Source organism: Halorhabdus salina, from assembly GCF_013839425.1.
GTDB classification, from domain to species: Archaea; Halobacteriota; Halobacteria; order Halobacteriales; family Haloarculaceae; genus Halorhabdus; species Halorhabdus salina.
Genome location: NZ_JACDNP010000009.1, coordinates 1 through 55,986 on the forward strand (window position 1 = coordinate 1; position 55,986 = coordinate 55,986).

Genomic DNA, 55,986 nt, shown 5'->3' on the forward strand with positions numbered 1-55,986 from the left:
TTGTAATACGGATCTCAGCGTTAATACAATTCAACTCCTGAACAGCCCCTAATTCCGTGGATATTTCTGTGTTTGATCCTTCAATAGTGGCGAAAATATGGTACTCTGCTGGTGTCTTCGAAAATGTCTCTCCAAGCACAGCGAGCGATTTACGCCCATCACTCCGAGCAGAAACTTCGATAGTTTTGTTGACTATCACTTCACCGTTACGTTCAATTTTACTCTGAAGAGTATGTGCCGTGTCGTCAAGATTCCGAACAATAACAGAATCTACGGTGGCTTCTGAAATCGATTGGTTATTTTCAAGACACCCAGTAGTGATGATGCCCGCGCACACAGTGAGCATGGATCGGCGTGATAGCATATTTATTTTATTTAGTATATACTATTCTACAATACTTTTTCTTTTCGGAGTAGTTTGACTTATTTGCTGGGCCGAATAGAATCACATCCATAATTGGTTGTTCAACCTGATACATAGTCACGTAACGGAATTTCGATATCTTGCTTCCAGCAGTGCCGCCAACTCGTGGTTCTGGCGTCACAGCCACAACTATTTCATCATACCCAAAAGACATGCGCGGCTCATTTGGATCGCGTCGTCGGGAACCGCCTTGCTGTCACTTATCGGCGACCTCGCTGGTAATCTCCGCCGAGCGGCGTTCGGTCGCTTTCACGGTCTCAGCGAGGACGGCTTCGACGTCACTGTCCCACAGGACGTCCATGCCTTCGATCGTCGTTCCGCCCTCGGTTGCGACGGCGTCGATCAGTTCCTCGACGCTCTCATCGCTCTGGAGGACAGTCTCGGCGGCCCCCTTGAACGTCTGTGCCGCGAGTGCCTGGGCGGCGTCCGGGTCGAGCCCACCCGCGACGCCCGCTTCGGCCATCGCGCCGATCAGGTAGAAGACAAAGGCCGGCCCGCTGCCGTTGATCGCGGTCGCGAGGTCCATCTGTGCTTCCTCGATTGTCACCCAGGTACCCAGATCGGCAAGCAGTGCGGCAACGTCTCCCCCTGGTTCGGGCGTCACTGCCGCAGCCATCTCGCCGAACTCGGCAGCGAGGTTGGGCATCATCCGGACGACTGCGGCATCCGTTCGCGCCGCCAGGAAGTCGGTTGAGACGCCCGCCGCCACCGAGACGACCGTCTGGTCGGCCGAAAGATCCGCTTCGCGCAGGACCTCTCCCACGATGTCCGGCTCGACAGCGAGTACGACGACCGGTGACTCGACCGCTGTCGGGTCAGTCGTCGTCTCGTCAGCGACGCCCGTGAGGGCATCAAGCGCCGATTCGTCGACGTCGCAGGCCGTCACCCGGTGCTCGCTGTCAGCGAGCCCGCGGACGATCGCCCCGCCCATGTGGCCACAGCCGATGACGCTCGCGTGAACCATTCTCTGGCTATTGCTCGATCACTGAGCGATATACCAATGGCGATTCCGTCTCGGCTTTCGTGAGTATTCGAGACGATCGAAGACAGCCAGAATCGTTTTTGCACCAGTCACTCGGAGACCGCCCAGATCTGGACGTTCTGGCCGGAGCGGCCGAAGACGGCGTCTTGAAGCCCCTGCTCGTCGAGTTGCTCGTCCAGAACGCGATCGAGCCGATTGACGCTGGTCATGTCCAGATCGTACGTCTCGAGCAGGTGCCGGTATCGCTCGTCGTCGGTGATCGACTCGAAGTGATCGTACAGCGAGGCCATTTCGTCGGGCGTCAATTCGGCGAGTCGCTCGGGATCGTCCAGGCCGAGTGCACCCTGGCGCTCGCTGTCGACGACGTGCTGGATGGCGACCAGGGCGACTTTGGGGATCGCCCGCTGGCTGCCAAATGCCGTGAGATCGATTTCGGTCATGATGCCCAGCACGCGATCGCGTTCCCAGGGCGTCAGATCCAGGGCGTTACACAGGGCGTGAGTGATCCGGGCCTTGTCGAGGCGGTGCATCCGCTCGGCGTGACCGGCCATTGCGGGATGTTGTTCGTCGTGTAAGCGCCGCAGCGAGTCAGCAAGGTCGTCGCCGGGTCGGTCGGGCCGACCGATCGTGGTGGCACTCGGCGTGACCATATCCCACTGCCTGATCAGTTCGTCTCGCCGGGCCTGTGCCCGCGAAAGTGAGCCGTCGCCCGGCTGGGTGGAGACGTCCCGCTGCTGGCGCCACTCGCGACGCTCACGCTCGGCCGGTTCGGCGACCTGTCCACCGCTGTCGACGCCCTCGCCGTTCATCGTCACCTAGTCGTCGCTACGGACAGTTGAATCCACGGGCTACGCAGCCGTGGCTCGTGTACGAAAAATCACCTCAGAAACCCCGTCTATATCTTCACCTTATAACCAGAACCACTTAAAGAAACGACGCTGGTTCTGCCCAAGACCGAGTGGATCGCATCATGCAGACACTCGATGACGCCCCGTGTAGCCTCGGCTCCGGGAAATGCGGGCCTTGGACGTTCGACCCCTCTCGGGTTCCAGTCGACGAATACGCTTTCACGCTCGAACGCCGGCCGGTTCATCGTCCCGGGCCGTTCGCCGTCGATCAAGGTGGACAGTTAGAAGTCGCCCAGTTCCGCCTGCCCACCGTCGCCGGCCAGCTCGCTCGCCTGCTCGATGGTCGACTCGAACGTCTCGCGCTGACTGCGATCGTACAGCGTCGCCGCTGGATGGACACACACCAGCACGCGCCGAGTCGTCCCACTGATCTCGACGTCCTCGATCGATCCCGCTTCGTTCGTGACGGCGAGGTCCCGGCCGAGCAGGTGTTCGCCGGGCACCTTCCCCAGCGTGACGATCACTTCGGGATCGACAATCTCGATCTCGCGTTCGAGGTACGGTCGGCAATTTGCCAGTTCCCCGCTCGTTGGATCGCGATTCTCGGGTGGGCGACACCGCACGCAGTTGGTGATGCGCACGTCCGCCCGAGCCAGTCCTGCGTCCCGCAACCCATCGTCGAGGACGTCCCCGCTCCGGCCGACGAACGGTTCGCCTCCCTGATCCTCCTGCTCGCCCGGGGCTTCGCCGACGAACAGCAGGTCGGCGTCGGCGGGCCCCACGCCGTCGACGATTCGCGAGCGCGACTCGACGAGCGCTTCGCAACGTCGACAGCCGGTCACGGAAAGGTCGTCCATGTGTTCCATGGCCGGGGGTGTGGGCCGTGTCGGCAAAAGCGTCGCTATCGATCCCGAGGCGTTCGCTGGACACTGGCGCTCAGCTTTACTGCACGTCGAATTCCGCATCGGCGGCTCTGGCGGCCAGTCGAGCCACCCGAAGTGGTTCGGGCCGCCCGCCCTCGGGCGTGAACGCGCGGACGAGTTCTCGGGCCGCCTCGTGATCACAGCCGACCTGTCGGACGAAGACAGTCTCGTCGTTGACGGTGACGCGCTCGCGTGGGGGTTGGGCCCGGTACGTTGCCAGCCGCCAGTCGAGTGCGTCGCCGTCGAACTCCGCACGGAGCGTCGCTTCGAGGCCCGAACTGTCCTCGAAAGTGACGGCAATGACGGGCAGTCCCGTCTCGTCGTGCAGCCTCGGCAGGTCGAAGAGGTTGAACCACGCGGGTGCGATCCCCGCGAGGATGAGGTAGTGGACGTCGGCCCGGTCCAGGCGGTCGACCATCTCGATGACGGTTGCGGTCGCGTCACGACCGCCGACCGTACACCGACCGAACACGAACCCGTCGACGACGCGACTCGCGCGGACGACTGCGCCACAGAGCGTCGATTGCTTGCCGGAAAAGGATTCGGCGATTCCGAGGGCACGGACGCCGGATTTCATGGCGGTGACCGTCTCGGGCGGTCGAAGAGAGGTCCCTCGAGGGTGGTCCCGGCGACGGCCACGCCAGTCACGTCACGTGTTCTCCTTGATATCGGATAACTGATCGAGCAGTTCGTCGTTCGAAGCGGTGAATTCGAACTCGACGTCGCCGTTGTGTGTGTTTTCTTCGGCGTTAACCCCGTCATCATCGTCGAAATCGGCATCAAGGTCCTGCTTGTCCTGTTCGGATTCGTCGTAGCTTCCGAACCCCATGTCATGTGAGACTATGACTTTCGTGGTGAAAAATCACACGCACTCTCCGTGTTTTATGCTAACGAGACAGACCAGGGACCATCCCGGACCACCGTCAGACTCAACAGCACGCTGGTCCCACGCTCGTGTATGGACGTTTACAATGTCACAGCCGACGCGGAGACGTTCACCTGCAACGCCTACCTGGCGACCGGTGACCGCCCGACGATCGTCGATCCCGGATCGATGGCTGGCGTCGTCGACGTCATCCGCGAGTATAGTGACGAGGTTGACGCCGTCGTGCTCACCCACCAGCATGGCGATCACGTCGCCGAACTCGATGCCGTCCTCGATGCCTTCGACGCCGAGCTGTACGCCTATGCTGCACATCCACGCCGGACGGACGCACTCGCGGACGGTGACACGCTCCAGGTCGGCGACGAGTCCTTCGAGGTCGTCTATACGCCCGGCCACGCCGACGATCACGTCTCGCTGCTCAGCGAGTCGACGCTGTTCTCGGGTGACGTCGTGGTCCACAACGATGGGGCCTTCGAGTACGGTAGTTTCGGCCGGACGGACAACCCGGGCCAGTCTCGCGAGCGACTTATCGAGAGCATCCGTGAAATCCTCGACCGGTTGCCCGAGGGTGTCGAGCACATGTACAGCGGCCACGGCGGCGTCTTCCACGGCGACGTCAGGGACGTCGTCGAGACGGCATTAGAGCGGGCCGAAAAGCGAGAGCCGAAATACGACTGACGGATCGTCAGTTGCGACCCACTCGACTGCTCGGGATGCGTTGATTCGACCCGCGAGTTTCTTTAAGTGCTTCTGGTTACAAGGTGAAGATATAGACGGGGTTTCTCCGGAAAGCCGATCGACGAGCAACTGCTGTTTCCGGGAGACGGCCAGAGCGATACGGTTTTGAAACGCCACCGAGAAACAGCGTCCATGTTATCACGCCAGTACGTCCGCGAGCATCCCGGGGAGGTTCGAGAGATCCTCGCCGCTCGCGGCGTCACGGACGTCGACCTCGACGAAATCCTGGAGATCGACGAAGAGTGGCGCGAACTGAAAGCCCGCGGTGACGACCTGCGACACGAGCGTAACGAAGTCTCCTCGAAGATCGGCGAGTTGAAACAGGCTGGCGACGAGGAAGCGGCCCAGGAGGCCATCGAGCGCTCCCAGGAACTCAAGGCCGAACTGCAGGACGTCGAACAGCGTGCCGACGAACTCGAAACCGAACTCGAAGAGCGACTGCTGGAGATTCCGAACATCCCCCAGGAGGGCGTTCCCGAGGGCGAGGACGAAAGCGACAACGTTGAAGTCCGCCGGTGGGGATTCGACCAATTGCGTGATCTGCCCGACGAGGTGACCCCACACTACGATCTCGGCGAGCAGTTGGACATTCTGGACTTCGAGCGCGGGGCGAAAGTCTCGGGTGGTGGCTTTTACTTCCTGAAAGGCGAAGCGGCCCGGCTGGAACACGCGCTTATCCAGTTCATGCGGGACGTTCACCGCGAGCAGGACTATCAGGAGGTATTTCCGCCAATCCCCGTCAACAGCGAGTCGATGACGGGCACGGGCCAGCTCCCGAAATTCGCCGACGACGCCTACAAACTCGAAGACGAGGACCTCTGGCTGTGTCCCACAGCCGAGGTGCCGGTGACGAACATGTATCGCGACGAGATTCTGCTGGCCGACGATCTGCCGCTGAAACACCAGGCCTACACGCCGAATTTCCGCCAGGAAGCAGGCGAGCACGGCACCGAGACCCGCGGGATGGTCCGCGTCCACCAGTTCAACAAGGTGGAGCTGGTCAACTTCGTCGAACCAGCGGAGAGCGACGAACGTCTGGAGGGACTGCTGGACGAGGCCGAAGCGGTGCTCCGTCGCCTTGGATTGCCGTATCGGGTGCTCGACCTCTGTACTGGCGATCTGACCTTCGCCTCGGCGAAAACCTACGATATCGAAGTCTGGGCACCGGGCGACGACATGGACGACGGCCCCGCGGAAGGGGGCCGCTGGCTCGAAGTGTCCTCGGCGTCGAACTTCGAGGACTTCCAGGCCCGACGGGCCGGCCTGCGCTATCGGCCAGAACGTCACGAATCCGCCGACTACCTCCACACGCTGAACGCCTCCGGGGTGGCGTTGCCTCGCGTCCTCGTCGCGATCCTCGAATACTACCAGAACGACGACGGGACCGTGACCGTGCCCGAGGCGCTCGTCCCGTACATGGACGGTGCCGAGCGCATCGAGGGGTCGGAGAAGGTCGGTGAAAGTGCCCTCGGGGCCGGCGATCGGGACTGAACTACTGACTCGATTCTGACGCTCTCGGCTTTCTCGCTAGCTACCAATTCTCAGCCGGCAGTTGAATCTCCCTGCCAAGAGTGATGCGTAGAACAGTCTGAAAACGAGTCACTGCACGTCCAAAGGGGCTCGGAGTGGACATCGGCCGGGCTCGTCTCGCAGGCCAACGGCCCGTTCGCCTGTAACGAAACCTCCGCTTCACGCAGGCCCCGCTTGCCTCGCGGGTCGGTACCTCCCCGCTCGGCTGTCCGGAGAGCCTCAGTTCCTTCGACTCTTCTGGCTCGCGGCTTCGCCGCTCGCCTTCTCGAGGTTTCTCGCTGCGCTGGAAACCTCGCTTACATCATGCCGCCCATACCGCCACCCATACCGCCCATACCGCCGGGGGCGCCGCCCGGACCGCCCGCACCGCCTTCGCCTTCCGTCTGTTCGGCCTGGATGATGTCGTCGATCTTCAGGACCAGGTTTGCGGCTTCTGCAGCACTGGATAGTGCCTGGGTCTTGGCGTGGGCCGGCTCGACGACACCGTCATCGTAGGTGTCGACGACGTCGCCACTGAAGACGTTCAGCCCGGCGCGTTCATCGCCGCTCTCGTGGGCTGAGCGAAGCTCGACTAGCGTGTCGATCGAATCGAGGCCGGCGTTCTCGGCGAGGACGCGCGGAACGAGTTCGAGCGCGTCGGCGAACGCTTCGACCGCGAGCTGTTCACGGCCACTGACGCTGTCGGCGTAATCGCGGATGCGACCAGCGAGTTCAACCTCGGTCGCGCCGCCACCAGCCAGGACGCGACCGTCGCTGACGGTTGAGGCGACGACATCTAAGGCGTCGTTGATCCCCCGCTCGAGTTCATCACTGACGTGTTCGGTCGACCCACGGATCAACAGCGTCACACCGTGCCCGTCGCTCTCGACGACGAACCACTCATCGTCGTCGTCCCGGGAGATGTCGCCGGTCCCGAGGTCGGCATTGGTCAGCGATTCCAGGTCCGAGACGATCCGCGCGCCCAGAACTTCCGTGAGGAACTCGATGTCGGATTTCTTTGCGCGCTCGACGGCGAGAATGTCCCGCTTGGCCAGGAGGTGCTCGACCATGTCGTCGATACCCTTCTGGCAGAAGACGACGTCAGCGCCCGTCTCGTCGATCGTCTCGACCATCTCCCGGAGCTGGGCTTCTTCTTGCTCGATGAATTGCTGGAGCTGCTCGGGGTCGTCGACGCTGAGCTGGGCGTCGGCTTCGGTCTCGTCGAGTTCCAGTGCCGTATCCAGCAGGAGGACGTTCGCGTCCGTGAGGTTCGTCGGCATGTCCTCGTGGACGGGGTCCTCGTCGACGACTGCACCCTCGACGAGCTTCGAGTCGCTTGCGGGTCGGCCCGGCTTGGACTCGATGTCGATGAACTCCAGGTCGACGATCGTCGAGCCGTTGTCGGCGTCGACGGTGACGGCCTGGATCGCGCTGACGACCAGATCCGAGAGGAGGTCCAGATTGAGTTCAGCACCCTTGCCGGTCATGCTCGTCTCGGCGACGGACTTGAGAATCGCCTCGTCGTCGGGCTCGACGGTCTCGGCGATGTCGTCGATCTCCTCGCGGGCCTGTTTGACGGCCATATCGAACCCGCGAATGATCGCTGTCGGGTGGATGTCCTGCTCCAGCAGGTCCTCGGCGTTTTTCAGGAGCTCGCCCGCCGTGGCGACTGCCGTCGTCGTGCCGTCGCCAGCTTCGTCCTCCTGGGCCTCGGCGACTTCGACGACCATCTCCGCGGTCGGGTTGTCGATGTCCATCTCCTGGAGGATGGTGACGCCGTCGTTGGTGATCGTGACGTCTCCGATCTGGGAGACGAGCATCTTGTCCATGCCCTTCGGTCCGAGTGTCGACCGGACCGACTGCGCGACCGCTCGAGCCGCCGAAATGTTGTGGCTTTGGGCGTCCTGATCCTTCATCCGCTGGGCCTCGTCGTCGAGAATGACCATCGGTTGGCCCTGCATTTGCTGGCTCATGTGTCGATCGAAAGTTTGTCTGTGGTTCTATATAAATGTACGGGTTTCTGTGCCCGCCCGTGACGTGGATCGCACGCCACTGTTTGGCCAATAATCGCAGTACAGCGGGCAGAAATCGCTGACTATGTTACGGCATAACATGCGATTAGGCCGGATCCGTACATTGCATCCGCTGCGGTATTTATATACTATATAGCTCCTGTTCACTCGTCGCTCGTCCGGGAGAGATCAAGCTGAATCGTCGGGTACCAGCCCGCCAACGCCGGCAGATAGACGCCGAGAAAGCGATCGATGAGGATCGTCGGCGCGCCGACTGCCGGCGGGACGCCCAGTGCGGCCAGGACGAGCGTCCCCGAGGCCTCGGCGACGCCGACGCCACCGGGCGTGACGGGGACGAACGTGACGGCGTAGGCGGTCACCAGCGCCAGCGGCAGGAGGATCGCCGGCGTGAACGGCTCGCCGACGGCGTCTAAGAGCAGCCAGCTCCGTGCGCCGGGGACGACCATCAGCGCGATGACCCACCCAGAAGCGTACGTGACTGGCGTCCGGGGGGAACCGAGCAGCGTGGAAAACGTCTCGGCGGCCTCGGCGCTCAGGTCCGGCAGCGCCCCCAGAAACCGCTCGATTGCCCCGCCCGCAAGCGGGATGCGATGGGTCGGGATTCGGCGTTCAATCGTGCTCGCGAGCGCGCCCACGCCGTCGAGGCGTGTCCCAGCCACGATCACCGTCAGTCCCACGACCAGGTAGACCCCCGCCGATGCCGCGAGGGCGAATAGCAACCACGGCTCCATCCGCATCCCGAATACCACCAGACCGAGGGTGGCGACCAGTCCATACAGCATCGCGTACAGCGCCGTGTGGAGTGCAGCGACCGCGACGAGCGGACCCCAGGACTGGCCCGTGTACTGCCGGAGGACGGCAGGCGCGAGCGACCGCCCGACGGCCTGGGTCGGGCTGAGATGATTGACGAACGCGACTGACAGCGTCGTGCCTGCCGCCACGCGAAACGGCGTCCGAGTGAGTCGATTGAGCAGGACGTGCCAGGTCCAAAAGCGAGCCAGCAGCCCCACGATCGACAGGCCGAGGATCGCCAGGACGACGAGCGGCTCGATCCGGCCGAAGGTGCGAACGATTCGTCCCCAGTCGGTCTGGCTCACCAGCCACGCGAGCACCGCCAGTCCGATCGCGTAGCGGGCGGCGGTCACCAGCCGCTGGCGTCTCTCACTCATCGTTTCGCTCCTCCCTTCGAGGCCGGCTAGCCGGCGTCGGCATACCCCAGGTCCTTGAGTTGTTGCTCGACGTCCGCCGAGACGTCACTCGAACTGACGGCCGCTGTCTCTTCGCCACGGTGGAGCGATACCTCGGCGTCGCGAGCAATGAGTTTCCGCTCGAAGTCCTGCCAGCAGACCGTCGCCTCTTCGTGCCACGGCGCGACCGTTATCGTCTGTTCGGTCCGAGAACTCGTGAGATCAGTCCCTTGCCAGGCGTCGGGGATCTCCAGGCCGACGCCCGCAGCCAGCGTCGGTGCGATATCGAGCAGGCTCAGCCGGTCTCCGAGCGTCTCGACGCCGTCGAGGACGACCGGGACTTGAATGAGCGAGTCGGCCACCCGGCGGCGATAGCCCTGGTGGTAGTAGTAGCCGTCTTCGCCGAGTTCTTCACCGTGGTCGGCCGCGAACGCGAAAATTGGATCGCTGTCGATCGTTTCGAGCAACTGCTCGATCCGCTCGTCGGCCCGTCCGAGTGCGTCACGATAGGCCGAGACGATCCGTTCGTGGCCCGCTTCGCTCACCTCGTTCGAGCCAAACCAGTGGCGACCGCCTGCGGCTTCGGCTGTTCGGTCGAGGTCGTTGGGGATCCCCTCGTCACCGGAGCCGTATGGGCGGTGGGTTCCCATGAGGTGAATCCAGAGGAACCGCGGCGCGTCGGCGTCGTTGAACTGCTCGATCGCGGTTTCGAGGACTTCCTCGTCGTCGGGCAGGTCGTCCATGTTGGCGGCCATCGGGTAGACTCGCCGGTAGACTTGCCGGACGACATCGAACGAGCCCAGGTACTCCCGGAGGCGGCTGCGCCGGTTCTTCGCTGGGTTGCCCGCGCCGGACATGAAATTGTCGTAGTAGTCGAAGCCGGCGTTGAAATCGAACGTCGGATCGGCCTGGGCCGAGGGGACGAGGCCGATAGTGATGTAGCCCGCCTCAGCGAGCACGTTCGCCAGTGTCGGCCCGATGACTTTCGATTCGATAGCGGCGCGCAACCGGGAGGATTGCAGCGCCGCCAGACTTGGGCGCGTGTAGTGACCGGCGGTCACGCCGGTGAGGACGTCGTGGCTGTCGAGAAACGACATCGCGTCGACGAAGTCCCGGCGCACGGAGTCGGCCGTCACGAGGACGATGTCGTCGGTCATGTCGGTCTTGGGTCAACCTCCCCCCGGGCGAATACAATAGCTTCGGTCTGGGCACGCGATCGGCCAGAATCTATCCGTCCGCGTCCGCTGGCGTGCCCGGTTCGAAGGCGTCAGTCTCGCTCTCAAGTACCGACCGGGCGGTGACGAACTCGAAGTCGGTGTTCAGGATACGTTCGAGCGCTCGCCACATCCACGCGCCGGTCCGGACGTACACGCGGCGGGGAACCCCCTCGACGCGTGGCAGATCGGCGAACTCCCAGGGGTGGACGTACAGCACGGGCGCGATCCCCCGCCTCGCCAGCCATCGCATCCCGGCGATCGTATAGCGGACGCCGAAAAACCGTAGCCACGTCCCCGTCAGGGGCAATCGCAGGCCGGGCATCACGGCGACCGGGAGTTCGCCGATCGACGCTGGCGCGCCAGACTGGATTGTGTCGGCGGTTGTCGGCCGCTGGGTCGACCACTCGCCGCCGTACCAGCCTGGGATCGATCGACACGGGACGGTACTGGAGTCATATCGGTAGCCCGTCTCGGCAAGCATCTCGAAGTGGTCGGCCGCGATCTCGAAGGAGGGTGCCCGGAACCCGGCCACTGGCTGGCCAGTGAGGGCTTCGAGGGACTCCCGCGAGTCCCGCAGTTCCGACCGTCGCCGGTCGGCATCGAGTTCCGTGAGGTGGCGGTGGGTCATCGTGTGCGAGGCGATCTCGTGGCCCTTCGAGGCGACTCGTTCGATCCGATCGGGGTGATCGCGGGCCAGTTCACCGACGACGAACCAGGTGGCCGTCGCCTCGTGGGCGTCGAGGGTCTCGACGAGACGGTCGATCTGTTCGGGGCCGACATCTGGATCGGGGACGGTGCCACTCGCTGTTCGATAGGCGGGCGTGTGAGCGAAGCTCTCGGCGTCGATCGTGAGGGCGGCCCGCGGTGGTGACGCCATGGGTCGGCCCGGGAGTTCTCGGCCGGTCCACGTACGCCTGTCGGTGTCGGCCGACGATGCACAAGGCCTAATATCCGCATCGCCGAGCGTCTAGCCAATGGGAACATTGCCCCTCCTGCCCCTCGATAGGGGGGTGACGGTCCTCCAGACGCCCGCGCTGGGGAGCCCGGAACTGACGACAGCCCTTGGTATCCTCGCCGTCGTCGTCCTCCTGTGGGGCCTGGAACGCTACCGGACGACCTTCTCGAAGGCGGAGTTGCTGGTCTCGCTTGCCCTCTCTGGGGGTATCGCGCTGATGGCCTTCGCGCCGACGATGTTCAACCGGATCGGGGCCCTGCTCAACATCGAACAGCGTCCGTTGGTCATCGCGCTGTTGTCGAACGTGACGCTGACGGTGCTCGTCCTCTGGCTGTTCGCCCGGACGCGCTCGAATCATCTCACGATCGGTGACCTCACGCGCTCGCTGACGGTCGAGCGCGCACCGACGGTCGAGACGCCCGAAGACCCGGTGGCGTTCGTCGTCATTCCGGCGTACAACGAAGGCGCGGCGGTCGCCGATGTGGTCGCTTCGCTACCCGAGCGTGCCGGGGGCTACGCCATCCAGGCGGTCGTCGTCTCGGACGGGTCGACGGACGACACTGCCACCGTGGTCGCTGACACGCGCGCAATGGTTGTCGAACACCCGATCAACCAGGGCCAGGGTGGCGCGCTCCAGACTGGCTTTGCGATCGCCCAACGCAACGGTGCCGACGCGGTCGTGACGATGGACGCTGACGGCCAGCACCCCGTCGAGTACCTCCAAGAGTTACTGGACCCAATTGCGACCGACCGGGCGGACTTCGTGGTCGGATCCCGATACGTCGGCGACGACCGTTCGGACAACGGGCCGGCCAGACAGGCGGGCATCAGGGTGTTCACGGCGCTGATCAACCTGGTCGCGAAACTCGATGTCACGGACTGTACCAACGGCTATCGAGCGATCCGCGGATCGGCCCTCTCCGAGCTGACGTTGACCGAAGAGCGCTTTAGCGCCCCCGAACTCCTGATCGAGGCCCGGAAGAACGCGCTCCGGATCGAGGAAGTGCCGGTGACGATCCGCGAGCGAGACGAAGGCGAGAGCAAGAAACCGACGCTTGGCTATGCCTTCGGGCTGACGCGGACAATTTTCGTCACCTGGCTGCGGTAGTTGTTCTGTCTTTGCTTCACAGCCGCCCGCTGCTCGGTCGCTCTCGGCAGGTTTATTCGGGCGAGCGCCGGATGGTCCCTCGATGGGCGCCCTCCGTGACTTGCTCGGACGCGCACGCGGACAGGTTAAAGCTGACCTGGCAGCAGACCGGAAACTCCGGTACATCCTGCTGTTGTCGGCGGCTCTGTCCCTGTTTTGGATCTGGCATCGTGTCCCCAACTTCGCGACCCGAGACGAGCGCTGGCGCGTCGTCGACCCGCTCGAAGTGCTGGGCTTCTACCTTGACGACCCGAGCGTCCAGGGGCTTCGGGACGGCCTGTCCCACTGGCGGGCCTACGGCCCGACGATGTATCTCTACGGGCTGACGGCGCTGCCGGTGATCGCGCTCACTGTGGTTTCGGGTGATCTCGGGATCTTCGCCAACATCCGGGCGGCCGCGACGAAGGATCTCTTCGCTCACTGGCACGCCCTCCCGGGCTGGGTCTGGACGGGGACGATCGTGCTCGCGCGGCTCACGACCGTCGTACTGGCGGTCGGGTGTGTCTATCTCGTCTATCGAATCGGGACGCAGTTGCGCGATCGTGCGACCGGTCGACTGGCTGCCCTCTTGTTGGCACTGACCTGGGCACTGGTTTCGCTGACTCACGAGGCAGGCGAAGACGTCCCAATGCTGTTTTGCTTACTTCTGGTCCTGTATCTCTCGCTCCGGTTCCTGGAAACCGGCGACGGGGACCTTGTGGTCGCCGGGGCAGGGCTGACTGGACTGGCGATGGCATTCAAGCTCACGGCGGGGATCGGCGTGATCTTCTTCGGAGTCGCGTACCTGCTCCGGGCCCGACGCTCGGCTGATTTCTGGGACTCGGTGTACCGACCGACGGTGATCAAGCGCTCGGTGGTACTTGGCCTGCTGGTGTTTTTCCTGTCGTTCCCGAGTGTCTTCGCCGAAGGGCCCATGGTCGTCCTCGAACGGATCGGCAGGGGTGTTTCGGCGAAATCCTCGCCCCACGGCTGGCTGTACGATCACCCCTCGTGGTGGTGGATCACTCGGAGTTACCTCAACGGCCTCGGCTGGCCGCTGTTCGTCGGCGTCCTCGGTGGCCTGGCTGCGACTCTCGGTCGACTCCGTGAACGGTCGCGAGAGACAGACGGCGTCATCGTCATCCTGTCGGGACTGGTCGTCGCACTCGGCGTGTTCTCGCTGTGGGCCTACCTCCGGACCCACCATCTCATGCCGACGATTCCGCTGCTCGTCCTGTTGTTGGCCATCGCACTCAGACGACTAGCCGAGCGCCGGAAGCGCCTCGCTCGCGTGCTGGTCGTCGGGCTGGTCGTATCGACGGCCATCTACACCGGGATCGGCACCGTCGGATACGCGTCCCAGCCACGTGACCAGGCCGTCTCGTACATTTCGAGCAACGCCGGGCCGAACGCGACGGTCGAAACCTACCCCTGGGATCCCCAGGAAGCGGCTGTCCCGCACGGGCTGGAGACCTATCGCTGGTCGAACCGGACCGATACAAGCCAGTCGATCGGCGACTGGATGGGCGACCTGCCCGAGCGGTGTCCGGACTTTATCGCTCTCAACCACCAGCAGGCAATGTTGTATCTCGCGTCAGAGAATCACAGTGCGCTCTCGGCGAGTTACACGGATCCCACCGTCGAGGCGTACCTCCGTGATCTTCTCTACACGGACACCTATCCCTACGAGATCGGCGGCCGGTTCGGCCCGGAACCGATCTTCCTATCGACTGGCTCGCCACGGGACTCGACGTGGGACCTCCTCCAGGCCGGCGTCAATCCGCGCTCGATACAGTACGGCGATCCACAGGACTTCGGCGTCGACCAGTACGTGATCGTCCTCGAACGGACGGGCAACTGCACGGTCGGTAGCCTCAGCGACCCCTAATCGTCTCGGTTCAACCGCCTGACTACCTCCTGAATCTGGCGGACGTTGGCCGTCTGTTCTTCGTTGGCGGCGGCCACCTCGTCGACCTCGTTGGCGATGGTCTCGGCCTGCTCGACGAGTTCGTCGACCATCGCGGCGACCTCCTCCGTGGATGCGGCTTGATCGTCGGTCGCTTCGGCGACTTCCTGAATACCCCCCGAGGTCTCAGTGATTGCGTCGACGATGTCCTCGAGATTCGCCATCGCAGCCTCGACCCGATCGATCCCCTGCTGGACCTGCTCGGTCGTCCGGGCGAGGCTCTCGACGGTCTGTTCGGTATCGTCCTGGATCGCGCCAACCATCGACTCGATCTCGCTGGCGTGTTCCTGTGACTCCCCGGCAAGTGACTTTACCTCGTCGGCGACGACCGCGAACCCGTCGCCAGCCTCGCCGGCACGGGCGGCCTCGATCGAGGCGTTCAGCGCGAGGATGTTCGTCTGTTCGGCGATGTCGTTGATCACGTCGACGACCTCGTCGATCTCACCGACGCGGCGCTGGAGACGATCGACATCCTCGGCCACGTCCTGGGCCGAGCCATCGACCGATTGCATGACGTCGATCGCGTCATCGGCCGCTTCGCGGCCGTCTTCGGCGAGTTGCTCGGCCTGCGCGCTGGTCTCGTCGACGTCCTCGGCGGTGGCGGCGATCTCCTCGATCGTCGCGCTCATGTTCGAGACCTCGCCAGCGACCTCGCTCACGTTCGTCGCCTGATTGTCGGTGACGTCGTTGATCTGTTCGGCACTCGCCGCGAGATCCTCGGCGGCGTCGTGGGTCTCATCGACCGCTTGCTCGACTTCGCTGGCGACCTCCCGACGGCGTTGTAACTCTCTCTCGACGCGCTGGTTGTACGAGTGGATGTAGGTGTCCATTGCCACCTGCTGATCGAGATTCAGGAGTTTCAGCGCCGACAGCGACCGTTCGACGATAGCGTCGATCGCTTCCTCCGGCGTCATTGTGTCCACTGATCCGTCAGGGTCGCTCTCTGGAGCGGCCGCATCGGCGTCACGTTCGCTGGCCACACCGACTGACATCGCCCCGCCGCCGTCAGTCGCGGCCAGTTCCGCTTTGACGTTCTCGGCGATCGTCTCCATGATCCCCTGATAGTAGATGACGTAGGCCCCGAGGTAGAACTTCGGCCCCATGTCCAGCATGTCGTGGAGCTTCCCGATCCGTGCCCGCCGGTCGAAGTACGACTGGTCGTATTCGCCATCCCCCAGCGCCCGAAGGTAGCCCGACTGGGTCTGTTTTAGCTGCTCGACGCCCTTGCTCGAGCGCCCCATCACGTCGACAGTGTCGCCGTACTCCTGCAGATGATCGTAAAATTCCTCAGCGAGGTCGTCTGCGAGATCGTCGAAATCCGCGGACATCCCGGCCAGTCGCTCGGCATCCGCCGCCTCGAACTGCGTGAAGGCTTTCCGCCAGCGGATCTCCTCGGCGTCGATCCCGATCTCGTCGGTCAGCGTCTCGCCGTCAACAGTTCGTCGCTTCTGGGCGTCGATAACGTCACGTTCGTTCGATGTCATGAGTGGGTTCTGGATGTCCCGCAGTCGGCCGGCCCGTGACGGGCACGGGTGTCGCGTCGTACGGGTCGTGACGACAATCTAGTTCTACCCACCGTAATGTTTTCCCTCCAATTTCAAATCTGATTTCTACTGGATTGTATTGGATATATATGAGGGAAGTGGACAAATACACAACTCGATGGTCGGGCGATCGATCGACACCCTTTATGGAGTGGCTGACCCGGACGGAGATATGTTCCCGGCGTTCGAGGTTATCCCGGCGGTGGATATGCAAGATGGCGAGGTCGTCCAGCTGGTCGGTGGCGAGCGAGGGACGGAGACGACCTACGGTGATCCAGTGGCGGCAGCCGAACGCTGGACCGAGGCCGGCGCGGAAACGCTCCACCTGGTCGATCTGGACGGTGCCTTCGAAGGCGAACGCAAGAATGCCCCGGCGATTGACGCAATCGTCGACGCCGTCGACGTCGACGTCCAACTCGGTGGCGGCATCCGTACGGCCGAGGGTGCCCGGGACCTGCTCGACACCGGCGTCGATCGGGTCATCCTCGGGACGGCCGCCGTCGAGAACCCGGAGATCGTCGAAGAAATCAGCGAGACCCATCTGGGGAGCGTCCTCGTCAGCCTGGACGCCAGCGATGGGGAGGTCGTCGTCTCGGGCTGGACGGAAGGCACGGGTCTCGATCCCGCTGAGGCAGCCCAACGGTACGCCGACCTCGGGGCAGGCGGGATTCTGTTCACCGACGTCGACGTGGAAGGGCGGCTGGACGGGGTCCGAACCGGTCCAGTCGAACGGGTCGTCGAAGCTGTAGATATTCCCGTCGTCGCCAGCGGGGGTGTCGCCTCGATCGAGGACGTACGGGCGCTGAAAGACGCGGGTGCGGCCGCAGTCGTCGTCGGGAGCGCACTCTACGAGGGCTCGTTCACGCTCGCGACAGCACAAGATGCGGTCCGCTGAGCCACCACATTCCGTCAGGCGTCCGATCGGTGGACTGAACTCGGTCGGCCGGAAATAGCCCAGTCGTGACTGAGGAGCCACCCGCCGGCATTCGCCGCTAGTGGACGGCTGGGATCGCATTGGCGATCGTCCTCTCCGGACTTGGCTTGCAGATGCGCGGGGCAGTCATTCCGGAACTCGCGACCGAATTTCGGGTCTCGAAGGGGCTGCTCGGTCTCCTCGGCCCGGCGGGAACACTCGGCTACGTCGTCGCGATCGCGGTCGTCGGGACGATCGCCGCCCACTCGACGTGGAACGGTGGTGCGTGCTCGGACTCGTCGTGCTGGTCGTGACGATCGGCGTCCTGCCGACGATCCTGGCCGCCAGACGGTCGATCTTGCTCCGGGGCGGACTGCTAGAGTGAGTCGCGAGCAGCCCTGGACTGTCGTGACTTTCTCGACGCTATCGAAGGCCGGGCCTCGCTCAGACGCTCCGCTGTCCGACATCTCCCGGGAAGCCACAATCACCAAATAGCCGGGCCGTCTGGGTCGATCCATGACTGACCGAACGGTGACGGTGACTCGGGAGACGGGGGAGACGGCGATCGAGGTAATGCTCGACATCGACGGAAGCGGCGAGGCGACCGTCGAGACGGGAATCGGGTTCCTCGATCACATGCTCGATAGCTTCGCCACCCACGGCCTGTTCGACCTGACGGTCGCGTGTGACGGCGACCTCGCTGTCGACGACCACCACACGACAGAGGACGTCGCGATCACGCTTGGACAGGCGATCGATGAGGCGCTGGGGGATCGCGCCGGGATTGTCAGGTTTGCCGATCGCCGCGTCCCGCTCGACGAAGCCGTCGCCGACATCGTGCTTGACGTCAGCGGCCGCCCGTTCTTTGCCTTCGACGGCGAGTTCTCCCAGGGCGAGGTCGGCGATCTCACGAGCGTCATGGCCGAACACTTCCTGCGCTCGCTGGCGACCAATGCGGGACTCACCCTGCACGCGGGCGTCGAGGGGGCCAACGCTCATCACGAGATCGAGGCGCTATTCAAAGGACTGGCCAGAGCGTTGGACGATGCGACGCGGATCGACGACCGCCGGACAGACGCACCATCGACGAAGGGCGAGCTGTGACCATGGCCGAGTCGGCCTCCTTCGAGGCGATCATGGAGAAGTTCGAGGACAGCCCGAGCCAGCAGCGAGTCATTCGCCTCCTGCTTGAACGCGGGTTCTCGGTCAACGACGAGGGGCGAGTGGTTTCGGGGGGCATCGAAATCCCCAATACGGGTATCGCCCGCGAGATCGACGTCGATCGCCGGGTCGTCGACGCGACGACCGACGCAATCCTTTCCGATCCACAACTCCGGCGGATCTTCCAGAATATCTCAGCCATTCCGAGCCTGCTGGACCTGGCACCTGTCCTCGACCTGGCGGCGATGACCGTTACCGTCCGTGAGGCCGAGGAGTCCGGCATCGTCGCCCATATCACGAACATGCTCGCCGATCGGGACATCTCGATCCGGCAGGTCATGACCGAAGATCCGGAGTTTACCGACCAGCCCCGGCTGTACGTCATCACCGACGAACAGTTGCCGGGCGAGTTACTCAACGAGATTCGCGAGTTGCCGTTCGTCATCAAGATCGAGTTGCAGTAACGATCCGATTGTTCCGGTCACACTGATTCGAGAAACGATCGCAACTCCGCTGTCGCCTGTTCGCGCTCGTCTCGAAAGACCGTGTGACCGGCACCGTCGACGTGGACGAGGGAGCCATCTGGCAGCAACGAGGCGACGTCCTGATGACGCCCTCGCTCGCCCTCGTCGGCGTCGGCTTTGAGGATCAGCGTCGGTACCGTGATCTGGGGATAGGTTTCCCGTGGATCGAGCCAGCCATCCTCGAAGACCGCCGCGATCGCCGGATCGACCCGCAAATTGGCGGCCGCGATTCGCTTCGCCAACCGCATTTGACCCGCCTCGACGTGGGCTTGCAGTTCCGGATCGTCTCTCAGGAGTTCCGCAGTCGTGTGCTCGTGCCACTCGGCGATCCGTTCGCGGACCGCCGAAACGAGATCGTCGCGGTCTCGTTCGGTGTCGTCGCCCTTCTCCTCCCCGAGCATTCCCGCCGGATCGACCAGTACGAGCGCCTGGACCCGATCAGGGTGGGCAGCGGCGGTCGCCGCGACAGTGTCTCCCCCCATCGAGTGGCCCAGAAGCGTCGCCGTATCGATCTCCAGGGCCTCCAGTACGCCCACGAGGTCGGTGACGCGATCGTCCATTTCGTAACCGGTCTCAGGGGCCGACGAACGCCCGTGACCGCGGGCGTCGTAAGCGATCACGTCATAGTCTGTGAGTTCCTCGAGTAGCGGTTTCCGGCACAACGCGTCCTCGTAGACGCCGTGGGCGAGCACGACTGGCGGGCCGTCCCCTCCAGTCCGAACGTAGTGAACGTCGATACTGTTCACACGAACGGTCCCGCTGGTCCAGGTCGCCGGCACGCCAAGCGAATCGTCGCTCATCGGGCGATCGTTCGCCGGACGCGACAAAAAATCCCCGTACGCTCGACTGTCGGCGACCTGTCGTCCGGAATCGATAAACGTAGGTGGGTGCGTTCGGATCGTTGGGGCATGCGAGTAGACATCGGCAACGCACTCGACGAGGTCGCCACGCCGGGGATTCCCCGCGAAGCACTCGATCGACTCGACGATCGTGTCGCGACGGCCCACGAACGCATCGAGGACGGACGCGCGAATAACGAACACGGGTACGAAGCGCTCAACCAGCCCGACAACGTCGACGTTGCAGCGATCGAAGAAGCCGTCGAACCGTTCGACGATTGCGAGACGCTCATCAACGTCGGCATCGGCGGCAGTGCGCTGGGCGCGGCGACGATCTCGGCAGCCCTCGATAGCGATGTCGAGGCCTACTATCTCGACAACGTGGATCCGAAGTGGGTGGCCGACCACGTCGACGAGCTCGACCTCTCGAAGACGGCGCTGAACGTCGTTTCGAAATCTGGGACGACCGCCGAGACGCTCTCGAACTTCCTGGTGGTTCGGGACGCCATGACTGACGCGGGCGTCGACTGGACCGAACGCACGTGGGTCACGACGGGGCCCGAAGGCAACCTCCGGGATCTCGCCGAGAAACACAATCTGCCGTCGCTTCGCGTCCCTGACGGCGTGCCTGGCCGCTTCTCCGTGCTCTCGACGGTCGGACTTGCGGCCGCGGCGTTGCAGGGCCACGACATCGAGGCGATCCTCGACGGCGCCCGGGCCGCTGACGACGATCTGGGGCCGTCGCTCTTTGACTCGCCGGCCTACGCCTACGGCGCGGTCGCCTATGCGCTCGATCAGCGCGGCGCGGGGGTCAACGCCCTGCTGCCGTACGCTGAATCCCTGGAGACGCTCGCCGAATGGTACTCCCAGCTGTGGGCGGAAAGTGTCGGCAAGGACGGGCTCGGCCAGACGCCCGTCCGGGCGATGGGTGCGACCGACCAGCACTCCCAGCTCCAACTCTACCGGGCTGGCCCTCACGACAAGATGGTCACCTTCATCCGACCCACCGAGCGCGATGACACGGCGATTCCGGAGACCGATCTGGAGGGGCTGTCGTATCTCGGGGGCTCGACGCTGGGCGAGTTGATCGACGCCGAATTCGAGGCCACGGAGGCCAGCCTCGCGAATGCGGGCCTGCCGAATGTCCGCGTTGAGATCGACCGCGTCGACGAGCACGGACTCGGCGAACTCCTCTACAGCATGGAGGCCGCGACGGTCATGGCTGGCGAGTTGTACAATGTTGACGCGTTCGTCCAGCCAGCCGTCGAGTGGGGCAAGAAAGCCACCCGCGGGCTGCTAGGGGGCGGTGACTTCGAGGAAGCCGAGGAAGTCCAGGCAAAGACCGAGCTGACGATCGAATAACCGTATCGGGCGATCTCCGCGCTGGATACCTCTCAGTCGTCCCGGAAGGAATCGATCAACGCTGCTTTCGAGTCGAACTGTCTGCTGACGATCCGGTCGAGCAGTTCCTGTTGGGTAACCTTCCGGCCCGTCTCGAGTTTGATCTCGGCCTGTAACTGCTCGATCTTGTCCTTCGTGTCCGTCGCGATCTTTACGGACGTCGCCATACCTGTCTATAGCAGTTACTACGCTGTATACTTTTCTACCACTCTGGTTGCGGGAGCTATCTCCCGGTAACTCAAACGCCTGTTGTAGCCATCTCAAGGGCCTTTAGGTGGGCTTTCGAATCGAGAGATATGCATCGACGCGAGTTTCTCGCACTGGGTGGCTTTGGCATCGCTGGTCTCGCTGGCTGTCTTGGCTCTACCGGGGCCAATACGGACGATCCAACAGCGACGGTGACGCCAACGGACACATCGACGCCGACAGACACCTCGACCGAGACGCCGACGGACACGACGACCGTGTCCGGGCCTGAACTGTCGGTCACCGTCGAACGAGTACAGCCGGCCGTCGTCGAGTTGACCAACCCCGACAGTATCGGCGTCACCGGCGGCGATGAGGCGAAGTATCTCTCCCTGTGGATCGACGTCACCGACGGAGAGCCACCGGCACGGGAAGCGTTACAGTTCCGCCTTGGCGGCGACCGTCACGAGCTGCGACCGGCCGAGCAGACGTTCGGACTCTATCGGGCGTATCACCACGAGGACGAACGGTACGACGCTGAACGCGGGTCGGGCTGGGCCCTCTTCGAACTCCCCAAGGTCGAGGACGCGAGCGACGCGGCATTGATCTGGCCCACTGGGGAGTAGTACCCTGAGCAGGATCTGCGTGATCGGCTCGCGTCGCCGGCACCACCGTTGTCGGTCGAATGGGCTGCCCCTGAGACGGTCACACCGGGTACCGAACCGGAGATCGAATTCACCGTTACGAATGAGGGCGACATCGACGGTCGGTTCGTCGCGGCGCTAAACCGGACCGGCGGTGGGATCGCGTACATGCCAGTGGCCGCAATCCAGCAGCTGATCCCGGCGGGCGAACGCGTCTCCTGGTCCGTGACGGACACCTACGACGTTCGGGCACCGCCGGCGGACGAGATCGGTGACGGCGAGACCGATTTGACGTACAAGCTCGCCCGGATTGATGACCGGCTGGAGCAGGAGGTTCGTATCGTCGACCCGTGAGCTGGCAGAGCCACCCCTCCCGGATCGGGCATGGGCCGGCCGCTCGGTGAGGATCCGCGAGACATCGACAACGACAAGCCCTTTATTCGGACTGACGAAAGCAAAGATAGATCCAATGGTAGCGCCGATCATCGACGGCCTGGCTGCGCTGCACGGCTACGCCGGGTCGATCGCCTGGCTCGTGCTCGGGGTGTTCCTCGCCGGGGCTATCCTCGAACGATACGACGACGAACTGGGTGCTCGCGTCTACGCAGGCGGCTGGGTTGTCCTGACCGGCTACTGGCTCGCCTACGTCCACTACTTCGTCTTCGCCCAGAAGTCGATCACCGAGAGTGCCGGCGTTATCATCGGCATCCCGCTCTCGCTGTACGTCGCCTACCTGATCCTCGACGGCCGGCATCGACTGCTTGTTGTCTCACGGGCTGTGGCGTTTGCCTGGCTGTTCTTCCTTCCCCTCTCAGCACTGGCGTTCGTCCGTCGGCCGTTGATCGAACTGACGACGGCCCACACCGATTTCGTCCTGTCGCTGCTGGGGAATAACTATCATCTCGGCGACTGGTATCCGGCGCTCCCGGCCGATCTCGTCCTTCCGGACGGGTCGACGCTCGGAACCGAGAGTACACTCCCGGACAAGCACTTCCCGTATCAGAATACTTTCCTCTATGCCCCGGACGGCCACGCGATCACCTACACGATCAGGATGGCCTGTACCGGGATCGGAAGTATGTCTATTTTCGTCGGCCTGATCGGAGCAGTGCGAGGATCGCTCCGTCGGAAAGCCAAGGCACTCGCTGTCGCGATCGGCGTCATCTACGTGCTCAACATCGCTCGGAACGTCTTTATCGCCTACACGATGGGCAACCAGCGGTTGCACATTTTCCCCGATCTGATCCTCTCACTGTTCTCATCGAACGACCCGTATCTGGTGTCGTACTTCATCGGCGATCGTATCATTGCCCAGTTTGGCTCTGTGATCGCCCTGGTCGCCATCACGTGGCTCGTCGTCCGCTGGGTGCCCGACGTCCTCCGCGTTGTCGAGGAAGGGATGTATCTGGTCACTCGCCGCGAGTACGAGCTTAAAGGGGCCTTGGGCGTCGAGGAGACGGAATAACTGACTCACTCGGCCAGGTACTCTTCGAGGAGTGACTCGGGCGCGTCGGCGATCGTCGCCAGTGCGTCCCGTTCGATGTAATGGAGTGAACTTGGCAGGAGAAGCAAGTGCAGGGGATCGCCGAAGTCCATCGTAGCCAGCGTGTCGAGGGTGTCTGCCCGGATGACGGGATCGGGACTCCCGGCGCGGGCGACGACGACGCCCAGCGCGTCCGGTCGCCAGTGGTCGGCCAGTAGTTCCGCAGCGGTGTCGCCGGCCATGTAGGCCTCTCCATCGTCGTCGACGTCGATGTCCAGAAAGACCAGCGTGTGGAGATCGCGCTCGGCGTTGTCCTCGATCGTCTCGACGACGCTTGCCGGCACCCCATCGCCACCGTGTGACCGCTCGAATGGGAGCGTCGTCGCTTTGCCAAACCGGTAGTTTTGCAAGCCAGTCAGCGAACTTGCGGCCGCCTGGGCGCTCGTCCCGTGGATGACGCGGGTCTCGATGCCACGGGCCTCGGCCCGCAGGCGGAGATCGACGTGTGTCGTCGAGATCATCGTGTCCCCAGCTGTCAAGAAGACTGCGTCACCCGTCGCCGCTGCGTCGAGGACCGGGTCGGGCGTCTGCTCGACGCCCGCTCGGTCGCGAACCTCGATGTCGACGTCGTGGAACGCTTCGATGTCTGTGACGGTCGCGCCGACGAGGCGACTGGTGTAAAACTCCGCGAAGACCCGGTCGGCGCTGGCGATGGCGTCCCGGCCGGCGAGCGTGATCGAGCGCTCGTCATACAGTCCGAGCCCGACGAACGTGAGCATACCCCCGTTGGGTGTGCCGGCGGGAAAAACCGACCGCTCCACGTCCTGAATGGCGGTCTGGATCGCCCCGACCCTGCCTCAGCTGACTCGGTAGTTGTCCGGGTCGTTCCCGCCGATGACGGTCCCACAGCCGCTACAGCGCCACGTGTCCGCACCGATCTTCTTGTAGCCGGATTCGAGATCTGACCCGTGCCAGGTGTCCCAGGCGAGCCCGCAGTTCGAACATTTCTTTGGCAGCCCCGCGACAGAGAGCTCATCGTCACGGAAGAGGTCGTTTATCATCCGCTCGATCGACTCTCGTCGATCCCGGATTGCCTCGATATCGCCGGGTTGGAGGTACTGCTTGAAGTACTGGAGATGTGATTCCATCAACTCCCGCGAATCTGTGAGCTTCCGGAGTCGTTCGTCGTCCTCGTGTTGGTCGTCGAGTTTCGCAAGCCGGTTCTGTCTGGCGATGCTGACCGTATAGTATCGTTGCACTGATGCCTCATAGTAGGCCTGAACGTAGAGTCGCTTGAGCCGATTTCGAAACGTCTTGCGGTCGGTCGACTTGTAGAAGATTTCGTCGTGTGGAATCGGCGTCTCTCTGATCCGATCCCGATCTCCGGTCAGGAGTCCAACTCTCGCGTATTTCGTTTCCTGGACCGTGCTGAGGCTCGCTGTCAGTAGCTCGTCTTCGGAGCGGCGCATCGAGAGTAACACAACTGCAACGTTTCCGCCCAGCTCCTCCGTGAGCGTGTCCGCGTCTTCGAAGGTTCGAACGGAAATCGAGTCCGGAATCGCCTTGTGGATCGACCGCCGCCGGGCTTGATCCCGGGCGAACAGGAATATCTCTGCGCGGAGTTCTGGCGGCCGCTCTTCGCTCTCGTCCCCGGCAGCCGTCCCGAATAGCTCGTCCTGTTGATTGGACTGGCCCATCGGCCGTTACTAGCTATCGTGTTTCGAGATAATAAAGCCACCGAGAGAACCACTTCTTCACGAGCAGGATGACTGCGCTACTTGAGCGATAACCGTTCGACTAGATGCGATCGCTCCCGATCAATCAAGTGAATGAGACCGCTTTCTACGCCGATACCTTCCGTTTTGATAACGCTGGCTAAAGCCGTCGCTGTCGGCGACGGCTGACCCATCCAAGTGAGACGAAACCAGCCGAACGAATCAAACGAGCTGTTCCAGTGCGTGCGGACTTTCTGGCTGGTTCGCGAGACGCTCCCCTTCACCGGCTGGCGTTGCCCCAGCCAGTAGACTAGACCCAGCCCAGCCAACGCAGCGAACAATTCGGACAAGACACCGTTCAGCGGTTTCGAGTGATAATCGATCGCCCGATCGTCGCGTCTGGGCAGATACCTACTGCAAGCGCACTATTGGATTCGGTTTCGACTGTTATCGCGTCCTGGATACCAGTCCACAATTTCCGAGGCCATTTCGCACGTGCTGGCTGCAAAGGGTGGCGTCGGGGATAGCTGGTGACCGCTCCGTGAAACGTTAGGCTTACCGCGAATAGGCACTGACTTGACGTATGACTGTCCCGTGTGTTCGCGTCCCGCGTGAAGATGGCGAGAAAACCCGCACCATCCTTGCCGACCGGGACGTCATCGCCAAAGGCCACGAGATCACTGTCGAGGAAGGCTCGATCTACATCCCTGTGACCGACCCGACTGCAGTCCCGTCGGCGTGCACCGTGGTCCAGCGAGACGTTCCCGCACGGCACACGCAGACGATGCCTGCCGACGTGCTGGGGTTCGAACCCAGCTACGAACGACTGGGTGAAGTCGTCATCCTCGACGAAGATGACGCCGATCGCACCCGGGACATCGCCGAAGCGATCATGGCCTCGGACCTGCCGGCCGAGACGGTGCTCAACCGAGCCTCGAAGGTCAAAGGCGAGCAGCGTGTCCGCGAGTGGGATATTTTGGCTGGCGACGGCACCGAGGCGATCCACCGAGAGTACGGCTGTGACTTCGCGGTCGATCTTGCGGACATGTATTTCTCGCCACGCCTGGCCACCGAGCGCCATCGCGTTGCCAAGCAGGTTACGGCGGGCGAGCAAGCCTTCGATATGTTCGCCGGCGTCGGCCCCTTCGTGATCCCATTCGCCGACCGCGGCGCGACGTGTGTCGGCGTCGACGTCAATCCCGACGCGATCGAGTACCTCCGAGAGAACGCCCGGCGCAACGGCGTCGAGAATCGAGTTACGACGATCGAGGGTGACGTGCGCGAGGTGGTAGCCGACTACGGGAACTGGGCCGATCGGCTCGTGATGAATCTGCCCCACAGCGCCGACGAATTTCTGGAAACGGCTGTCGAGTTGGCGAGCGATGACTGCGTCGTCCACTACTACGACATCCAGCACGAGGACGACCCCTTCGGGCCGGGCGAGCGAGCGATCCGGGAGGCTGCCGGCGATGAGTACGATGTCGCGGTCGAGACTCGGCGGACCGTCCGGTCGTACGCGCCCCACGAGTTGAACGTGGTGCTGGACGTGCGACTATCTCGCTAAGGGATTCGGATTCGCAATCCTTATTGCGGTCTTGTCCACTATCAGGTATTACACGCCAGTGCCTACCCGAACGCAGTGAGGCAAGGCTCGGGGCGCGAGGAACGAAGCGTGCCGGTGGTGAGCAGTTCCGAAGGAACTGCGATCCTCGGCAGACGAGCAGTGCGAGTCTGCCGGTGTAGCTCAGACTGGCTAGAGCGAATCCTTCGTAAGGATTAGGCCGGGGGTTCAAATCCCCCCACCGGCTCTTCTACGAGCGAACGAACGTGAGCAGCGAAAGCCATGGGGATTTGAATCAGGGTGTGGAGCGTAGCGAAACGAGCAGCCCCGTCGTGGTTCACAATTTTCCACCGGCTTAGACGACTTGTGCGTCATCTTGTTATCAAACCCGTACTGTCGGGATTCGCGCTCGCCTATGTTGCGGACAATGTTTGTTCGATCACGACCGCGTTCGTCGGCGTATGGACAACTCGAACAGTGATCGTATCTCCGCTATTGAGTTTACATCCGCCGCTCTTAATTCGAAAAGTAGCAGTTTCGCCAGCACTCCAAATACCATCTGCACTCGTATCAAGTTCTCCTCCGTCCGGGCTATAGTAGTCGAATATATTGTCGCCGTCATAATTTGCTGACCCAAGAGTGTTTGTCGGGAGATTCACAATCCGGGATTGCTTCCCACAGGCATCCGTTGCATCCACAGCGATTTCCAACTTGGATACGTCTAAATCATCGCCCGCAATGTGGGTAAGTCGAACGATTTGATCAGTACGTTTACCGGTCGGTTGGTCAGAAATGAGCTCGCCGCTTGATTGCCCGACGATCGGGCCGGGTTGGGTACTGTCGTCGGCAAACCCAAGCGCAAACACCGAGACTGTCGCGGCGAGTATCACCACGATGGCGACCAGCAAAATATTCCCGATAACTGGTGTCGCCGCCCGGGACGATCTGGGTATCACTGTGTGGACGCCAATGGCTCAGTGCCACAAATTCGTTTCCCCTACTCGATTCTCGAACTCGCTACGAGCCAGCCTGATTCAGCGAGAGAACCCCGCCCGTGAGAGACGAGTGTCCCGACGCTCTGTCGGAACCGAGGGGTAAACAGGGTGGGAGTGAATCGCACAAGATCTGGTGAGAAATTGTCACGTTACTGCTGGTCTTGAGTCTCCAACGTGTCGAGTCCCGCTTCTAACACCGTTGTGTATGCTTCTGACACCGATAGGCCGCGTTCTTCTGCACATTCGAGAGACACGCCGACCTAACACCGTTCGCAAGACGCGGCGCGTCTTCTGTGCCCACGAGAACGTACGGTTCTCGGGACGTCAGAAACGTTCCTGAAGCGGCATGCGAGCAACGCAGACAGACTAATGGCATGGCCCGTGCCCTCGGAAACCTCCGGTTTCGGGGATGCTGAAAAGCCTTCGGCAACAGGATCAGCTCCGTCTCGGCAAAGACTGCAGGTTCGTGCTCGCGGACCCAGAGAATCTTCGGCGCGATGTCCGCTCGCACTCCAGAAATCTAACTCAATCCAGTCGCTATTGCCACTGAGGCGTGTGATTTCTGGCATAGAACACCATCTACTCACACCGTCTCACTTTTTACGCTTCACTACACACCGCCACTCGTTCGGTGCCAGTCTTCAAGACACCTCCTGCCCAACGACCGACAATGACGGGAGTTTCAGTCGGCCCACGCCTCCATGCCGGCTTTCAGAACCTTTCGCTCGCGCGCGATCGACTCTACGGGGGGATCGGTCTCGCGATCGACGAGCCCCGACTCGTCCTCGACGCCGATCGCGCCGAAACCCTCGTCTGCTCCGATAGGGCGGTCGAACCATACGCACGCAGGGCGATCGAGGCCCTGGACGTTCCGGGCGCAGCGATCACGGTCAGCCAGCGCTTCGACCGTCACACCGGCCTCGGGAGCGGGACGCGCCTCGCGCTCGCCGCGCTGGTCGCGATCGCCGACGCGTACGATCGGGAATCGGCCGTTCGGGACCGGGCCCCGGCACTCGGTCGTGGCGGCCGTAGCGGCGTCGGGATCGCTACCTTTCTCGATGGTGGGTTCGTGATCGACGGCGGCCACCCGACCGAGCGCTTCACCCACAGCCCGCCCGAGACGGGAGCCTGGACGACGCCGCCGGTCGTCGCTCGCCACGACGTGCCCGAGACGTGGCGGTTCGTCCTCGTCACGCCGGCGGGTGAGACGGGTCGGAGTGACGAACGCGAGGACGAAAGCATGCGAACCGCTGTCGAACGGGCCGATCCCGGGATCGCCGACGAGATTGCTCCGTTGCTGACCCAGCGCTTGCTCCCCGCGATCGCTGAAGGCGACCGGGCCACGTTCGGGGCAGCGATCTCGCGCCTGGGTCGCCTCAACGGTGCCTGGTACGCCGACGAACAGGGTGGTGTCTACCGACCGCCCGCAGGCCAGTTGATCGAGCACCTCTCGGGGGTGCCCGCGGTCGACGGCGTCACCCAGTCCTCCTGGGGCCCGACGGTCTACGCGATCACGGGGGCAGAGCGGAGCGATAGTGTCCGTGAGGCGGCCGTCGAGGCACTTGACGCGGCCGGCGTCGACGGCACGGTTCGCGTCGTCTCGCCGGACAACGAGGGGTATCGACTCGAATCTGGCGAGTGATACCGCCAGCTACGCGCCCCATACCGTCAACACTGGCTAGCCCGGAGGGGCCCCAATCTGTCATTCTGAACCGTTGCCGTCGAGGTGCTCGGTCAGGAATCGTCGCTGTTTCGGGAGCGTCTGCTCACGCCAGTCCGGGTTGTCGATCATGCCGTGCCCGGCGTCGTCGCCGGTGAGTACTTCGACCGTCACGCCTGCGTCCCGGTAAGCGTCGGCGAGGACCTCCGTCGAGCGATACGGAACGACGCCGTCCGCCGTTCCGTGGACCAGCAATGCCGGCGGATCACCGCCGTCGACGTGCGTGACCGGTGATCCCTCCCGGAGCGTTTGTGCGTCCGCCTCGGGGCCGAAGAACGCGGCGACCAGTGGATTGTCCCCGGTACCGGATTCGGTGAAGTCGTAGGGGCCACTGTAGCCCACCAGCGCGTCGACGGCGACCGGAACGTCCGGATGAAAGGCGGCGGGCTGGAACGACTCGTGATCCGGGGCGACAGCGACGAGTGCCGCGAGGTGTGCCCCGGCGGAGTACCCCGCTAGCGCGCCACGTTCCGGGTCGATTCCGTGGGCGTCGGCGTTGGCCCGGAGCCACTTCACGGCCGCGACGACGTCCCGGACGGCCGCGGGATACTGTTTCTCCTGGGCCAGCCGGTATTGGACGTCCGCGACGACGAACCCGGCATCGACCAGCTCGTCGAACATCGGTCGGTACCCCTTGTCGCCGCCGATCCAGCCCCCGCCGTGGGCGAAGATCACGAATGGTCTCTCAGCACCGCCCGGGGGCGAGTAAAGATCAAGTTCGAGCGTCCGCTCGGGCGTTTCCCTGAACGGCACGTCCGTCTGTCGGTCGATGTCGGCGCTGGTCGTGGTCGTCTCGGCGCGGTCAGTTTCGGATGGGGGATCGTCCGTCGTCGTGGCCGGAGACTCCTCGTCACTTCGGGTCGGCCGATCGTTGGTCGTCGCTGGCGGCGGGTCCGTCGTCTCGGCTGGCCCCTCCGTGCCCGTGCAACCGGCGACGGCGGCCGTCAGACTCGCCAACACGGCCCGGCGCGACCAGCGATGGGCTGTCATACGTCTCGTCTCTGGCGAGAGCCACAAAAAGACCGCTACTCTGGCTCGGGTGGGACTCGGCGCTGCCCACGCACGATCAGCGCTCGGGGGCCGGCACGCCGTCCGCACCAGGCCCGTCGGGCCCGCCGAGGTCGTATTCCTCGCGCAACTCCCGGATGCGATCCCGGATGTCGGCCGCGAGTTCGAACTCCAAATTGTCCGCCGCGTCCTGCATCCGGTCTTCGAGCTCCTCGATCAGCCGTGCCGCCGCCTCCTCATCTTCGGGATCGGTCGTCGCAGAGCCGTCGGTGTCGGTCTTGCTCCCGGGCAGATTCGTCTCGCCGATGGCCTTCTCGATGGTCGTCGGTTCGTGGCCGTGTTCCTCGTTGTATTCCCGCTGAATCTGTCGCCGCCGCTTGGTTTCCTCGATCGCCGCTTCCATCGCATCGCTGGGATCGTCGGCGTAGAGCACGACGTTCCCGTTGACGTTCCGGGCGGCCCGGCCCATCGTCTGGACAAGGGTTGTCTCGCTCCGCAGGAATCCCTCCTGATCTGCGTCCAAAATAGCGACGAGGCTCACCTCCGGAATGTCCAACCCCTCCCGGAGGAGGTTGATCCCGACGAGGACGTCGAACTCGCCGGCCCGCAGCCCCCGGACGAGTTCGTGCCGTTCGAGGGTGTCGGTCTCGTCGTGCATGTACTCGACGGCGACGCCGGCTTCTTCGAGGTACTCCGTGAGGTCCTCGGCCATCCGTTTGGTCAGCGTCGTCACCAGGGCCCGCTCGTCGTCGGGCAGCGAATCGAGGCGATCCATGAGGTCGTCGACCTGGGACTCCGCCGGGCTAATCTCGATCTCAGGATCGACGAGATAGGTCGGGCGAACGATCTGCTCGACCACTTGGTCGCTTTCCTCGCGTTCGTAGTCGCCCGGCGTCGCACTCACGTACAGCGTCTGGTCCGTTTTTTCCTCGAACTCCTCGAATGTCAGCGGGCGATTATCGTAGGCCGTCGGCAGGCGAAAGCCGTTCTCCACCAGGGAGTCTTTCCGGGACTTATCGCCCGCGTACTGGCCCCGAATCTGGGGAATCGTCTGGTGGGACTCGTCGACGACCGTCAGGAAGTCATCGGGGAAGTAATCCAGCAGCGTGTAGGGAGCTTCACCCGATTCCCGGTCCGAGAGGTGAACGGAGTAGTTCTCGATGCCCGAACAGTACCCCGTCTCTTCGAGCATCTCAAGATCGAAGGTGGTCCGCTCCTCGATGCGCTGGGCGGCCACCAGATCGCCCTGGCGCTCGAAGTAGCTGACGCGCTGGTCCAGCAGTTCTTCGATCTCTCCGATTGCGTTTTCGAGGCGCTGCTCTGGAATCGAGTAGTGCTCTGCGGGGTGGATCAGGGCGGCCGGTTCCTCGCTCTTCAGTTCCCCTTCCAGGGGGTCGAGCTTCGAGATGCGGTCGATCTCCTCGCCCCAGAACTCCACGCGGAGGGCGTAGCGACCGTACATCGGGTAAATCTCGACGGTGTCCCCGCGAACGCGGAACGTCCCCTGCGTAAAATCAACGTCGTTGCGCTCGTAGTTGAGGTCGACGAGTTGGGCCAGCAACTCGTCGCGGTCGATCTCTTGGCCACGCTCCAACCGCAGGGACATGTCGATGTAGTTTCTGGGATCACCGAGGCCGTAGATGGCCGAGACCGACGCGACGACGATCACGTCGTCGCGAGTCAGCAGCGACCGGGTCGCCGAGTGCCGTAGCCGATCGATCTCGTCGTTGATCGAGGCGTCTTTCTCGATGTACTTGTCGGTCTGCTCGACGTAGGCCTCGGGCTGGTAGTAATCGTAGTAGGAGACGAAATATTCGACGGCGTTGTCGGGGAACAACTCGCGGAACTCTTCGTAGAGTTGGGCCGCCAGTGTCTTGTTGTGGGCGATGACCAGCGCCGGCTGCTGGATCTCTTCGAGCACCCACGAGACGGTGTTGGTCTTGCCCGAACCTGTCACGCCGAGCAAGGTCTGTTTGTCCATCCCCGACCGATAGCCCTCGGCGAGTTGCTCGATGGCGTCGGGCTGGTCGCCAGCCGGGTCAAACGGTGCCTCGACGCGGAATTCGCTTTCGGCGCCGGGGCGGTCGGGCGAGAGGGGGCCGCCGGTGTCGCTCACAGTATGCCCAATTCAGGCTGGAGGGCTTTTACCGGTTCGCTTGGAGGTTAAACGGTACATGAAACGCACCCTATGGAAATTATCCTGGAGTTTATATTAACAAACCGGAAGAGGCGAAGGTGTGTGTTGGTTCACAGAGTGTGGGTTGAAGAAAGGACTCTCCACCTCAACGCCGGAATTACTGAGTGGATTGGATTCAAGTTACTAACTATGCAGGATGAGAGTATCCACACTGATGCGGGGAATTTTCTGCGTCGTGTGGATGATAAAGATAGCTTCATACAGCTTTGTAGGGAGTATTTTGAAATCGCTATTGGCTATCGCAGACCCTCCGATGAAGAGCGAACACAGGCAAGTAAATGGCTAATCAAGGGAGGGTTCTTTGGTGAAGAAGTGACACCTGAGAGGATTGTGAAGATTATGAAGTATCCATATTCCTTCAACAGACAGGAACACATTCAGACCATATATCAGTTTGAGTATATTATCTTTCAGATTCTCGCTGAGGAAACCACTATTGTAGAGGGGCCGTACCTTCCGATGTTTCGGTACGAGATTCTAAAACAAAAATCGCTCGCGAAAGAATCACGGTATGATACCGCTGTTCTTCGCCAATCAGCGTTTCTTGAGACTCTTTTCAAAATGAAGATGGGGAAATGGAAAGATAGTGAGGGGAATTTTCTCAATTGGGAGTTGTGTGTCGCTTGTGTCTATCGGGGAGAGAATTTGATAACTGAAGACATGAAAGATTCCCTACGGATAATGGCCTCTGTTCGGAACAGGTACGCCCATGATTGGCGGCAGTATGCTATGAGAAAGGAAGCCGACAAGACGGAAATCAAAGAAGCATTTGTCTGTGGGCTGGGGGTGATCGCAGAAGTCGATTCCAAAGAACTCTCGCACACATACTCAGATTACACTTCAAAACACGTCTCAAAGCGACTCCCCATAACGTGGGCAGACAGGGAGAAATCAGAAATGACGGGTTCAGCTACAACCACGGTCGGGATCACCTGCGATAGCTGTAGTCATGAATTCAAACCGCGTCATGAAGGATGGAAACGCTGTCCAAAATGTGACTCTTCTCACGACTATCTTGAACAATCCAGTACACCGGACGGTTAGCTCAGGGTATCAGATATTCGCTGATGGGTTTTCCACTCACCAAGGGTAGGCTAAGAATCTACTTCTACATACCGGTTGAAGACCGGCGTGACATGTTTGATAAGATGGGATGATACCCCTACCGCAGATGCTCAAGAATCTGTAGGATGCGGAATCCAAGCTCACCGTAGTCTTTCTCCGTCTCAGATGCCTTCTCTCGAAGTTTTTCCATCTTCTCAGTATAGCACTCGTTGATGACCAACTCCATTTCCATCCTCGTCTCTTCCTCAAACTCGGATTCCAAGGCGTTCAGTCCGCCCAGCAAATATTCCTCATCAGAATTTCCGGGGACAATCGGACTCCATAGTTGAAACACATAGGAATCAGCGGAGTCAAAGAGTTCAGTCACGTAGTTCCAGTCTGAATTGAATTTCCGCCAAAGGCGCTCTAAGGAATGTTGATAGTCACTATTGCCGTATTCAGCCCACCTGTCGGTATCAGGTGTCCCGGAATAATGCAGCCCATTCAGGTGGGTCACAACTTCGCAGGTGTAGACCGCTTGTTCCCCTTCATCTGTATTATCTACCCCTATCACGTCAATTTCCGATTGGTCGCCTTCAGCCTGAGTACGCTGATTATACATCACCAACTCGCACTCTTCTATTAGCCTCAGGTACGCTCCAACAAGGAGTTCGCCAGATTCAGGCTGTTTGGTCATAGTTCACTAACCTGTTTTTCCAACATAAACCACATTACCGTGCCATTTGATTTCAAGCTATGGGAACTTATGACGTAATGCAGGTTTGTATGAATGGCCACAAAATCACTCATTCCTATGTTGAAAATCCTGAATTTCGGCAGTCCGCTTGTGATCAATGTGGTGCTGATACTATCCACAAATGTCCTGAGTGTGGTGAGCCAATCAGGGGAAAATACCTTGTGGAAGGGGTAGCGTCAGTGGGTGGCCCCGACCCGCCCGAACATTGTCATGAGTGTGGTGATCCGTATCCCTGGGAAGATGAAGCCGACCAATTCGCGGAGGTTGATGCATCTGTGCTTGATGATGAACTCGCGGAACGGTGTCTATCTGAATATGAATCGGGCCATTACCAAAGCGCGGTTAGAACAGCTTTCACCGTGCTTGAAGGTCGGGTTCGGGACAAGGGTGGATTCCCTCAAGGACTCAGCGGAGCGAAGCTAATGCTTGAAGCGTTCAATGCAGATGAAGGGCCACTGTCGTTTGGTCAAACGGAAGGAGAACAGGATGGGGTGATGTTCCTCTATCGGGGTGCATTCCAAGCTCTCCGGAATCCTGTAAGTCACCGATTCGTTGAAGACGTGGATGAAGACTACGCTCGTGACGCCATTCACACGGTGAATCTGCTACTCCGACTCCTTGATGAGAACACCTCAGCATAGTTCTTCTTCGTCGTTTCGCCGTCGGGACGGTCTGGCGAGAGGGGGCCGCCGGTGTCGCTCACAGTACATCCAATTCGGGCTGGAAGACTTTTACGGGTTCGCTTGCGACCACTGTCGCCGCCGCTCGTGAGGGCCCGGATACAATCGTGTCGGCGTCAGCTATCGTCATTCTCGACCCAGATCGGCCCCGCCCACGCCATGCCGTCGTCGGCCTGTTTCAGGCGAACGTAGTAGACATCGGCGTCTGTCCCGCGAGCCTCGTCCCAGGTCATCCCCGTGATCGGCATCTCGTCGATCCAGGACGCCTCGACGGTGTAAGTATCGAGATCGGCCTCCGGATTGGCCGTCCCCTCGAAGACGCGCCAATCCTCGTTGTTCTTGACGATCGTCACGCGTTCGATTGGGGCTGTTCCGGCCGCCGTGATAGACACCTGCAGCTCGGCTGTTTCGCCCTCGACGGTGACGGTACTGTCCGAATCGGCGACATGCGTGTCGTTGATCTCGAATTCGACGCGAATACGATGGGGCTGGCTTGTCCCGTAGACCTGCCGGTCGCGAAGGCTCTCGAAGACCGTTTCCCGGGTGAGTTCTGACGCATAGATGCCCACGAGCCCGCCGGGGTAGCTCGGTTCGTTCCAGATCCGCCAGATCAGTCCCCAGCCGAGCCCCTTCTCGCGCCACTCTTTCAGGGAGGGGAGGTGGGCGTCGGCGTGTAACAGCGAGTGGCCTGGCCGGGCGTCGTGGTAGTCCGCCGAGGCCATGAGTCCGACCTGATGCCCCATCTCCAGGGCGTCCTGGACGTGGTGGCCCGGGCGCTCGGCCTCGCCATGGCCCATCTCGATGGGGTGGTCGTTGCCCTCCCAGGCCGGGCGTTCGCTGTTGCCCCACTGGGAGTAGATCTCCACCAGTGGGGCCACTTCGTCGTCGTAGTCAGTGGCGTCGAAATCGAAGGGGTAGGAAGATTCAGCCGTATGGTGGGGCGCAGCGACCGCTCGACCCTCGCCCCGGTCGTTGAACTCCCGCAAGCGATCGAACAGTTTCTCGTAGGTGTCGCTCTCCTCGCTGATCGAGTCGAACAGTTCGGCCTCCTCGATACAGTCGAAGTAGACGTTGACGTGCCCGCCAACGGTGGGCTGTTGGGTCCACTCGTACCCCAGTAAGGGCAGAAATTGGCCTTCGTCGGTGAACTCCCGGACGATTTCTTTCATTCGTGGGAAATACTGCCGTTCCATCCGGCGGCGCTGGAGCCGTGGCGGGATGAAAAACCCCATCGTATCGTGATCGGCGTAGGCGACCACGTCCAGATCCATCACGTCACGGCCAAAGCGCAATCCTTGCCCGGGCGACCCACAGCCATCGGAGAACTGCGAGTGCAGGTGGAGGTCACCCCAGAACAGTCGCCGATCCGGGTCGCCCTCGGTGACGCGCACGGGGTTCGAGACGAACCGTTCCCCGGTCCCGTCATGGGTGAACGTGAGGTACTGGATCCCAGGGGTTTCGAATGCAATGCCGTCGACGGTCGTGAGTCCGCCGTTGCGCGCCGGAAACGTAATCTGGTCGGGACGGGTCGCCGCGTCGTCGGTCGACTCGACCACGAAGGTCCCTCGGAAGTCGTCGACCAGGCGTTCACATTGATCCCAGGCCTGGAGTGTAAGCGTCAGTTGCTCGTCCGTGGTAGCGTCCGACGGCAATATCGCGTGTGCCTCGGTGAACTCCTGGCGTCGGTTCGCCAGTAGTCGCCGGATCGACGGGCGCTGACGGGCCATCGACCCCAGGGCCATTTTCGCCTTATAGGCCATTCCCTCGGCCGGGGAGACGTCGTCCCCGTCGTTCGTCGCCATACACACGAGATACGCCGTGGGCGAATAAAACGAGGGGCTGGTTCACCCACCCGTCGAGCGGTCACTCGTCGACGAATTCCTCGACGCCGTCCAGATCGAGGACGTATGCAGGACCGAAGGCCGTTGCCGGCGTCTGGTAGCCGGTCAGGTCCGTGTCCGAGCCAATCCGTTCGAGCGCCGTTGTCGCTGCATCGATCGTCAACGCGTACGTTTCGGGTGTTTCCAGTCGCGACGTGACGGTTCGGTCGCCATCAGTCGCCTCTCCCCAGACGGAGACCCGATCGCGTTGCCGTACGCGCTCGGACGGCCCGGTGACGAGCGCCCGGGCGAGTGCCTGCAACCCACGCTTTACCGTGGGGATCGCCAGCAGCGGTGACACATAGGAACTCGTCCGGAGCAGGTACTCGGCGTACTCGGGGGCGGTCAGATACACCTCGATGGTCTCGATGCCGGTCGAATAGTATGCCGTCGAGACGTCACCCATCGGCGCGCTGACAGCGTGTGTCGGCCCCGTTCCGAAGTCGATGGGTCGCGTTCTCGATCCCGGGGGTTCCGACTTGAGTGCCCCTCCCCTCCGAATCATCCCGCCTGCATCAACCTGGTCGAGGGCAGTCGCCAGCGTCCCTCCGGAGACCGATCCCGGCGTGTCTATCCCCAGTCTGAGTTGCGTCGCACTCGGCAGTCTGTCGTGGAGATGAGCGGCCAGACAGTCAGTCGGAACGACGTCGAAGCCGATCCCCGGAAGGAGACAGACGTCCGCCTCTTCGGCGTCCCGGTCGCGCTCTGCCAGTGCCTCGAAGACGGGGATCTCGCCAGTGATGTCGAGATAGTGCGTCCCGGTTGCCAGACAGGCCTCGACCATCGGGTCGGCGGTTTTGCTGAAGGGGCCGGCACAGTTGAGGACAGTGTCGATCCCATCGAGATGGCTCCGGGCGTCCTTGAGGGGGAAGACGCAGGAGTCGACACCCAACTGGAAGGCGAGTCCGCGGGTCTTCGTCCCGTTGCGCCCGGCGAGGACGACGTCGAGGCCTCGATCGACTGCTTCCCGGGCGATGAGTTCGCCCGTGTACCCGTAGGCCCCGTAGATGAGTGCGGTCATATTCAGATATCGGGCTCAGTTGACAAAAGAATGCGTGCTCACACTCTGTGAGAGCTGAGACGAGCCGCCAGGGTTTCCGGATGCCGGACCGTGGTCGGTCTTTGGCGTCCGATCAACAGACCGGCTTCGGGTTGACGCCCATCGACCCCATGGAACCGCTGGCCGTATCGTGAGGACGACAACGTTTAACCTGTTGTGGTGGGTAACAACGGTCATGGCCGGCGACGAGGAAACAAAGTTGCTCGTCGACGTCACCAAGGATTTCGGCGACCGGTACGCGGAGATCTCCGCGTACGAGGTTCCGGAATCCGAGCGCTATCCCGACGGCGTCAAGTACGCGATGCAGTACGGCAATGCGGCCGGGGAAACGATCATTCGATACGACAACTTCCCCGATCATCCCGAGGTCGGCCGCCACCACAAGCATCGGGCTGACGGCACTGTCGAAGCGATCGAGTTCGAGGGATTGCGGGCGCTGTACGAGCGATTCAAGTCAGAGGTGATAAAACATGGTCACGACTGGTAACGAGGAATATCATTCCGTTCGCACGCTACACGTTCGGTTCCGTGAGGGCGACGACGAGGCCCTCGAAGATGCATTGGACGCCCTCGATCGGGGCGAGTCACCGGACTCACACCTCGAAGTCGTCTATCATGATCCGGCGGACATCCATCAGGTAACCCGGCCAAAAACCCTCACACTCCTCCGGACGATCGTCCAGCACGAACCGTCGAGCATCCGCGAAACGGCACGTCTCGTCGATCGCGACGTCAGTCAGGTCCACCGGAACCTGCAGGAACTCGCTGACCTACATCTTGTTGAGTTGATCGACGACGGTAACGCCAAACGTCCGTCGGTGTGGTACGACGCCATCGACATCGATCTTCCGCTCACTCAGTCTGCGATCGATTCGGAAAACGTCCGTGCCTGACCGTTAACAGGTATCACTACGCTCCTCAACAGACCGGCTTCGGGTTGACGCCCATCGACTCCAGGGATTCGGTATAGGCGTCGTAGGCTTCTTGGATCGCACCACTCGCGGCCTCGGCCGCTCGCTCCCATTCTTCTTCCGCGTCCTCTTCACAGACCGATTCGAGTAATTCGCTAGCCCGCTCCAGTTGCGGGTCGAGATCCCCGCCGACGTCCCGGAACAGCTGTGCCGTCTGGGGATCGGCCTCGCCGACGAAGTAGCCCGTGAACTGCTCTTTTGACTTCTCGGCGGCGATCGTTCGGCCGACAAACCCACCCAGGCGCTCGACAGTGTCGTCCAGATCACGGAGATATTGTTGGATCGCGGGCACGGTCTCGCCCGGTTCGTGCTCGTCGAGTTTCCCGGACACGCGCTCGTAGTGATCCCGTTCTTCGGCGGCCGTTTCCGCGAAGGCGTCGGCGACCGCGTCGGTGTCCTCGCTGTCGGCCCACTGCTGATAGGTAACGGCAGCGTGGTGTTCGGCGTCGGCGGCCGCCGCGAGGACCGTGTCGTCGTCCATGTCCCCGTCAGTGTCGGCGTAGAGGGCTTTCGAGGAGCCCAGTCGCGAGAGGGCGGTGTCGTTGTCCGTACGAATCCGATCGATGAATTGCGTTGCGTCCATACCCGGGGTTGGCCCGCGGTGGGTTAGAAGCCACCGGTGGCTGCAAACGTCACGAGTGCCCCCGATCGGCGTAACACACAAGCGGACTGGCCGTGACCGTGGGATATGGAGCGCATCCCCTTGGGTATCCAGCAACTGGATTCGCTGATCGACGGCGGGGCACCCCGCGGGACGGTCGTCTTGCTATCTGGCGAATCGGGGGCCGGCGCACGCGAGTTCATGTACACTGCCGCAACGATGAACGGCCTCGCGAGGGGCGAGGCGGAACTCCACGACCTCTATTACGGCGATCTCGCGGCAAACGCGACGCTCCCTGAGGAAATCCACTACGTCTCCTTTACTGCTGGGGAGTCACAGTTCCGCTGGGAACTCTCACAGACCCTCGAGACGGATATCGTCGAGGGCGCTGCCGACGCGATCACGTTCCACGACCTCTCGACGGACTTCTTTCATGCCAGTCCACTTCCCCGGGAGTGGTACGCCGAACGCACGCCGAGCGTGACCGATCTCCGATCGCGGACTGACCGGGAAGGGTTGCTGTCGGCCTTTGGCGACCTGATGACCGACAATGCGGCCGATAATCTCGTCGTGATCGACTCACTGACGGATCTCGTCGCCGCAAACGACGAGGACATCTCCTGGTCGGACATCAATTACGTCCTCAAGGGCCTCCAAAAGGCAGCCCACCGCTGGGATGGACTCATTCTTGCCCACATCAATCACGAGACGATCTCACCAGAGCGACTCGGCCAGCTGGTCGACGCCGTCAACGGGACCATGCGCTTCGAGTGGGAGAGCGGCGGCAGCACCCGCGCCCGGACGCTCGTCGTCAAGCAGTTCCGGGGCGTGCTTTCACAGCTCGAAGACGAGAACATCGTTCGCTTCGAGACCGAGATCGACGACGACGGCTTTGACATCTCGGACATCCGGAAGATCCGCTAACCGTCGGCCCGGCCGTCAGTATCGATCCTGGGAACGCGTGGCAAACCCTTAACTGTCCGCTCGGAGAACTGCCGATGATGGGAAGGGAGTCGACGGATTCGCAGGACTCGACGGCCTCGTTACCCGCGGACCTGGTCGAGTGGCTCGACGAGCGAGCCGCTGAACTCGACATCGACCGCGACGTGGTGCTCGAACAGCTCGTGGCGGCCTACCGGCAGACTGCAGACCACGATGGTGACACCCCCGCGGACGTTGGAGTCAGTTCCGTCGACCGCGAGCGGATCGAAGCCGTCGTGGCTGAGGTCCTCGAACAGCGACAGCCCGAAATCGCCGACGACGTCGCCGCGGCAGTTAGCGAGCGTTTCGCAGATAGCGAAGCCGTCGAGGAACGCATTGGGGCCGTTGAACGGAATTTCCAGTCGAAACTCGAAGACGTTCGCGAGCGGGTCGTCCAGGTCAAACGCGAGACCGACGGGAAGGCATCAGCTGACCACGCCCACGACGCCTTTGATCGACTGGAGACGATCGACGACCGTCTGGCTGATATCGAAGCCGAGGTGGCCGCTCTGGAGGCGGAGATCGACGCGGCTCCCGACGCGAACGAGTTGGCAGCGCTGGAATCGGCCGTCGAGGATCTCACTGACTCGGTCGAGGCCCGCGAACAACGACTCACAGACGCCGAGGAGAAACTCCGGACGGTTGGCTGGGCGATCAGCGATCTCCGGGACGAACGCGACCAGCGGGGAACCGACACGCTCGAACGGCTCAAAGCCGCTGCGGCCGGACACGACGTTAGCCGGGCGGTCTGTCAGAACTGTGGCAATGCTGTTGAAATTAGCCTGATGACTCGGCCCGCTTGTCCGCACTGCAACGCCGCGGTGACCAACGTCGAACCGGCGAGTGGCTTTTTCAGTAAACCCGCGCTGGTCACCGCGTCCCAGATCGAGGCCGGAGACGACAGAGACGCCCGAGATGGCGATGTTTCGGCGACAGGACAAGGTGACTGGCGATGAGTGACGAAGACGACGAGAACAGCGACGAGACCCCATTCGATGCGGTTGACGCCAGCGAGGACGATCCGTTCGACCGGATCGACGTCGAGGATCGTCCGGACGATCCGTTCGCCGACCTTGCTGATCGACAGGACCGCGACCGCGATGCCGAGGCGGCCCGGTTCGACGACTTCGGATACGAAGACGATCGGACTGACTCCACCCCTGCGGACGTCGATCACCAGCCGGATGCAGGCGACAGCGTCGAGGAAGAACCGGTCGTCGAGCGTGGAATCGACGACCCGTTCGATCGGTTCGGCGTCGATCGCCGCGAGGCCGATCCGTTCGAGCAACTGGGCGAGCGTAGCGAACCTGTCGACGCCGAACAGGACTCCGAGATGTGGGAGACCCTCTCCCGGAGCGAAGCCGAACCGGAGACCGAAAAACAGGGCCAGCGACGCTTCGCCGAGGTGTCGAAACACAGCTACTGTGAGCAGTGTGACTACTTCTCCGACCCGCCCGAGGTCGCCTGTTCGAACGAGGGCACGGACATCATCGAGTTCGTCGACAGCGAGACCGTCCGGGTGGCCGACTGTCCGATCGTCGCCGAACGCGAGGAATTGGCCGATTACGAGTCCGAGTAGGGACAGACGAGTGACTTTTGGCCCCCTGGCCCGTCCGTCTGCGTATCAATGCAGTTCTGCGACGAGTGTGGTTCGATGATGCACGCTGACGGCGACGAGATGATCTGTCAGAGCTGTGGCTATCGCGAGCCCAAAGATCAGGAACTGGCCGAGTCGTTCGTCTCGACGGAAGATCAGAGCGACGACGACGTCATCGAGACCGAGGAAGACGCCAACTTCGAGGGGAAACCCACCGCTGACGACGTGGTTTGTGACGAGTGTGGCCACGGCGAAGCCTGGTACACGATCAAACAGACCGGTGCGGCGGATGAACCGCCGACGCGGTTTTTCAAGTGCCAGAAACGCAAGAGTGTAGCATAATTGTAATCAAAAATCGGAATTTCTATCGCTATTTGAGAATTCGAATCTCTGTTTGAAACCGTTGACTCTGGACTCGACAACGATTCTCAGTTGTAGTCTCTCCACCGATTCCCGCAATCAGTACATTTGAAGAATCGAGTTGGTGGCTCATCAGCAGATCCAGTTTGCTTGATCGTGTACCACGCTTCGCCGTTTCCACAGTCATCACAGGTTACGCTATCATCCGTTGGCTTCCCCTCGAAGTTTGCGTCTTCCTCAGTCTCGATTAATTCATCACCTGTCTGTTCAGTTGTCGTCACGAAATCAGACGCATCGCCCTCTTGCTCCGCCTCGCATCCACAGCTGGCACAGACCATCATCCGGTCTTGCTTTTTCATCATCGAGCCGCATTCGTCGCAAAATTGCATGTTACACATAACCTATACAGTTGGTGGTTATAGGCTTTACATTTGGATCCCCAAGTCCGCGGTAAAACCAGTATCACAACAACCAATGGGATCGCATAGACGTTGTGAGACAGGATTCACTCTGTCCTCAGATGAGATCTCTCTCGGACGATTCGTGGATGGTGAGCCTGAAACCGAGGAATCTTTCGACGACCTCCGACCTGCGATTGCTCGACTGAATGCTCAGATATAGTAATCTCCAGAAGTTTCTACTCACATCTTTCGGCCTTATTCCAAAAAAAACCGACAGACTTCACCTGTTTCCATCCGTGGCCTCGACGAAGACTTCCAGATTCTACTATAACACCTCTTGACGACACTCCACTAACCGTGCGTGAGCACGAGGTTTGGTGGCTCACGAGTGAGCATTCTCACAAGCAGGTTGCTGACTGGTTGGGAATAACCGATGAAACTGTATATACTCACCTCTCAAATATCCCTCAAAAGCGTCAAACGGCTCAACAGACTCTCAGCCTACTCAGAGCAAGTAACTGAGCCTATTTTCGATTCGTGGCGTGGCAACATCCACAGCAGTAGCATCTGTGAGTGAAATTCATGAGTCAACTTGTGTTAACGTGCACCATAGTTGGTGAGGTGATGAAACCAGAGGACAAATTCGGCAACGAGATCTACACGCACGTGTACGACGAGCTCTACGAATACGGCGTCCGCTTGATGAAGATTGGCTATCAGGAGTCACGAAACAAACCAAATCTCTTCTACTTCCCGAAATTCGGTGATGTGACGTTCTTTTTGGATATTCGAGGGACTCGGGAAGTGAAAATCTGGGAGGATACTCACCCCTGTTCTACTGGAATATCGACCTCACGGTGCCTGACTGGGCTAAGCGACGGATGCTCAAGGAGGAAGGGGAACGGTTGTTGGATCATCAGATACTGCTTCGCCTGAGTTTCTACGCTGGACTTGGGTCGCCACTCAGTACTGACGACGATACGCTCTCTGATCCGCTTGGTTTCCCAGATGGCTACTGCCGTGTCTGTGGTACGGACATCCGTGAGAACGAGAACTACTGTTCAGTTGAGTGTGAACAAGAGGCACTACCGAGTAGATTCTGTGAAGCCTTCGAAGACCCGCTTGACTGGGACGATACGATACATCACCACGTGAGCTAGTTCCCTGAAGAGACGGTCACAGTTTGTCGGTCGTGCCACAACAAGATACATATGGATGAGAGATTCCACCAGATATTGAATTCCTACACAAACTGGAAGGGGAAGTGTTGGAAGAAGCAGAAGAAAAGTTCCAGGATTTCTCAGACGGCACATTGTACGAGGAAGAGAACGAGAGGGGAAGACAGACGATGCAGGAGCTCCAGAATCTCGGTTAGCATTCTGAGAGCAGTTGTTTCGGGGCAATCGAGTGCAGTAGGACTTGACCCATTCCACGCATCGATGAAGCCACTAACTCTTCTGGAGAGGCGAACTCCATCAAGTCATCTTCTTCATACTTCTCTTGGAACTTGACGTACATCGCAACGCTGTACAGAGCAACTGAAACAACGTAGCGTTCTTGAACGAATGTGCACGAGCTCTCTGAGATTCCTGTTCTGAAGGACTCGTCGGATTGCCGCTGCGTGCATGTTGACGTAGATATCCATGTCGCTAATACTGTCTCCAGCCGTGGCAATTCTCACACTATCGTGTTCATCGAACTTGTGGTCACCCCAATCTTCTTTGACTCTGTTGATGTTTGGTAAGCTTAGACCAGCGTATCCTGTCGGCTCAGGCGGGTCTCCGCTTCGGGTCTTTGTTTCTTGCTCCTCTACAAACTCTACGTTGACCCGTTGAGATAGAGCGTCATCGTCTGGTCTGGAAACGTTCAATGTTAGGGTGAGAACGTCGCCTTTGTTGTAGTCATTTGGTACTGTGATTCCAACAGTTAGAACTCCTTTATTCAGATTCGTCCACTTCACTGCGTCAGTAGTGGGACGAATCCTCACCTCTCCCTGTCCATCATCAGTGAGGTAATCGTTCGGAGCGTTCAGGTAGAAGCGGACTTGTCGAGTACGGTTGACAGGGACTTCCAGAGAATACCGTCCGTCCTTGTCAGTGTCATGGAATTCGTGGTCTCCGCTCGGGTCGTACGTCTAGATGATCTCGAACGTGTCTGGAACCTCTGGCGGGTTGTACGGAGCCTCTTCTTCAGCAGGCACGTCGGCAGTCGCTTTGTCACCGCTCTCGAAGAATCTCTGGAGGTCGGGATCTTCTTCCAGAATGCTCTGTAGAAATTCGTCCAAGATTTCGCCAGATTCGTCACTTGCTAATTTCTGACGCCAACGTTCCTTCTCCTCAATGAGCCATTCGTCGTTTTCGATGGCATCCTCTGTTCCTTCACGGAAGGCATTTGCGATCTCAGAGCGTATCACTCTGTCACGAGTCGGTTGAAAGAGATCAACCAGATCTGTCCCAGCTAAGTCAGAACAATCGACAAGAACGAGAGTGTCTGTTCCAAGTCTGGGTTCCTCACATCGGTTAGTTAAGAAGGTTGCACCTTCGTTTCCGTGAGTCTGACCGTTGACGGTGTAGAGAACCGCCATATCTCTGTGCTCACCACCGCCGACGAATCGCTTCTTGTGCCTACTGTGATTTCGTCTTCTTCTAGTAGCTCATCGATCTTGTCGCCTGTAACTCCCGTGAGTATCAGACACGATAACACTGTGCACAGGATTAAGTATACCTTCACGAATAACCATCATGTGGATTGTGGCGAGAGGCAGTCCGTACCTCCATACTGGACACCTATAAGAAAACAAGACAATGAAATCCGAACGCTACTTACCGACGATAATCCGACGAAGCTACACTCGCAAGTTTGCGATTTCAGCACTCCTCGTTCTGATAGTTGTCGCTTCGGTCGGATTCTATGCCCAGACACGTGTGTCTGCGGAGGTAACTCAGCAACAGGAGAGTTCCCTGCTGGGCAACGCCCAACTGGAAGCCGATAGCGTCAGACAGTGGATTGACACGCAACGGCAGACGACGAAGTCCCTGTCCGAACACCGGGGGTTGGCGTCCGATAGTGATGCTGACGCCCGCGAGATGATGGCCGCGAAAATGGACGAATTGCCGTCCGAGGTGGTTACACTCCACTACGTCAACTACGAGACTGGAGAGATAACGGCTAGCACCCGGCAGGAGGCCGAGGACACCCAAATCACCGATACGGAAATCGTGTGGGCGATGGAACAGCCGTTCAGTGAGTTGACGTTCAACGACCCCCAGAAGGTCACCCAGTCCTGGGTGTACTCGTCCGCATCGGGAAAGGCGTCCATCGCCATGCTCTCGCCGGTCCCGGAGTCCGACCATGCGTTGGTGATGGTCATCGAGACGGGTGAGCGCGCCGAGAAATTCCGGAGTTCTATCGACGGCACGGAGACCTCAGTCGTCGGTAGCACGACTGGCGACCTGTTGTTCGACAAAAACGAGGATGCACTCTTGTCCCCGTACGACGGGACTGGGGCCAACGCCACATTGAGCGCCATCGAGGAGGATACAGAGGGGACGCTAACGACGAACGACTCGCTGGTCGCGTTCAGCGCGGTCGGCGGTGACTCGAACTGGGTTGTCGTCAAGACCGCTCCGAAATCGACGGCACTGAGTGCCCAACGCGAGGCCCAGAACATTGTGTTTGCCCTCGTCCTCACGTCAGTTCTTGGGCTACTGGTGCTTGGTCTCATGATTCGGCGTGGACCAGTGCGCTCGCTCAAAGAACTCTCGGAGCAGGCAACCGCTGTAGCCAGCGGCGAGTTAGACGAGGACATCACTGACGAAGGGCGCATCGACGAGGTCGGACAAGCTCGGTCCGGGTTCAGAGACATCACACGGTATCTCACGACTGTCGCTGACCAGGCCGATGCAATCTCGGACCAGCGGTTCGATGCCGCCGTGCTCGACGAGGATGTCCCGGGCCGATTGGGCACCTCTCTGGATACGATGCGTGCTGATCTCGAACAGTTCATCGAGGATGTCGAAACTGCCCGCGAAGACGCCGAACAGTCCCGCGAGGAGGCCCAGCAGCTGGCCGAAAACCTCGAACGACAGGCCGAGGAGTTCGGGTCTGTCGTCACCCGCGCGGCGGACGGCGACCTCACCGCGCGACTGGACACGGATATCGACAACGACGCGATGTACGAGATCGCGTCATCGGTCAACACCATGCTGGACGATATCGAATCGGCCATGATGGAAATCCAGGCGTTTTCCCAACAGGTCGCGGCCGGGAGTGAGGAGGCCAGTGCCGGGGCCCGTGAAGCAAAGCGGGCAAGCGAACAGATCAGCCAGAGCGTTCAGGAAATCGCAACTGGTTCCGACGACCAGCGGGACCGACTCGAAACAATTTCCGGTGAGATGAACAACCTCTCGGCGACCATCGAGGAAGTCGCCTCGACGACCCAGTCCGTCGCTACCACCTCACAGGAGACCGAAGACATCGCCTCGAACGGTGAACAGACAGCAACGCAGGCGATTGCCGGCATCGAGGACGTCCGCGAGACGATGGTTGCCACCGTGGAGAACGTCGAGACGCTCGACGAGTTGATGACCGAAATCGACGAAATCGTCGAACTCATCGCGGACATCGCTGAGAAGACGAACATGCTGGCGCTGAACGCCAACATCGAGGCTGCACGCGCTGGCGACAGCGCGACCGACGGCAGCGGCTTTGCGGTCGTCGCAGATGAGGTCAAGCAACTGGCCAGTGAGACCCAGGAGTCGGCCGAAGACGTGGCCCAGTTGATCGACGAGGTGCAACACCAGACTTCCGTCACCGTCGACGAAATCCAGACTGCGGACGCGCAGGTTCAGGAGACCGTCGACGCTGTCGAGGAGACAGCCGAGGCGTTCACGGAGGTCGTTGCAAACATCGAGACGACCAACGACGGTGTGCAGGAAATTAGCGAGGCGATGGACGACCAGGCGGCAAGTTCCGAAGAGGTGCTTACCATGTTCGATGACGTGGCCGAAATCAGCCAGTCGACGGCTGCGGAGGCTGAAACCGTCTCCGCGAGCGCCGAAGAACAGGCTTCTTCGATGACTGAGGTGACAGCAAGCGTCGAGTCTCTCGCCGAGCAGGCTGAACAGCTACAGGCACGCCTCGAGGACTTCGAAGTCAGTAGCGGCGATGGGGCCACGGGTGGCAGCGCCACTACAGACTCCGGCACCCAAAGCGGCATGTCGTAGGGTCGCCCACACCTCCTTTGTGATTGGTAGCCAGCTAGTCGCTTCCAGCGGGCGCACTCGATGAAGCCGATGGCGTCCTGAAGGTCATCTTCCCGGACCCGCCAGCGGACCTGGCAATCGGTGGCGCGACGCCCGGTCGACAGGCGACCTGGCTGACGCCGACGAGGCGGACGCCGAGGTCGACGACAGACTCATCGTCGCCGTGTCCGAGCGATTGGACTGCTCATCGGATGACTTCGAGGAGATGGATGACCGTGTGCTGTGGTTCAAATCAGGGATTCACGTTTATACGTTCAGAGCGGTGAAAACCACCGGGTTGATTGACTGCAAAACTAGTGCAATTCTATATATACATTGTTCGATGAAACAACTGCACGATACACAGATTGCGTGGCAGCTACTTATGCGTAACCTAGAAAAACTGAGCATTTTGACCGCAGACAAAGGCTACGACTGGGAGATACTTCGTCGGAGACTCTGTTCAGAGGGCGTTAAACCGGTCATCAAGCACCGCGAGTTCGGCTGGCACGGCGTCGCAAACAATGTTTTTTCTCGATGATAGAACATACCACCAACGCTCAAATATCGAATCGACGTTTTTCGCGCTCTGTGGAAAATACGGCGAGATCGTGCGCGCTCGAACCTGGTTTGGTCAGTTCCGCGAGCTCGTGTTGAAATGTGCCGTCAGAAACGTCGAACTAGCTCTCGACCGCTCAAACGCATGAATTTAGGCGTCTAAACAAGACACAATCCAATCCGTGTCAACATCTCTCGCAGGATTCCCGTCAAAACCAGAGCGTTTCTCGTACCAGTCAAAGAACAGGCGAACCGCGGTCAAGTACTCGTAAGCAGTACGATTCGACACGTCTCCGTTAGCCATCCAAGTCAAGAAACTCTCCAGTTTCACAGCATCCAGATCGCCTAACTCGTAATTCTTCTCGCTCACCCACTCATCCAACTTCTTCAAACCGCTTTATCGATTGTATACGGTGTTACAACGCTTCAAATGCAAGGAGTGTGGCAAGCGCTGGGGGGAGATAGTTGACCGACGCTTACTCGTCGAACAGTTTTCTCGCTCGCCGGTAAATCGGCGCGTCGAGCCAGTCTTCTCCAGTGGCAAGTTGCTCGACGTCTGCCAGCGCGTCCTCGCGGTCAAGCACGCCGCAATCGAGCAGCGCCCGCAATACGATCGGCGAGATTGCGACCCGGGCCTCAGTGGCGGCCTGCAGTTCGGGGAGCGCCCGTAGGTCGTCGGTCAGCAGAAAGTCGGCGTCCCGTTTCCGGGCGAATACGACGACGCTCCCTTCGCCCGCATCGATCCGTGCGGATTCGATCGATTCCTCGACCTGGTGGACGGCAAGGTTATCCTGCCTGTCGAGTACTGCTCGGGCGGCTGTCGCGTGGGTGTCCTCGTATTCGGCCGTCTCTTTGAGCTCTGTGACCACGGTTGCGGTCGTGTGCACGTCGAACCCCGTGAGAAGGCGGTCCAGCCGGTCGATCGTCGAAAGCGAAACCAGCGCGCTCGTGTCCGCGACGATCATGCCTCGTCGTCAAGTGCTGCGAGATCGGCGGCCAACTCCTCACCGTCGTCCAGCAACGACTTCGAGGCACGGACTGACTCGGCGTCCTGCCGGCCGACGAAGGCCTGCAAGACGTCGAAGTCGATTTCGTCGTCCAGATAGAGCTCGACGATTGCCTCACGGAATCGCTCGTCGTCCTCGACGTCGGCCAGATACTCCTGCAGTGCTTCCATCACAATATCGGTCCGGTCGGTATGACTCACCTCGGCAGCGACGTCGGCCTTCTCGACCAACTCCTCGGGCAGGCGGAAGTTGACGCGTTTGGTCCCCATCGTTCTGTACATACATTGTCTGTACAATCGAAAAACTCTTTCGGCGATGATCACGCGGGATCGGCTGCTTTCTTTGGCAACTCGAAGACGTCCTCGATTTCAGCGTCGAACTCGCGGGCGATCCGCCAGGCCAGTTCCAGGGAGGGGTTGTACTCGCCCTTCTCGACGTAGAGGATCGTCTGGCGGGTCACGCCGACGCGGTCTGCCAATTCGGCCTGTGTGAGGCCAGCGTCTTCGCGACACTTCTTGATCGTCGTCTCGAAGTCCATCTCAGTCCACCAGTCGACGGGCACGGACCACGTTCCATCCCTTGTGGGCAATCGACGAGACGATCGCTGCCATGCCGACCCAGACGAACACGATCTCACCCTGCTGGACCAGCGTCTTGAGCGGTTCGGACAGGCTCCCTTGCATTTCGACCATCGCTCCGAGCACGTAGGCTCCGAATCCGATCGCGAACAGGGCATAGAGCGCTCGACTGGCCGCCGTCTGGATCAGCGTTCGCACTCGCTCGTCGTTCTCCTCGATTCCGAGTCGAGTACCCACCCAGCGACTCGCCGGCAGAAAGCCGACGAACAGTACCCCGCCGAGGGCGATCAGCGGTGGCGACTCGAACCCGATCCCGGCGTTCAACAACCCGATCACTAGCAGGAGGAAGAGCGCTCGCACAACCCGGTACTGTGTCTGGGGGCTCCCGACCCCGGTGTTAGGTTTGTTTAACATGCCGTGTTAGAAATATCTAACACGGAAGGACTTATTTCTTGTGGCGCCTTCGGTCGGCGAGCCGGTGGGAATGCGCTCGATACTGCCGGTCTAAACAGTTACTAACCAGGATTCCCGACTATTCGACGACGACGGTCCCCTCCATTCCCACCGCTTCGTGGGGGATGCAGAGGTAGCCGTGTTCGCCGGTGGTCTCGAAAGTGTGGACGTAGGACTGGCCGGACTGGACGGCCCCTTCGCCGTTCGACCAGCCATCGCGGGCGGCGTCCTCGCTGTCGAAGTCCCCGGAGGCCCAGTATTCGGCGTCCTCGGGAATCTGCTCGCTGTATGCCGTGACCGTGTGGGGTTCTCCACCGGCATGCGTCCAGGCGATCGTGTCGCCGGCCGAGACGGTCAACTCTGTTGGCTCGAAGGCTGCGGCCGTCATGTCGACGACGTGGTCGGCGTCATCGGGGACGCCTTCGACGACGTTGGGGCCACCGGAGAGATTGCTGTTGTGGCCGCCACTCGAACTCTCCTCGCTGTGGCCGCCCGAGGGTGCGCCCGCGAGATCGAGATCGAGCGGTACGTCCTCGCTGGCATCGACCAGTGCGAACTGTGCGTACTGGGAAGCGTTAGCGAAGGTATCGGCGGCGCTTGCGACGTCACCAGCGCCGTCGAGTGACTCGATCAGCCCCTCCAGGGAGGCCTCGAAGGACTCGTAGGCGTTGCGGTCGGCCTCTTCGAGTAGCTCGTGGACGCGGGCACTCTCGAAGCGAGCAAAGGCGTCCTCGGCGATGCCGAGCGCGACCTCACGCTGTGGGCCGCCCGCGGCCTCGACCACGGCGTACGCGGAGGCGACGGCCTCCTCGCCGAAGGTCTTTGTCGGCGGGTAGACGGCCTCGCCGTTCCCGGCTGCCTGAATCACCGCGCCGATGGCTCCTTCGAAGCCCTCGTAGATCTCGGCATCGGCCTCTTCCAGTGCCTCGTGATAGCCGCCGGGATCTCCCTCAAAGTGCTCGAAGACCCACTGGGCGATTGCCTGTGCGCGATCGTCGTTGCCCAGCGTATCGAGGACGGCAGCATCGAACCCACGGGCGGTGACAACCGCTGCCTCGCCCGCGCTCACGACCGACGTTTCGGCTGCGGTCGTCGCGTATTCCAGTAGCGTCGACTGGACGCCTTCGTAGTGGGTTGTGACGGCTTCGCTGTCCCCGGCCTCGAAGGCCTCGATCAGCCCCGCGAGGTGCTCTTCCTCGAAGGCGTGATAGAGCTCCTCGCTCGTCTCCTCGACGGCCTCGTGGAACCCGAGTTCGTCCTCCTCGAAGCGGGTGAACAGGTCCTGGGCGATCGACGCCGCGGCGTCACCCTCGTCGCGACGATAGCGCTCACGAGCGTCGGCGATCCGCGCCCGGAAGAATGCGGCGGCCAGAATCGGGGCCGCCTCGCCAGTCAGCGCCTCGATTCCGGCCACGAGGTTTTCGTCGACAGTTGCCAGCGGATCCGATATGTCGTCGCCCGCTTCGATGGCCGTCCGGAGGGCTTCGAGCCCGGACTCGAAGCCCTCGTAGGCTTCGCCGTCCGCGGATTCGAGGCCCTCGTGGGCGCGTGCCCCCTCGAAGTGCGCGAAGACATCGGTCACGACCGTCGCAGCTCGTTCGCGCTCGCCCGCTGCGGCGAGCCAGGCGGCGTCGGCAATCCGGGCCCGGTACGTACTCAGCGTTGCGGCGTGGGCGACCCCGAGAGAGGGGCCACCCAGCGAAGCAAGCGCTGCAGCGTCCCAGCCCATTGCCTGGAAGAGCGCCACGTGGCCGGCCCCTGCCGCGTGCTCGTCGTCGGCTATGGCATAGCTCCCGGCTAGGGCAGCTTCGAAGGTCAAATCAGCATTGGTCAGCGCCGACTCGCTGTTGCCCGATCCGGTGTTCGAAACGAGATTCCCCAGACTCCCTTCGAAGGACTCGAAGGTGTCGCTGTCAGTCGATTCGAATGCCTTCTGGACGCCGTCTCGGAAGCGTGCCTGTGTGTCCTCAGCGACGGTCGCCGCGGCGTCGGGATTGTCTGTCTCGAGGAGGAACACAGCGTTCTGGACAGCCGCCGCGAGTGCCTGCAGATCGTAGGCCTGTACCGTCCCCTCGCTGAGTAGCGCGCTTTGTGCGTCGGCCAGGTGGTCCGTCGCGGTGTCTGCGGCATCGCTTGCCCGTTGGAGGTCGCCCGCGGACAGTCCCTCTGACCGAAGGGCACCCAGCGCTGACTCGAAGCCCTCGTAGGCCTCGCTATCGGTCCCTTCGAGCACTTCGTGAGCGCCGTATTCGCCGCTTGCCTTCTCGAAGCGAGCGAAGACGTTCTGGGCGACGGCCTCACCACCATCGGATGCTCCGGCCCGTCCAAGCGCGACTGCGTCTCGCACTCTAGCTCGCATCGCGTTCCACTCGGCCGCGACCGCCAGATCCGCGTTCGCCTGTCCGGCATCGTTCGGATCCCTCTCGGTCGTCGTTTCTCCAGGGGCTGAACAACCCGCCAGTCCGACTGTTCCCAACAGCGTTGCGCCGCCCGCCAGTATTTCTCGTCTGGATGGCATTAGGAATTAGGCTTGCCTAAACAGTGATAAGGCTATCGTTTTTTAGGCGGGCCAAAATCATGCAGAACCGATCCATTCCGCCGCCATCGACCACAAGTGTCGCCGTCGCGTCGAGGTCTGTTCGGGTACGCAGTCGCCGAGTTCACCTTCTCGTTCACAGGCGGTACAAGGCGGATGCCCCGACCCTTGAGGTCGGGGAGGAACTCGACACCCCATGACACAAATCACGTTACAAGGGTGTGCTATCCGAGCCGGACACGCGCCGGGGATTCTGAGACGGATTGCTGTCACTGTGTGCCGATGAGTACCCGAATGCAGGCGGTCGATGCGAAACTGTCTGCGCCCAATCCGTCTGAGAGACTACGTGACGAGCAGCCAGGCGAAGACGACGGCCACGCCGCCTAAGGTCGTCGAGAAGAGCGACTGGACGCGGAGCCGATCCAGCAGTTCGTGTGAGGTTTCAGTCATGCCTGCGGCCTGGTCGATCTCACCGCCGACCTCACAGGACGGCAGGAAGTCCATCGCGACGTGGAGGAACACGCCGGCGGCGAACCCGAAGATGACAGCGTTAATCGCCGGCGCACTCGGCAGGTTCACCATCGCGACTGGCAGGGCCGTCAGGCCGACGCCGGCCGCAGGCAACAACAGCGGGACAGTCGGCTTGCCGTCTAGAGCGAGCCGACGCGCGGCAGCGTAGCCTGCCGGCCCCTTATGAGAGATGATTGCCAGTCCCAAGAGGAGCCCGAGGTCCGGCATCTGGCCGTAGATGAGGCCGATGATCAATCCCGCCGAGAGCGCGTGAGCCGCTAGTTCAGTCGCTGTTGTGTCCATCGGCAGGTCCAGGTGCGAGAGCCGGTGGCCGATCGTGTGGGCATTGTAGCCCACGAGGATCCCGCCTGCGATACCGAATCCACCGAGGCGTGGGTCCTGGCTGATGCCGATCGCCTGCGGGACGAGAAACGCCGCTGCGCTGGCTATCATTGCGCCGCTTGCCAGTCCATAGCCCCACACGAGCCTGCGAGGGTGGCGCCCACTCGACCAGGCCCCGACGAGTGCGCCGCCAGCCATCGCTCCGAAGGCAACCCACGAAATGACGACAAGCTTCCCCAATCCGCCGTCGTTGCCGAATCCGACCACTGCCAGCACCGTCAATCCGAGCAATATCGCCGTCGAAAGAGCGCCGAGAAGCATTTCTGCCCGAAAGTTATTAAGAATACTTCTGTTGTTAATACTCATCGGCTGGTTGTTCCCGACCGACGGATATGAACGTGTCGGTGAGGGGTGACGGATCGGTGTGATCGCCGATCCTCGTGCCGACCTTTAAGCGGGTACCGGTCGTTGGTTCGTCCCGATGACCGACTCGACAAACACCGACGTGACGATCGTCGGCGGGGGCTTCGGTGGGCTCTCGGCCGCCTGCCACCTTGCCGACGCCGGCAGAGACGTGACGGTTCTCGAGAAGAACGGGCAGGTCGGGGGCCGGGCCAGCCGCCTCGAACGCGAGGGGTTCGTTTTCGACATGGGACCATCGTGGTACCTCATGCCGGAAGTGTTCGAACGGTTCTTCGAGCATTTTGATCACGAGCCTGAGGACTACTACGAACTCGAACGACTGGACCCCCACTACAAGATCTACTTCAAGGACGGTGACGAGGTCGATATCAGTGCGGATCGCAACGAAAATCGGGAACTCTTCGAATCATACGAGGACGGGGCGGGCGAGGCGTTCGACGACTACCTGGCGACGAGCCAGCGCCACTACGAGACCTCGATGGAGAACTTCGTCTACGAGTATCGGCCGACCTGGAAAGACTGGATCGATCCGTCCCTGATGAAGACCGGGACGTTGGGACTGAAGTTGCTGGGTTCGATGCAAGGCCACGTCGAAGACTACTTCGAGAACCAGAAACTCCGCCAGATCGTCCAGTACACGCTGGTGTTCCTTGGGGGTTCACCGAAGAACACGCCCGCGATCTACAACATGATGAGCCACGCCGACTTCAACCTCGGTGTCTACTACCCCCAGCCAGTCGACGGCGGTCCGGGCGGGATCGGGGCTGTCGTCGATGCGGTCGTCGACCTGGCCGACGAACTGGGCGTCACTATCGAAACTGGCACCGAAGTCACGGAGATTACGCGCCGCAAGGACGGGTTCCTGGTAGAGACAGAACACGGCGACCAGCGCCGCCCCGACGTCGTCGTCGCCAACGCCGACTACGCCCACGCCGAACAGGATCTCATGCCGGCCCACGAACGCCAGTACGACGCCGAGTACTGGGACGAGCGGACGTACGCGCCCTCCGCATTCTTGCTCTATCTTGGCATCGAAGGCGATGTTCCGGAATTGGCTCACCACACGCTGGTTCTCCCGAGCGACTGGAACGCATACTTCGACGATATCTTCGAGGACCCGGCCTGGCCGGAAGATCCATCGTACTACCTGTGTGTCCCCTCCAAGACCGACGACGACGTAGCGCCGGAGGGCCACACCAACCTCTTTGCGCTGGTGCCGATCGCGACCAGGCTCGACGACCCGCAGGAGACGCGGGATCGCTATCGTGAGAAGATTCTTGACGACATTGCCCAGAACACCGGCGTCGAACTGGAAGATC

The 55,986-nt window shown here is 61.3% G+C and carries 56 protein-coding genes, 1 tRNA gene and 2 pseudogenes (1 of these 59 only partly in view); 28 read left to right on the forward strand and 31 right to left on the reverse strand.

Annotated elements, in window-relative coordinates:
* From HZR20_RS14360 to HZR20_RS11365, 6 genes are all read right to left on the reverse strand, one after another.
* Positions 1-337, reverse strand: a 337-nt coding sequence (locus HZR20_RS14360; protein ID WP_220132761.1) for a hypothetical protein, incomplete at its 3' end; no start/stop codon positions are given.
* Between the two features lie 283 nt (positions 338-620).
* Positions 621-1,388, reverse strand: a complete 768-nt coding sequence (proC, locus tag HZR20_RS11345; RefSeq protein WP_181686861.1) for a pyrroline-5-carboxylate reductase — start codon at positions 1,386-1,388, stop codon at positions 621-623.
* A 107-nt stretch (positions 1,389-1,495) separates the two neighbouring features.
* On the reverse strand, positions 1,496-2,215 hold the full coding sequence (locus HZR20_RS11350) for a DNA-directed RNA polymerase subunit epsilon (RefSeq protein ID WP_181686862.1): 720 nt from the start codon (positions 2,213-2,215) through the stop codon (positions 1,496-1,498).
* 320 nt (positions 2,216-2,535) lie between these two features.
* Positions 2,536-3,120, reverse strand: coding sequence for a uracil-DNA glycosylase (locus HZR20_RS11355; RefSeq protein WP_181686863.1), 585 nt, complete (start codon positions 3,118-3,120; stop codon positions 2,536-2,538).
* A gap of 76 nt (positions 3,121-3,196) precedes the next feature.
* The gene (locus HZR20_RS11360) at positions 3,197-3,754 is read right to left on the reverse strand and encodes an endonuclease dU (protein ID WP_181686864.1); all 558 of its coding nucleotides are present in this window, start codon (positions 3,752-3,754) and stop codon (positions 3,197-3,199) included.
* Positions 3,755-3,826: 72 nt separating this feature from the next.
* Complete coding sequence (locus tag HZR20_RS11365; RefSeq protein WP_181686865.1) at positions 3,827-4,006, reverse strand: DUF5786 family protein; 180 nt, start codon at positions 4,004-4,006, stop codon at positions 3,827-3,829.
* A 129-nt stretch (positions 4,007-4,135) separates the two neighbouring features.
* Here HZR20_RS11365 and HZR20_RS11370 point away from each other — a divergent pair, with 129 nt between their 5' ends.
* The gene (locus HZR20_RS11370; RefSeq protein ID WP_181686866.1) at positions 4,136-4,741 is read left to right on the forward strand and encodes an MBL fold metallo-hydrolase; all 606 of its coding nucleotides are present in this window, start codon (positions 4,136-4,138) and stop codon (positions 4,739-4,741) included.
* Between the two features lie 192 nt (positions 4,742-4,933).
* On the forward strand, positions 4,934-6,292 hold the full coding sequence (serS, locus tag HZR20_RS11375) for a serine--tRNA ligase (RefSeq protein WP_181686867.1): 1,359 nt from the start codon (positions 4,934-4,936) through the stop codon (positions 6,290-6,292).
* 335 nt (positions 6,293-6,627) lie between these two features.
* Here the strand turns inward: serS and thsB are convergent, their stop codons facing one another.
* The 4 genes from thsB to HZR20_RS11395 form a co-directional block, all read right to left on the reverse strand.
* Complete coding sequence (thsB, locus tag HZR20_RS11380) at positions 6,628-8,271, reverse strand: thermosome subunit beta (RefSeq protein WP_181686952.1); 1,644 nt, start codon at positions 8,269-8,271, stop codon at positions 6,628-6,630.
* A gap of 215 nt (positions 8,272-8,486) precedes the next feature.
* Positions 8,487-9,512, reverse strand: a complete 1,026-nt coding sequence (locus tag HZR20_RS11385) for a lysylphosphatidylglycerol synthase transmembrane domain-containing protein (RefSeq protein ID WP_181686868.1) — start codon at positions 9,510-9,512, stop codon at positions 8,487-8,489.
* 26 nt (positions 9,513-9,538) lie between these two features.
* Positions 9,539-10,687 carry a sulfatase-like hydrolase/transferase gene (locus HZR20_RS11390; protein ID WP_181686869.1) on the reverse strand — a complete coding sequence of 383 codons (1,149 nt, stop codon included), beginning with the start codon at positions 10,685-10,687 and terminating at the stop codon, positions 9,539-9,541.
* A gap of 70 nt (positions 10,688-10,757) precedes the next feature.
* A complete protein-coding gene (locus HZR20_RS11395; protein WP_181686870.1) occupies positions 10,758-11,624 on the reverse strand; it encodes a polysaccharide deacetylase family protein in 867 nt (288 codons plus the stop codon).
* A 97-nt stretch (positions 11,625-11,721) separates the two neighbouring features.
* Here HZR20_RS11395 and HZR20_RS11400 point away from each other — a divergent pair, with 97 nt between their 5' ends.
* A complete protein-coding gene (locus tag HZR20_RS11400; protein ID WP_181686871.1) occupies positions 11,722-12,810 on the forward strand; it encodes a glycosyltransferase family 2 protein in 1,089 nt (362 codons plus the stop codon).
* A gap of 82 nt (positions 12,811-12,892) precedes the next feature.
* Positions 12,893-14,716, forward strand: coding sequence for a glycosyltransferase family 39 protein (locus HZR20_RS11405; protein WP_181686872.1), 1,824 nt, complete (start codon positions 12,893-12,895; stop codon positions 14,714-14,716).
* Here the strand turns inward: HZR20_RS11405 and HZR20_RS11410 are convergent.
* Positions 14,713-16,278 (reverse strand): globin-coupled sensor protein, encoded by a 1,566-nt coding sequence (locus HZR20_RS11410; protein ID WP_181686873.1) that lies wholly within the window; start codon positions 16,276-16,278, stop codon positions 14,713-14,715. The two genes, HZR20_RS11405 and HZR20_RS11410, sit on opposite strands and share 4 nt — an antisense overlap.
* 232 nt (positions 16,279-16,510) lie before the next feature.
* Between HZR20_RS11410 and hisA the strand changes: the two genes are divergently transcribed.
* The 4 genes from hisA to HZR20_RS11430 all read left to right on the forward strand — a co-directional run bounded on the left by hisA (position 16,511) and on the right by HZR20_RS11430 (position 18,876).
* The gene (hisA, locus tag HZR20_RS11415; protein ID WP_181686953.1) at positions 16,511-17,233 is read left to right on the forward strand and encodes a 1-(5-phosphoribosyl)-5-[(5-phosphoribosylamino)methylideneamino]imidazole-4-carboxamide isomerase; all 723 of its coding nucleotides are present in this window, start codon (positions 16,511-16,513) and stop codon (positions 17,231-17,233) included.
* Positions 17,234-17,385: 152 nt separating this feature from the next.
* On the forward strand, positions 17,386-17,565 hold the full coding sequence (locus tag HZR20_RS11420) for a hypothetical protein (protein ID WP_220132762.1): 180 nt from the start codon (positions 17,386-17,388) through the stop codon (positions 17,563-17,565).
* A gap of 202 nt (positions 17,566-17,767) precedes the next feature.
* Positions 17,768-18,355, forward strand: coding sequence for an imidazoleglycerol-phosphate dehydratase HisB (hisB, locus tag HZR20_RS11425; protein WP_181686875.1), 588 nt, complete (start codon positions 17,768-17,770; stop codon positions 18,353-18,355).
* Between the two features lie 2 nt (positions 18,356-18,357).
* Entirely contained in the window at positions 18,358-18,876 is a 519-nt protein-coding gene (locus HZR20_RS11430; RefSeq protein WP_181686876.1) for an amino acid-binding protein, read from the forward strand.
* Between the two features lie 17 nt (positions 18,877-18,893).
* Here HZR20_RS11430 and HZR20_RS11435 read toward each other — a convergent pair whose 3' ends face one another.
* On the reverse strand, positions 18,894-19,736 hold the full coding sequence (locus HZR20_RS11435) for an alpha/beta fold hydrolase (protein ID WP_181686877.1): 843 nt from the start codon (positions 19,734-19,736) through the stop codon (positions 18,894-18,896).
* Between the two features lie 108 nt (positions 19,737-19,844).
* Between HZR20_RS11435 and HZR20_RS11440 the strand changes: the two genes are divergently transcribed.
* Positions 19,845-21,137 (forward strand): glucose-6-phosphate isomerase, encoded by a 1,293-nt coding sequence (locus HZR20_RS11440; protein WP_181686878.1) that lies wholly within the window; start codon positions 19,845-19,847, stop codon positions 21,135-21,137.
* 32 nt (positions 21,138-21,169) lie between these two features.
* Here the strand turns inward: HZR20_RS11440 and HZR20_RS11445 are convergent, their stop codons facing one another.
* Positions 21,170-21,343 (reverse strand): hypothetical protein, encoded by a 174-nt coding sequence (locus tag HZR20_RS11445; protein ID WP_181686879.1) that lies wholly within the window; start codon positions 21,341-21,343, stop codon positions 21,170-21,172.
* A gap of 129 nt (positions 21,344-21,472) precedes the next feature.
* On the opposite strand from HZR20_RS11445, the gene HZR20_RS11450 reads away from it, so the two are divergent.
* The 3 genes from HZR20_RS11450 (at position 21,473) to artA (ending at position 23,471) form a co-directional block, all read left to right on the forward strand.
* The gene (locus tag HZR20_RS11450) at positions 21,473-21,988 is read left to right on the forward strand and encodes a hypothetical protein (protein ID WP_181686880.1); all 516 of its coding nucleotides are present in this window, start codon (positions 21,473-21,475) and stop codon (positions 21,986-21,988) included.
* A 48-nt stretch (positions 21,989-22,036) separates the two neighbouring features.
* Positions 22,037-22,360: a hypothetical protein gene (locus HZR20_RS11455; RefSeq protein WP_181686881.1), complete on the forward strand. Its 324-nt coding sequence runs from the start codon at positions 22,037-22,039 to the stop codon at positions 22,358-22,360.
* Between the two features lie 115 nt (positions 22,361-22,475).
* Positions 22,476-23,471 (forward strand): archaeosortase A, encoded by a 996-nt coding sequence (gene artA, locus HZR20_RS11460; protein WP_181686882.1) that lies wholly within the window; start codon positions 22,476-22,478, stop codon positions 23,469-23,471.
* Between the two features lie 5 nt (positions 23,472-23,476).
* On the opposite strand, the gene dph5 is transcribed toward artA, so the two are convergent.
* The 3 genes and pseudogenes from dph5 to HZR20_RS14610 all read right to left on the reverse strand — a co-directional run.
* Complete coding sequence (gene dph5 / locus HZR20_RS11465; protein ID WP_181686883.1) at positions 23,477-24,268, reverse strand: diphthine synthase; 792 nt, start codon at positions 24,266-24,268, stop codon at positions 23,477-23,479.
* Positions 24,269-24,346: 78 nt separating this feature from the next.
* Positions 24,347-25,186, reverse strand: coding sequence for a hypothetical protein (locus HZR20_RS11470; protein WP_181686884.1), 840 nt, complete (start codon positions 25,184-25,186; stop codon positions 24,347-24,349).
* Between the two features lie 230 nt (positions 25,187-25,416).
* Positions 25,417-25,584, reverse strand: a pseudogene (locus tag HZR20_RS14610) (IS4 family transposase); the annotation flags it as partial.
* 203 nt (positions 25,585-25,787) lie between these two features.
* Here HZR20_RS14610 and HZR20_RS11475 point away from each other — a divergent pair.
* Positions 25,788-26,768, forward strand: a complete 981-nt coding sequence (locus HZR20_RS11475) for a class I SAM-dependent methyltransferase (protein ID WP_181686885.1) — start codon at positions 25,788-25,790, stop codon at positions 26,766-26,768.
* 169 nt (positions 26,769-26,937) lie between these two features.
* A tRNA-Thr gene (locus HZR20_RS11480) sits at positions 26,938-27,012 on the forward strand.
* Positions 27,013-27,178: 166 nt separating this feature from the next.
* Here HZR20_RS11480 and HZR20_RS11485 read toward each other — a convergent pair.
* Positions 27,179-27,721 carry a type IV pilin gene (locus tag HZR20_RS11485; RefSeq protein ID WP_309484930.1) on the reverse strand — a complete coding sequence of 181 codons (543 nt, stop codon included), beginning with the start codon at positions 27,719-27,721 and terminating at the stop codon, positions 27,179-27,181.
* A 709-nt stretch (positions 27,722-28,430) separates the two neighbouring features.
* On the opposite strand from HZR20_RS11485, the gene HZR20_RS11490 reads away from it, so the two are divergent.
* Positions 28,431-29,402, forward strand: a complete 972-nt coding sequence (locus tag HZR20_RS11490; RefSeq protein WP_181686886.1) for a beta-ribofuranosylaminobenzene 5'-phosphate synthase family protein — start codon at positions 28,431-28,433, stop codon at positions 29,400-29,402.
* A 60-nt stretch (positions 29,403-29,462) separates the two neighbouring features.
* Here HZR20_RS11490 and HZR20_RS11495 read toward each other — a convergent pair whose 3' ends face one another.
* Together HZR20_RS11495 and uvrB are read right to left on the reverse strand one after the other, a co-directional pair.
* A complete protein-coding gene (locus tag HZR20_RS11495) occupies positions 29,463-30,470 on the reverse strand; it encodes an alpha/beta hydrolase (RefSeq protein WP_181686887.1) in 1,008 nt (335 codons plus the stop codon).
* Positions 30,471-30,546: 76 nt separating this feature from the next.
* Positions 30,547-32,604, reverse strand: a complete 2,058-nt coding sequence (gene uvrB, locus HZR20_RS11500) for an excinuclease ABC subunit UvrB (RefSeq protein ID WP_181686888.1) — start codon at positions 32,602-32,604, stop codon at positions 30,547-30,549.
* Between the two features lie 72 nt (positions 32,605-32,676).
* Here uvrB and HZR20_RS11505 point away from each other — a divergent pair, with 72 nt between their 5' ends.
* Positions 32,677-33,729 carry a hypothetical protein gene (locus HZR20_RS11505; RefSeq protein WP_181686889.1) on the forward strand — a complete coding sequence of 351 codons (1,053 nt, stop codon included), beginning with the start codon at positions 32,677-32,679 and terminating at the stop codon, positions 33,727-33,729.
* Between the two features lie 118 nt (positions 33,730-33,847).
* Here the strand turns inward: HZR20_RS11505 and HZR20_RS11510 are convergent, their stop codons facing one another.
* On the reverse strand, positions 33,848-34,426 hold the full coding sequence (locus HZR20_RS11510) for a hypothetical protein (protein WP_181686890.1): 579 nt from the start codon (positions 34,424-34,426) through the stop codon (positions 33,848-33,850).
* Positions 34,427-34,485: 59 nt separating this feature from the next.
* Here HZR20_RS11510 and HZR20_RS11515 point away from each other — a divergent pair, with 59 nt between their 5' ends.
* A complete protein-coding gene (locus HZR20_RS11515) occupies positions 34,486-35,127 on the forward strand; it encodes a TIGR02391 family protein (RefSeq protein ID WP_220132763.1) in 642 nt (213 codons plus the stop codon).
* Positions 35,128-35,282: 155 nt separating this feature from the next.
* Here HZR20_RS11515 and HZR20_RS11520 read toward each other — a convergent pair whose 3' ends face one another.
* The gene (locus HZR20_RS11520) at positions 35,283-36,968 is read right to left on the reverse strand and encodes a DUF3604 domain-containing protein (RefSeq protein WP_181686892.1); all 1,686 of its coding nucleotides are present in this window, start codon (positions 36,966-36,968) and stop codon (positions 35,283-35,285) included.
* A 61-nt stretch (positions 36,969-37,029) separates the two neighbouring features.
* The gene (locus HZR20_RS11525) at positions 37,030-38,067 is read right to left on the reverse strand and encodes a saccharopine dehydrogenase family protein (RefSeq protein ID WP_181686893.1); all 1,038 of its coding nucleotides are present in this window, start codon (positions 38,065-38,067) and stop codon (positions 37,030-37,032) included.
* Positions 38,068-38,281: 214 nt separating this feature from the next.
* Between HZR20_RS11525 and HZR20_RS11530 the strand changes: the two genes are divergently transcribed.
* Positions 38,282-38,593 (forward strand): toxin-antitoxin system TumE family protein, encoded by a 312-nt coding sequence (locus tag HZR20_RS11530; protein ID WP_181686894.1) that lies wholly within the window; start codon positions 38,282-38,284, stop codon positions 38,591-38,593.
* Positions 38,577-38,999, forward strand: coding sequence for an HVO_A0114 family putative DNA-binding protein (locus HZR20_RS11535; RefSeq protein ID WP_181686895.1), 423 nt, complete (start codon positions 38,577-38,579; stop codon positions 38,997-38,999). Before HZR20_RS11530 ends, HZR20_RS11535 begins: the two co-directional genes overlap by 17 nt.
* A 25-nt stretch (positions 39,000-39,024) precedes the next feature.
* Here HZR20_RS11535 and HZR20_RS11540 read toward each other — a convergent pair whose 3' ends face one another.
* Positions 39,025-39,660 (reverse strand): rubrerythrin family protein, encoded by a 636-nt coding sequence (locus tag HZR20_RS11540; RefSeq protein WP_181686896.1) that lies wholly within the window; start codon positions 39,658-39,660, stop codon positions 39,025-39,027.
* A 105-nt stretch (positions 39,661-39,765) separates the two neighbouring features.
* Here HZR20_RS11540 and HZR20_RS11545 point away from each other — a divergent pair, with 105 nt between their 5' ends.
* The 4 genes from HZR20_RS11545 (at position 39,766) to HZR20_RS11560 (ending at position 42,598) form a co-directional block, all read left to right on the forward strand.
* Positions 39,766-40,602, forward strand: coding sequence for an RAD55 family ATPase (locus HZR20_RS11545; RefSeq protein WP_181686897.1), 837 nt, complete (start codon positions 39,766-39,768; stop codon positions 40,600-40,602).
* A 77-nt stretch (positions 40,603-40,679) separates the two neighbouring features.
* Positions 40,680-41,615 (forward strand): hypothetical protein, encoded by a 936-nt coding sequence (locus HZR20_RS11550; protein WP_181686898.1) that lies wholly within the window; start codon positions 40,680-40,682, stop codon positions 41,613-41,615.
* A complete protein-coding gene (locus HZR20_RS11555; protein WP_181686899.1) occupies positions 41,612-42,238 on the forward strand; it encodes a hypothetical protein in 627 nt (208 codons plus the stop codon). Before HZR20_RS11550 ends, HZR20_RS11555 begins: the two co-directional genes overlap by 4 nt.
* 48 nt (positions 42,239-42,286) lie before the next feature.
* The gene (locus HZR20_RS11560; protein WP_181686900.1) at positions 42,287-42,598 is read left to right on the forward strand and encodes an RPA12/RPB9/RPC11 RNA polymerase family protein; all 312 of its coding nucleotides are present in this window, start codon (positions 42,287-42,289) and stop codon (positions 42,596-42,598) included.
* 86 nt (positions 42,599-42,684) lie between these two features.
* Here HZR20_RS11560 and HZR20_RS11565 read toward each other — a convergent pair whose 3' ends face one another.
* Positions 42,685-43,005 carry a transcription factor S gene (locus HZR20_RS11565; protein ID WP_181686901.1) on the reverse strand — a complete coding sequence of 107 codons (321 nt, stop codon included), beginning with the start codon at positions 43,003-43,005 and terminating at the stop codon, positions 42,685-42,687.
* 369 nt (positions 43,006-43,374) lie between these two features.
* Between HZR20_RS11565 and HZR20_RS14830 the strand changes: the two genes are divergently transcribed.
* Both HZR20_RS14830 and HZR20_RS11575 read left to right on the forward strand, forming a co-directional pair.
* Positions 43,375-43,539, forward strand: a complete 165-nt coding sequence (locus HZR20_RS14830) for a helix-turn-helix transcriptional regulator (RefSeq protein WP_181686902.1) — start codon at positions 43,375-43,377, stop codon at positions 43,537-43,539.
* Between the two features lie 102 nt (positions 43,540-43,641).
* A complete protein-coding gene (locus HZR20_RS11575) occupies positions 43,642-43,953 on the forward strand; it encodes a hypothetical protein (protein WP_181686903.1) in 312 nt (103 codons plus the stop codon).
* 1,198 nt (positions 43,954-45,151) lie between these two features.
* On the opposite strand, the gene HZR20_RS11580 is transcribed toward HZR20_RS11575, so the two are convergent.
* Positions 45,152-45,601, reverse strand: coding sequence for a hypothetical protein (locus HZR20_RS11580; RefSeq protein WP_181686904.1), 450 nt, complete (start codon positions 45,599-45,601; stop codon positions 45,152-45,154).
* 340 nt (positions 45,602-45,941) lie between these two features.
* Here HZR20_RS11580 and HZR20_RS11585 point away from each other — a divergent pair, with 340 nt between their 5' ends.
* Both HZR20_RS11585 and HZR20_RS11590 read left to right on the forward strand, forming a co-directional pair.
* Complete coding sequence (locus tag HZR20_RS11585; protein WP_181686905.1) at positions 45,942-48,242, forward strand: methyl-accepting chemotaxis protein; 2,301 nt, start codon at positions 45,942-45,944, stop codon at positions 48,240-48,242.
* Positions 48,243-48,528: 286 nt separating this feature from the next.
* Positions 48,529-48,967 (forward strand): annotated as a pseudogene (locus HZR20_RS11590) (transposase); the annotation flags it as partial.
* A gap of 327 nt (positions 48,968-49,294) precedes the next feature.
* Here HZR20_RS11590 and HZR20_RS11595 read toward each other — a convergent pair.
* The 6 genes from HZR20_RS11595 to HZR20_RS11620 form a co-directional block, all read right to left on the reverse strand.
* Complete coding sequence (locus tag HZR20_RS11595) at positions 49,295-49,783, reverse strand: hypothetical protein (protein ID WP_181686906.1); 489 nt, start codon at positions 49,781-49,783, stop codon at positions 49,295-49,297.
* The gene (locus HZR20_RS11600; protein ID WP_181686955.1) at positions 49,780-50,094 is read right to left on the reverse strand and encodes a ribbon-helix-helix protein, CopG family; all 315 of its coding nucleotides are present in this window, start codon (positions 50,092-50,094) and stop codon (positions 49,780-49,782) included. The genes HZR20_RS11595 and HZR20_RS11600 overlap by 4 nt, the downstream gene beginning before the upstream one ends.
* 50 nt (positions 50,095-50,144) lie before the next feature.
* On the reverse strand, positions 50,145-50,363 hold the full coding sequence (locus HZR20_RS11605) for a helix-turn-helix transcriptional regulator (RefSeq protein ID WP_181686907.1): 219 nt from the start codon (positions 50,361-50,363) through the stop codon (positions 50,145-50,147).
* Between the two features lies 1 nt (position 50,364).
* Positions 50,365-50,817: a hypothetical protein gene (locus HZR20_RS11610; protein WP_181686908.1), complete on the reverse strand. Its 453-nt coding sequence runs from the start codon at positions 50,815-50,817 to the stop codon at positions 50,365-50,367.
* 118 nt (positions 50,818-50,935) lie between these two features.
* A complete protein-coding gene (locus tag HZR20_RS11615; RefSeq protein WP_181686909.1) occupies positions 50,936-53,374 on the reverse strand; it encodes a DUF5059 domain-containing protein in 2,439 nt (812 codons plus the stop codon).
* A 360-nt stretch (positions 53,375-53,734) separates the two neighbouring features.
* Positions 53,735-54,610, reverse strand: coding sequence for a ZIP family metal transporter (locus HZR20_RS11620; protein WP_181686910.1), 876 nt, complete (start codon positions 54,608-54,610; stop codon positions 53,735-53,737).
* A gap of 115 nt (positions 54,611-54,725) precedes the next feature.
* On the opposite strand from HZR20_RS11620, the gene HZR20_RS11625 reads away from it, so the two are divergent.
* On the forward strand, positions 54,726-55,986 hold the 5' portion of the coding sequence (locus HZR20_RS11625) for a phytoene desaturase family protein (RefSeq protein ID WP_181686911.1). Its footprint extends 245 nt past the window's final position; 1,261 of the gene's 1,506 nt are visible here — the first part of the coding sequence; it begins with the start codon at positions 54,726-54,728; the stop codon falls past the right edge of the window.

Coding starts and splice junctions, on each gene's coding strand:
- proC (WP_181686861.1), bottom strand. CDS start 1,388: ATGGTTCACGCGAGCGTCATCGGCTGTGGCCACATGGGCGGGGCGATC.
- HZR20_RS11350 (WP_181686862.1), bottom strand. CDS start 2,215: ATGAACGGCGAGGGCGTCGACAGCGGTGGACAGGTCGCCGAACCGGCC.
- HZR20_RS11355 (WP_181686863.1), bottom strand. CDS start 3,120: ATGGAACACATGGACGACCTTTCCGTGACCGGCTGTCGACGTTGCGAA.
- HZR20_RS11360 (WP_181686864.1), bottom strand. CDS start 3,754: ATGAAATCCGGCGTCCGTGCCCTCGGAATCGCCGAATCCTTTTCCGGC.
- HZR20_RS11365 (WP_181686865.1), bottom strand. CDS start 4,006: ATGGGGTTCGGAAGCTACGACGAATCCGAACAGGACAAGCAGGACCTT.
- HZR20_RS11370 (WP_181686866.1), top strand. CDS start 4,136: ATGGACGTTTACAATGTCACAGCCGACGCGGAGACGTTCACCTGCAAC.
- serS (WP_181686867.1), top strand. CDS start 4,934: ATGTTATCACGCCAGTACGTCCGCGAGCATCCCGGGGAGGTTCGAGAG.
- thsB (WP_181686952.1), bottom strand. CDS start 8,271: ATGCAGGGCCAACCGATGGTCATTCTCGACGACGAGGCCCAGCGGATG.
- HZR20_RS11385 (WP_181686868.1), bottom strand. CDS start 9,512: ATGAGTGAGAGACGCCAGCGGCTGGTGACCGCCGCCCGCTACGCGATC.
- HZR20_RS11390 (WP_181686869.1), bottom strand. CDS start 10,687: ATGACCGACGACATCGTCCTCGTGACGGCCGACTCCGTGCGCCGGGAC.
- HZR20_RS11395 (WP_181686870.1), bottom strand. CDS start 11,624: ATGGCGTCACCACCGCGGGCCGCCCTCACGATCGACGCCGAGAGCTTC.
- HZR20_RS11400 (WP_181686871.1), top strand. CDS start 11,722: ATGGGAACATTGCCCCTCCTGCCCCTCGATAGGGGGGTGACGGTCCTC.
- HZR20_RS11405 (WP_181686872.1), top strand. CDS start 12,893: ATGGGCGCCCTCCGTGACTTGCTCGGACGCGCACGCGGACAGGTTAAA.
- HZR20_RS11410 (WP_181686873.1), bottom strand. CDS start 16,278: ATGACATCGAACGAACGTGACGTTATCGACGCCCAGAAGCGACGAACT.
- hisA (WP_181686953.1), top strand. CDS start 16,511: ATGTTCCCGGCGTTCGAGGTTATCCCGGCGGTGGATATGCAAGATGGC.
- HZR20_RS11420 (WP_220132762.1), top strand. CDS start 17,386: ATGCGCGGGGCAGTCATTCCGGAACTCGCGACCGAATTTCGGGTCTCG.
- hisB (WP_181686875.1), top strand. CDS start 17,768: ATGACTGACCGAACGGTGACGGTGACTCGGGAGACGGGGGAGACGGCG.
- HZR20_RS11430 (WP_181686876.1), top strand. CDS start 18,358: ATGGCCGAGTCGGCCTCCTTCGAGGCGATCATGGAGAAGTTCGAGGAC.
- HZR20_RS11435 (WP_181686877.1), bottom strand. CDS start 19,736: ATGAGCGACGATTCGCTTGGCGTGCCGGCGACCTGGACCAGCGGGACC.
- HZR20_RS11440 (WP_181686878.1), top strand. CDS start 19,845: ATGCGAGTAGACATCGGCAACGCACTCGACGAGGTCGCCACGCCGGGG.
- HZR20_RS11445 (WP_181686879.1), bottom strand. CDS start 21,343: ATGGCGACGTCCGTAAAGATCGCGACGGACACGAAGGACAAGATCGAG.
- HZR20_RS11450 (WP_181686880.1), top strand. CDS start 21,473: ATGCATCGACGCGAGTTTCTCGCACTGGGTGGCTTTGGCATCGCTGGT.
- artA (WP_181686882.1), top strand. CDS start 22,476: ATGGTAGCGCCGATCATCGACGGCCTGGCTGCGCTGCACGGCTACGCC.
- dph5 (WP_181686883.1), bottom strand. CDS start 24,268: ATGCTCACGTTCGTCGGGCTCGGACTGTATGACGAGCGCTCGATCACG.
- HZR20_RS11470 (WP_181686884.1), bottom strand. CDS start 25,186: ATGGGCCAGTCCAATCAACAGGACGAGCTATTCGGGACGGCTGCCGGG.
- HZR20_RS11475 (WP_181686885.1), top strand. CDS start 25,788: ATGACTGTCCCGTGTGTTCGCGTCCCGCGTGAAGATGGCGAGAAAACC.
- HZR20_RS11490 (WP_181686886.1), top strand. CDS start 28,431: ATGACGGGAGTTTCAGTCGGCCCACGCCTCCATGCCGGCTTTCAGAAC.
- HZR20_RS11495 (WP_181686887.1), bottom strand. CDS start 30,470: ATGACAGCCCATCGCTGGTCGCGCCGGGCCGTGTTGGCGAGTCTGACG.
- HZR20_RS11505 (WP_181686889.1), top strand. CDS start 32,677: ATGGAAATTATCCTGGAGTTTATATTAACAAACCGGAAGAGGCGAAGG.
- HZR20_RS11510 (WP_181686890.1), bottom strand. CDS start 34,426: ATGACCAAACAGCCTGAATCTGGCGAACTCCTTGTTGGAGCGTACCTG.
- HZR20_RS11515 (WP_220132763.1), top strand. CDS start 34,486: ATGGGAACTTATGACGTAATGCAGGTTTGTATGAATGGCCACAAAATC.
- HZR20_RS11520 (WP_181686892.1), bottom strand. CDS start 36,968: ATGGCGACGAACGACGGGGACGACGTCTCCCCGGCCGAGGGAATGGCC.
- HZR20_RS11525 (WP_181686893.1), bottom strand. CDS start 38,067: ATGACCGCACTCATCTACGGGGCCTACGGGTACACGGGCGAACTCATC.
- HZR20_RS11530 (WP_181686894.1), top strand. CDS start 38,282: ATGGCCGGCGACGAGGAAACAAAGTTGCTCGTCGACGTCACCAAGGAT.
- HZR20_RS11535 (WP_181686895.1), top strand. CDS start 38,577: ATGGTCACGACTGGTAACGAGGAATATCATTCCGTTCGCACGCTACAC.
- HZR20_RS11540 (WP_181686896.1), bottom strand. CDS start 39,660: ATGGACGCAACGCAATTCATCGATCGGATTCGTACGGACAACGACACC.
- HZR20_RS11545 (WP_181686897.1), top strand. CDS start 39,766: ATGGAGCGCATCCCCTTGGGTATCCAGCAACTGGATTCGCTGATCGAC.
- HZR20_RS11550 (WP_181686898.1), top strand. CDS start 40,680: ATGGGAAGGGAGTCGACGGATTCGCAGGACTCGACGGCCTCGTTACCC.
- HZR20_RS11555 (WP_181686899.1), top strand. CDS start 41,612: ATGAGTGACGAAGACGACGAGAACAGCGACGAGACCCCATTCGATGCG.
- HZR20_RS11560 (WP_181686900.1), top strand. CDS start 42,287: ATGCAGTTCTGCGACGAGTGTGGTTCGATGATGCACGCTGACGGCGAC.
- HZR20_RS11565 (WP_181686901.1), bottom strand. CDS start 43,005: ATGCAATTTTGCGACGAATGCGGCTCGATGATGAAAAAGCAAGACCGG.
- HZR20_RS11575 (WP_181686903.1), top strand. CDS start 43,642: ATGAAACCAGAGGACAAATTCGGCAACGAGATCTACACGCACGTGTAC.
- HZR20_RS11580 (WP_181686904.1), bottom strand. CDS start 45,601: ATGGCGGTTCTCTACACCGTCAACGGTCAGACTCACGGAAACGAAGGT.
- HZR20_RS11595 (WP_181686906.1), bottom strand. CDS start 49,783: ATGATCGTCGCGGACACGAGCGCGCTGGTTTCGCTTTCGACGATCGAC.
- HZR20_RS11600 (WP_181686955.1), bottom strand. CDS start 50,094: ATGGGGACCAAACGCGTCAACTTCCGCCTGCCCGAGGAGTTGGTCGAG.
- HZR20_RS11605 (WP_181686907.1), bottom strand. CDS start 50,363: ATGGACTTCGAGACGACGATCAAGAAGTGTCGCGAAGACGCTGGCCTC.
- HZR20_RS11610 (WP_181686908.1), bottom strand. CDS start 50,817: ATGTTAAACAAACCTAACACCGGGGTCGGGAGCCCCCAGACACAGTAC.
- HZR20_RS11615 (WP_181686909.1), bottom strand. CDS start 53,374: ATGCCATCCAGACGAGAAATACTGGCGGGCGGCGCAACGCTGTTGGGA.
- HZR20_RS11620 (WP_181686910.1), bottom strand. CDS start 54,610: ATGAGTATTAACAACAGAAGTATTCTTAATAACTTTCGGGCAGAAATG.